The following is a 56,655-nucleotide window of genomic DNA, read 5'->3' on the forward strand; positions in this document are numbered from 1 at the left end:
AGCGTGTCGGCGACGAGGGTCGCGATGTCGATCTCGGAGCCGATGCGGGTCTTGTCGTCGGTGGCGTAGAAGCCGAGTGGCGGTGAGGCGTCGGCGCTGCCGCCGAGCCTGAGCGTGCCGCGCTCGCGGACCGCGGCCGGCAGCTTCGCGGCGATCGCGTCGACCTTCTTGGCGCGGATGCGGTGCTGGTCGGGCCCGATGTTGATGCCGCCCACCTTCTCGGAGCCGCCCTTGCCGGTGCCGGTCGCGGCATCGCTGTCACCTCCGCAGGCGGTGAGCAGGGGGGCGGCCACGAGCGCGGCGACGGAGAGGGCGAGGGTGCGGCGGGACAGCATGCGTGAACTCCTGTTGAAGAAAGGCGAGTTGACAAGGGAAGTTGTAAGAGGGTGCGGAAACAGGGACCCGAGGGTCACAGGACCTTGGAGAGGAACGCCTTCGTGCGGTCGTGGCGCGGAGCGTCCAGTACGTCGCCGGGGGCGCCCTGTTCGACGATGCGGCCCTCGTCCATGAAGACGACGGTGTCGGCGACCTCGCGGGCGAAGCCGATCTCGTGGGTGACGACGATCATCGTGGTGCCCTGGAGCGCCAAGTCCTTGATGACGTCGAGGACTTCACCGACCAGCTCCGGGTCGAGCGCCGAGGTCGGCTCGTCGAAGAGCAGCAGCTTCGGTTCGAGGGCCAGCGCGCGGGCGATGGCGACGCGCTGCTGCTGCCCGCCGGAGAGCTGCTTCGGGTAGGCGTCGGCCTTGTCGGCGAGCCCGACGCGCTCCAGCAGCCTGCGCGCGTGGTCGAGGGCCTCCTTACGGGGGCGCTTGAGGGCGGAGACGGGGGCCTCGGCGATGTTCTCCAGGACGGTGAGGTGTGGGAACAGGTTGAAGTTCTGGAAGACGAAGCCGATCTGCGTGCGCTGCTTGAGCACCTCGCGCTCGCGCAGCTCGTACAGCTTGGCGCCGGAACGGCGGTAGCCGACAAGTGCGCCATCGACGCTGATCCAGCCGCTGTCGACCTTCTCCAGGTGGTTGATGGTGCGCAGGAGCGTGGACTTGCCCGAGCCCGACGGGCCCAGGACGACGGTGACCTCGCCGGTGCGCACCTCCAGGTCGATGCCACGCAGCACCTCCAGCGTGCCGAAGCTCTTGTGGACGGCCTTGATGTCGACCATGGTCCGGTCGGCGCCCGCGTCGCTCATCGGGTGGTTCCCTTCGAGAAGTGTCGTTCTACGTAGTGCTGGAGGACGGAGAGCGCGCTGGTCAGGAGCACGTACCAGACGGTGGCGACCATCAGGAGCGGGACGACTCGGCCGTTGCGGCCGTAGATGACCTGGACCTGGTAGAAGAGCTCGCCGATCGCCATGACGGAGACGATCGAGGTGCCCTTGAAGAGGGAGATCACCTCGTTGGCCGCGTTGGGCAGGATCGAGCGCATGGCCTGCGGCAGGACGATGCGGCGGATCTGCCGCAGCCGGGGGATGCCGAGCGCGGCCGCGGCCTCCAACTGGCCGCTGTCGACGGCCAGTACACCGCCGCGCACGATCTCGGCGGCGTACGCGGCCTGGTGCAGCGCGAGCCCGAGGACGGCCGCGCTCATCGCGCCGACCAGGCCCATCGTGTCGAAGGAGAGGAAGCCGGGCCCGAAGGGGATGCCGAACTGCAACTCCTTGTACAGATAGGCCAGGTTGAACCAGAACAGGAGCTGGACGATCAGCGGGATCGAGCGGAACGCCCAGATGTAGCCGAAGGCGACGGCCTGGAGGAACCGGCTGGCCGACAGGCGCATGAAGGCAAGGACGATGCCGAGCGCGAAGCCGAGGGCCGTTCCGTAGAACGTCAGCTGAAGGGTGGTCCACACCGCCTTGAGGATCACGTCGGCGGTGAAGTAGTCGGCGAACACCCCCCATTCCCAGCCGGTGTTGGTGATGAATCCGTGCGCGAACTGGGCGAGCAGGACGGCGGTCGCGACGATGGCGGCCCAGCGCCAGGGGTGGCGGACGGGCACCACCTTCAGCGCGCCGTAGTCGTCGGCGCCGCCGGCCGTCGTGGCCGATGTCGTTCTGTCGATGGGTGGATCACTGGTCAGGGACATGGGGGTTCCTCAAAGGGACGGAAAGGTACGGGCGGGAGCCGGGCTCAGGCTGCGGCGTGACAGGCGAGGTCGCGCAGGAACGCCAGGACGGCGCGGGCGGTGGCGTCGTTCTGGCGGAACGAGGGGCTGTTCGTACGCGGCCGGGTGAACGCCCCGGCGCCGCGCGCGTTCGTGTGCGGGCCGAGCGCGAAGCGGCGCGGGTGTGCCGTGCCGTCACGGTGCAGGACGCGCCCGTCCTCGGGATCGACCGCGAGGAGTCCCGCCGGGGTCGCCTGTGCCCCGTCCTCGTACAGCTCGCGCAGGAGCCGGTCGCGGGTGCGGGCGAGGGTGGGGTGCGGCAGGCGGGCCTCGACGAGGGCGCGGGCCTCGACGACGGAGCCGGGCACGGTGGCGCTCGTGGCGCGGAAGACGCCGTCCTCGGCGGTGACCCGCATGTCGGCGCCGGTGAACTTCACGATGCCGGCCCGCGAGAGCGCGAGCAGTTGCCGCAGCCGCGGCCCCGGAGGCCCGGAGGCGAGATAGCTGAAGAAGCCGTGCCACCAGGACCCGATGTCCCCGAGCCGCACGACCTGCCCGTACACGGAGAGCAGACCGAGGAACACGGCGAGGTCGGGGCTGTGCGCGGGGTCGTGGCGGCGTTCGAGGTCCGCGGTGATGTAGCCGCGCAGCCCGTCCTGGAGTTCCTCGTACGAGGTGTGGCGTACGCCGTCCAGCGGGTGGTCGAGGGCCGTGAGATCGAGGCGGTCCGCGGGGTCGGGCACTGCGGAGGCCACGAGTGCGTGGAGTTCGGCGCTCAGCGGTTCTGCGGCGGCGTACTTCTCCTCGAAGTCGGTCCAGGCGACGCGGGTGCGCTCGGGGTGGGCGGCGAACAGGCGGTGGTAGTGGGCGAAGCCCAGCTCCTTGTCGATGAGGGGCCACACGTCGCGCCGGAAGTCGTAGCCGTCGGGGCGGGCGAGGAGTTCGTCGATCTCGGCGGGGCCGAGGAAGCGGGGCAGCGGCGGGCGCACGCCGGTCCAGTCGTAGCCGATCTTGGAGTGGTAGGGGATGCCGCGCCGGGAGCCGACGTGCAGGACGGGCTCGCGCCCTGACGGGATGTACGTGTCCCCGTCGTACCGTCCGCCGCGGCCCTCGGTCAGGAGCACCATCAGGTCGACGAACGCCAGGCCGAAGCCGCGGACGAGGACGTCCTCGCCGGGCGCGAGCGCGGACAGGTCGCTGTCCGCGGTGAAGTCCGGCGGCAGATGGACGAGCCCGTGCTCGCGAGCGTATGCGCTCAACTCCCGTTGCTCTTCGTCGAGTTCGGCGTCCAGGTGGCCCTGGGCGAGGATGACCGTGTCGGCGAGGAGGGGGCGGTCCCGCCCGTCGAGCCACACCTGCTGGCGGCCTTCGCGGGGGCCGCTGACGCGCAGGGCGCGGCGCGGGTGGTGGTGGACGGTGACGCCCGGCGGGAGGGCGGCCACCGACTGCTCGTACACCCAGTGCAGATAGGCGCCCTGGAGCTGCCGGTCGGCGAACGCGCGGCCGTCGAGGTCCGCCCACTCGTGCAGGGCGGGCCCGGGGAGGACCGGCCCTTCGAGTTCGACCGTGTCGTCGGTGAACATCGTGACGTCCTGGGACTGCGAGTTCATCCAGAGCAGCGGGGACTGCGCCTGCCGCCAGACCCGTCCGCCGCCCGGCGGGAACGGGTCGACGAGGTGGATGTCGAGTTCGAGGCCCGGGTGCTCGGGTGAGTTCGCGGCGATCCGCTCCAGGATGCCGGTCCCCCGCGGACCGGCTCCCACGATCACCAGCGAGGGCCTCATCGGGTGCGCTCCGAACCGCGCGCGTAGTGCCGCTCGACGTAGAACTGGCCGGCGCTCAGCAGCGAGGTGACCACGACGTACCAGATGGTGGCGACCAGGAGCATCGGGATGACCTGGTAGGTGCGGTGGTAGACGAGCTGCACCGAGTAGAGCAGGTCCTGGACGGCGATGACGCTGACGATGGAGGTGCCCTTGAGGGTGCCGATCAGCATGTTCCCGGCCGGCGGCACGATGGAGCGCATGGCCTGCGGCAGGATGATCCGCCGCCAGCGCCGCAGCCGGCTCAGCCCGAGCGCCTGCGCGGCCTCGATCTGCCCGCGGTCGACGGAGAGGATGCCGCCGCGCACCACCTCGGCGGCGTACGCGGCCTCGTGCAGCGTGAGGCCGATGATGGCGACGGTGATCGGCCCGAACAGGTTGACGGTCTTGATGCCGAGGATGTGCGGGTACAGCGCGCCGATGTTGAACCAGAACAGCAGCTGCACCAGGATCGGCATCGACCTGAACAGCCACACGTATCCCCAACTGACCGCGCGCAGCACAGGGTTGGCGGACAGACGCATGACGGCGAGCAGGGTGCCGAGGGCGAAGCCGAGCGCCATGACGAGGGCGGTCAGCCAGAGGGTGAGGCCGAGTCCGCGCAGGACGGATGCCGTGGTGAAGTATTCGGCGACGACGTCCCACTGGAAGGCGTCGTTGCGGATCACCGAGTTGGCGGCGAGTGCGAGGAGTACGAGGACGACGGCGGCGGCGAGCCACTGGCCGGTGCGGGGCCGGCGGACGATGCGGGGCTGTGCCTCACCGGTGCCGGCAGGCGGTCCGGCCGCGACCGGCGTGGTCTTTGCGAGCGTGTTCGAGGACATGCGAAGGCTCCGTGGGCACTGGAATCCAGCACGGTCATGCCTTCACACGGAACTTGCGGGCCGAGCCCCTCAGCAGCGGTCCCCGCACCGAGAGTAAGGGGCTCGCTCCGCTCTCTGTCAAGGCTGTCCAGAGTGTGAGCTGTACGTCTCAAGTGAGTTGACGCGGAAACGGATGCCTGTTCCACTTGCCCCATGCATCCGCAGCAGTGGCTGGTCACGCGCTCCCACATCGACTTCGGTCGAGTGTGGTCGGCGTCCTGTTGATGCCCTTCTGACGCCCGCTGCGCGTCTGTTTCTCCCTCTTCTCCACGCTTCCTGACGCTTGCCGCGTTTGCAGCGTGTTGAGCGTTACTGCCTTTTCTTCGTTTTCCGCGTCTCACGGTGCGCCCAAGTACGCGCACTCGTCCGCGCCTTCACACACCCACGCGCCCTCGCGTACCCCTCCCCTCTTTCTTTTCTCGTCCACCTGCGTGCCTGTTGTCTTCGAAGGGCAGAACTCCACGCCATGCGTACGATCTTGACGACCCATCAGAGAATTCCCGTCGCGTTCGCGCTGATCACCGCGGCCACCCTGGCGCTGGCCGGATGCGGCTCCGGCGACCCCGGTGCCTCGGCGGGCGGCGCCGCGCCCGCCGGCCGGAGCGACAAGATCCCCACGACCGATGTGGTGAAGAACGTCAGGAAGGACGAGGCGGCGGCGAAGCTGCTGCCCGCCGACATCCGGGCGGGCGGCAAACTGACCGTCGGCGCCTCCATCGGCGGCACCCCGCCCGGCGCCTTCTATCTGGAGGACGGCAGAACCGCCGTCGGCCAGGACATCGACTTCGCCGACGCCGTCGCCAAGGTCCTCGGGCTGAAGCTGAAGCGGGAGGCCGCCGGTTTCGAGGCGATCCTGCCCGCGCTCGGCAGCGGCAAGTACGACCTGGGCACAGGCAACTTCGGCGTCACGGACGAGCGGCGCCGGACGATCGACTTCGTCACGTACATCAATGACGGCCAGGGCTTCGCCGTGCGCAAGGACAGCGATCTGAAGAAGGTCACGGACCTCGGGCAGCTGTGCGGCCTGAACGTGGCGACCGGCGCGGGCACCACGTTCGAGGCGACCCTGGAGGAGAACAAGCACCTGTGCACGGACGCCGGGAAGAAGGCGTACAGCGTCAAGACGTACGCCGACCAGAGCGCGATCTGGTCGTCCCTCCAGCAGGGCAGGTCCGACGTGGTGATGAGCACCATCAACGGGCTGCGGTATGCCGTCGCCCACCAGGAGGGGCTGAAGTTCCTCAACGAGTACCACCGGCTCGACGTCGGCTTCGCCTTCAAGAAGGGCACGAAGCTGGCGCCGGCGTTCCGGGCGGCGGTGAACAAGCTGATCGCCGACGGGACGTACGACAAGATCCTGAAGAAGTGGGGAACCAGCGAGTCCGCGATCGAGAAGTCGCAGATCTCACCGCCCGAGATCAAGGACTGACCGGCTCCTACCCCGGGCCCGGGGGCTCAGCAGTCGCAACAGGAGCAGCACTCACAGCACTCGCAGATGGAGCACGCCTCGCAGCAGCTGCAGTCGGTCGAGCAGCAGTCGCTGCACCAGCCTTCGCGCTTCTTACGGGACCAGGGCCCCTCGAACTCGTCGGCACAGCACACCTTGCAGGTGCTGCAGAGCCCGATGGCCGCGGCACACCCCGCGAGGAATCCGCGCTTGCCGGGCTTCGGCGGCTGGAAGGACGGCCCGCCGCCGAAGCCGCCGGGTCCCCCCGGACCACCGGGACCGCCCTGCCCGCCGCCGTACGGATTCTGCGAGCCGTACGGGCCCGAGGACCCGGGCGGGACGTACGGGCCCGATCCGGTGGGCACCCAGGGGCCGGGCGCACCCGGGCCCTGTTGCGGCGTGGACGCCGTCGGTGCGTGCGCGCCGTGCGCGGGTCCGGCGACGTGCGAGACGCCGGATCCGTGGGACGCGTCGGCGCCGTGCGCGCAGCCCGACGTGCCGAAGGCGCGGTCGACCGAGCGGCGCAGTTCGTGGACGAGCAGCAGATGCGCGAGCGTGCCGTCGGAGAATTCGGCCTCGCGCAGGGCGAGGCGGATGCCGTGCAGCGCGTCGTCGGCGAGGCGGCGCGCCTCGGCGAGGTCCGTGCCGGTGGCCGTGAGCGGGTTCCAGGCACCCGACGCGGCGTCAGTTTCCTTGTCCTCCACGGCGTCCAGGAGGTGAGCGAGCCGCCCGAAGAGCCGGCCGGCCTCCGCGAGCGGCGTCGCGTTGCCGGGGCGTCCGGCGAGGACCGCGGTGTGCGCGAAGGCGGCGGCGGTCGCCGTCTCGGTCGGCTCGGTGACCGTGAGCACCGGGGTGCCGCGGCCGGCGAGCGCCTCGATCCCCAGCTGGCGCTCCACGGCGTCGACCAGGACGGCCGTATCGAACCCCACGTCAGAACCCGTACGGGAGCCGGCCTTTCCCCACTTCGTGGCCACCCGGCGGGCCGCCGCGGCTACCGGCCTGCGGGCCAGGAGGCCGTCGCCGTCGGCGACGTGGTCGCGGACCTTGGCCGAGGCGAGGACGAGCGAGACGGCAGCGGCGAGCCGGGCACCCTCGCCCTGCGCGACGGACGCGGTGCGCATCCCGCGCAGTGGACAGGGCCCCGCCGTGCGCCGTCCCCCGGCGGCGGATTCGGCCTGAGCCTCCGTCAGAACCGAGATCAGCAAACCGTCATAGTTCGTAACAACCCTCGCGAACTGCCCGTGGTCACCGCGAAGTGCCAGGCAGAGTCCGCACAGATGAGCCATCCATTGCGCCTTGAGCCCCTCGCCGAGACGATGGCTGCAAGGCCGGACTATTCCGAACAAGACGACTCCCCCGAGGGTCCCGAAGACGTAAGCTGCGGCATCGTATCGAGGGTGCCGTTCACCCGTACGCACCGGTCGTCACCCGTACGCCGCGAAGAATCATATTTCACTCACTGTCAGCAGCCGTACGGGATACGACCCTTGGGATTCATGGGACAGCGCCGTGTTGACTCTGCACCAGTAGCGTCACGAAAACCCCGCGCGGCGACTATCCACTTGGCGCACCATCCGCATCATGGACGACCATAGGGATGCGAAACGCAGAGGAACCGCTGTGAGAGGAGGCGTCCATGGGATCGGTGCGCAAGGCGAGTGCCTGGCTTGGCCTCGTCGACGACAACGATGACGAGCGTTACTACGACGGCTACGACGACGACAGGGTCGAGGGGTCCGAGCCGCAGACCGGCGCCGCCTGGGTCACGGACCCGCGCGTGAAGGTGGCGGCCGACGCCGCCGAGGAGCAGGGCCGCCGGATCGGCACGGTCACCCCGGACGGATTCCGGGACGCCCGTGGCATCGGCGAGATGTTCCGGGAAGGTGTCCCGGTCATCATCAACCTCACGGCCATGGAGCCCGGGGACGCCAAGCGCGTCGTCGACTTCGCGGCCGGGCTCACGTTCGGGCTGCGGGGTTCCATCGAGCGGGTGGCGAACCGGGTGTTCCTGCTGAGCCCTGCCGACACGCAGGTGGTCAACGGCGAGGCGGAGAGCCGTCCTGCGGACGGTTTCTTCAACCAGAGCTGAGCGTCACGGGTGGGCAGGGCCCGGCCCCTCGGCCGGGTCACCGCCCGCGACAGCCGTCACGCGACGGTGGAGGACTCCACGCCGACCCGCTCGGGTCCGCGCTGGGGCCCGATCTTCGCCGTGCCCTCCGCGTCCTGCGGGGCAGCGGCTTCGCACTCCATCCGCTTGGGCAGCCGCAGCGCAGCCACGGCGCCGAGCAGCAGGAACCCGGCGCTGACGAACAGAGTCACGTGCAGTCCGTGGACGAAGGCGACCCGGGCGGCGCTGCGCAGCGCCTCACCGGCACTGCCGCCGAGCCGCGTCGCGACCTGGTACGCCTCGCCGAGCGAGTTGCCCGCGTCGGCGCTCGCGGATCCGGGCACGCCGCTGACGCGGGCGATCCCGGGTGCGTACGCGGCGTTCATCACCGAGCCGAGCAGGGCGATGCCCATGCCCGCGCCGAGCTGGTAGGAGGTCTCCCCGATCGCCGCGGCGCCGCCGGCGTCCTGCGCCGAGGCCTCGCTGAGCATCGACTCGTACGCCCCGAAGAGGGTGGTCTGCAGGCCGAAGCCGAGAAGGACGAAGCCGAAGGTGAGCAGCGACGGCCGGTCGTGCTGTCCCATCAGCGTGAGCATGAGCACCGCGGCCGCGGTGAGGACGAAGCCGGCCGAGACCATGCGGCGCGGGCCGAAGCGGCGCAGCTGGGACGAGCCGAGGACGCCCGCGGCCATCGCCGCGAAGGTGAGGGGCAGCAGCCGCACCCCCGTCTCCAGGGGGCTCAGGCCGAGTACCAGCTGGAGGTACTGGACGGCGATCAGCTCCAGGCCGACCAGGGCGAGCATGGCGAGGACGATGCAGCCGACCGCGGTGGAGAAGGCGGGCCTGGCGAACATCTTCATGTCGATGAGCGGATGCTCGCGGCACTTCTGCCGCCGCACGAACACGATCAGCACGGCAACGCCGACCAGGAGGGGGGCGACGGCGGACGGGTCGAACAGGTCGCGGTCGACGCCGAGCCGCTTCACGCCGTAGACGACACCGAGCATTCCGACGGCCGCCATGAAGGCGCCGACCACGTCCCAGGGCCCGTCGGAACAGCCCTTGGACTCGGGAAGTATGAGACGGCCGAGGGGCAGCATGACGGCCATCAGCGGAATGTTGATCAGGAAGACCGAGCCCCACCAGAAGTGCTCGACCATGAAGCCGCCGAGGACCGGTCCGGTCGCGGCGCCTATGGCGGCGACCGCGGACCAGACTCCGATCGCCACGGCCCGCTCGCGCCGGTCGGGGAAGACCGCGCGCAGGATCGACAGGGTCGCGGGCATGATCATCGCGCCGCCGACGCCGAGCAGCGCGCGGGCCAGGATCAGGATGTGCGGTGTCGAGGCCAACACGGCGAGGGCGGAGGCCACGCCGAAGAGGGCGTAGCCGAGGAGCAGGACGCGTCTGCGGCCGACGCGGTCGCCGAGCGTGCCGAAGAGGATCAGGAGCGCCGCGCAGATCAGCGGATAGGCGTCGACGATCCAGAGCAGCTGGACGGCCGAGGGGCGCAGGTCCTGGGTGACGGCGGGGACTGCGACGTGCAGCACGGTCGCGTCGAGGGCGACGAGCAGCAGGCTGGTGCACAGGACGACGAGGACGACCCAGCGATTGGCGCCTGGCCCGGCGGTCCGCAGGCGAGAGGGCGCGGTGGCCGTGATCGTCCCGGACATATGCGTACCTCCCAGTGGTCCCTCGCGCTCGGCGGATCCGCGGGGTGGGGACTTCCCCGCGGTTGCGGCCGGAAGGAGCGGACTCCCGTGCCCACGCAACGATTGGCGAGTGAGCCGTCAGAGTACGCGAGTTCATTGCGGTGCCACGTGGCGGACCTCTCATGAGCCTCGCCGTGGAGTGTGGTGTACGCCACGCTCCGCTCTTGGACCACGCACCGGCGTGCGGTCCGGTTGCGCCCGGCGCCGATAATCGACGCCGTGACCGAAGTCGACCTGCAAGAACCGCGGCGCGCCCCGGCCCGCACGGCCGGAGCGCTGCGGCGCGCGGCGCCCGCGCTCCTTGCCTATGCCGGGGTGCGCGCCCTGGGCCTGCTCCTGCTCGCCGTGTGGAGCGCGGCGAAGGGGAAGAGCCCGCACACGCTGCTGACCGCCCGCTGGGACTCGCTCTGGTACACCCGCGTCGCGGATTTCGGCTACGGCTGGGAGGTGCGGCTGCCGGACGGCACGGTGCACTCGAACCTCGCGTTCTTCCCGCTGCTGCCGTGGCTGGAGCGGCTGGTGTCGGCGGTGAGCCCGCTGTCGTACGCGGACGCGGGCCTGGTGGTGAGCTGGCTCGCGTCGCTGTGCGCGGCCTGGGGGATCTTCCTGGTGGCCCAGCTGCTGTACGGGCGGCGGGCCGGCGTCTGCGCGGTCGTGCTGTGGGCGGTGCTCCCCGTCGGAATCGTGCAGTCGATGGCGTACAGCGAGTCCCTGTTCACGGCGCTCGCGGCCTGGTCGCTGTACGCGGTCCTGACCGGACGGTGGGTGAGCGCGGGGCTGCTCGCCTCGCTCGCGGGTCTGACCCGGCCGGTGGGTGCGGCGGTGGTCGCCGCGCTCTGGGCGACGGCCGTGGTCCAGGTCGTGCGGGAAAAGAGGATCTCCTGGCGCATGGCCGTCGGCGTGCTGCTCGCCCCGCTGGGCGCGGCCTCGTACGTCCTGTGGGTGGGGCACCGCACCGGGGGCGGCCTCCTCGGCTATCTCGACGTCCAGGGCCAGTGGGGCAACGGCTTCGACGGCGGTCTCGCCTTCGCGCGCTTCGTCGGCGCCAAGTTCACGTCGTTCCCCTCGGCGCTCGCGGGACTCGGCCTGATCGTCGGGGTCGCGCTCGTGATCTGGCTCTACGTGCTGTGCGTGCGGCGGGGCCAGCCGCTCGCGCTGCTCGTCTACTGCGGGATCGTCGTCGCGCTCGCCCTGTGCGCGTCGGGGTACTTCGGCTCGAAGCCGCGGCTGCTGCTGCCCGCCTTCCCGCTCCTGCTGCCGGTCGCGGTGGCGCTCGCCCGGCTGCGCACGGGCAGATCGGCGGCGGTGCTCGGCGGGGTCGCGGTGGCGTCGGCGGTCTACGGGGCCTTCTGGCTGACCGGGTCGGGGCCTCCTTGATCGACTCGGCGGGCCCCGGGAGGCCGGCCCGATCGCCCCGAGTGATCGGACGGGAAAATCCAAGGAAGCCGTCGGTGAACGAATTAGGGCGCGGCGAAAAACGAATACAAGAAATGATCAATGAAATTGAAGGCGATGCCCCGGTCGGATAGTGATATCCACAGGAATAAACGCCCGGTTGAGAGCAATCCCACATCACATCGTCATCACAAACCGAGTGATTCGGCCGGGTTCGGCACTCACTCGCTGTAGCGTCGATTGGGTGCGTACCGAACGAAACCTCACCCGTCTGGAGCGGCTCTTCGCCCGCCTCGACCGTGAGCCGGAACGACCGGTCAACCTGGATGTGCCCAGGATGAGCCGGCACAGGGTCGTGCTCTTCGGAGCCACCCTGTCCTTCTATCTCGCCATCGTGGTGGCCGTGCTGATCACGTCCTGGCTGGTCACGTTCGACTGGCAGGTCATGTTCTTCCGGCCGTACCAGCAGTGGCCCGAGATCCACGCGTTCCTGGACTACTGGGTCGTGCTCGGGCAGCGCGGACCGACCGCGGTCATGGTCATGGCCTGGCTCGGCTGGCGCTCCTGGCGTCAGCACACGCTGCGGCCGCTCCTCATGTTCGGTGCAGCGCTGCTGCTCCTGAACATCACCGTGGGCGCCGCCAAGCTCGGCATGGGCCGCCTCGGCCCGCACTACGCGACCACGATCGGCTCGAACGAGATGTGGCAGGGCGGCGATATATTTCCTTCCGGCCACACCGCCAACGCCGTGGTGACCTGGGGAATCCTCGCCTATCTGGCCTCGACGCCGCGCGCCAGGCGCTGGCTGTCGGCCGCCTCCGCCGTGATCTCGCTCAGCGTCGGCCTGACCACCGTGTACCTCGGTACGCACTGGATCAGCGACGTCTTCCTCGGCTGGGCCGCGGGTCTGCTCATCCTGCTCGCACTGCCCTGGGTCGAACCGCTGATCGCACAGGTCGAGGCGTGGATCTTCACCCTGCGCGAGCTGTGGCGCAACCGCCGCTCCGGTGCGCTCCCTGCGCCCGCCCCGGCCGCCGCCACGCCCACGCTGGTTCCGCAGCGCGCCGCCCCGCCGGCGTCGGAGGAGCCGCCGGTACGCGAGCCGGTCGGCACCGCGCGGGCGGTACGGCCCCCGGGTCTGCTCGCCCCGGGTCCGCACACCGCGCGCTCCGAGCGCACCCCGGTCACCCCGGCCGGCAGCCGCAGGCCGCCGCACGCGGACCGCGTACCGCGCGGCACCACGTCGGCCGCCCGCCCGGTCGCCGGCGGCTGACCGCCGTACGCGCGCGAGCGCCGCAGGCCGCGGGGCCGGTACGCACAGCCTGATCCCCGCACGCCGAAGGCCCCCGGTTCCGTCACGGAACCGGGGGCCTTCGCGCTGCTTGCCTGCCCTGTCAGCCCTTCCAGCAGCGGGTCACGGTGCCGTCGGCCACCTCGAAGTTCAGCCGTCCCGCGCGGTACTCCATGGTGATGATCGCGCCCGGGGGCAGCGACCTGACCGTGGACCAGCCGCGCTCACGGGCCCGCCGCTCGGCGCCCGGCGCATCGAGGCCGACGTACGTGCCGAGGGTGTCCTGGGGTTCTGCGGGAGGGGTCGGAATGGGTGCCATGACCACCACGTTAGGCGGCCGCGCCGCCTGACACCAGGGCGGACCACATCCCGTCACCGGTCCCCCTCCGGTCACGCTTTTGTCACAGGTCCACGACACGCGTTTCACTCGAACTCCGTCACACGTACGAGCGATTCGATGCTCCTTCTGCGCACGTTCTGCGCGCGCCACGGCATAATTCCGCGACTTCACAGAAAGGGTCCGGATAACGTGCCCGGAAATGGCGCCACGACCGTGTCCGGGACCCGCCCAATTCGGATTCCCGGACGCTCTTCACCAGTTGACGCCCCATCGGAATTGCATGAACGCGACACAGAGCTCCCGTACGCCCCCTGTCGGAGTCGGTGGGGGCGCGAGCATCATGGCGTGTGCTCGAGGCAGGCCCGGGGCGCGAGAAGCGAGGGGGCAAGCGATGGGTACGACGGACGTGCAGCCCGTGCAGCCGGCACCAGGAGTGGCGCGGACGAAGACGCCGGGCCGGATCGTCGTGGACTGGCTGACCACCACGGATCACAAGAAGATCGGCCACCTCTACCTGATCACGTCGTTCGCGTTCTTCCTCGCCGGCGGCGTCATGGCGCTCCTGATGCGTGCGGAGCTCGCGCGGCCCGGGCTTCAGATGCTGTCCAACGAGCAGTACAACCAGCTCTTCACGATGCACGGCACGATCATGCTGCTGCTCTTCGCGACCCCGACCTTCGCGGGCTTCGCCAACGAGATCATGCCGCTGCAGATCGGCGCCCCCGATGTGGCGTTCCCCCGGCTCAACATGTTCTCGTACTGGCTGTTCCTGTTCGGCGGGCTGATCGTGATCGGCTCGCTGATGGTGCCCGGCGGGGCCGCGGACTTCGGCTGGTTCGCGTACGCCCCGCTGAACAGCCTGACACGCTCGCCAGGCGTCGGAGCCGATATGTGGATCATGGGTCTGGCGCTCGCGGGCTTCGGCACGATCCTCGGCGCGGTGAACTTCCTGACGACCATCATCGGGATGCGGGCGCCCGGCATGACGATGTTCCGGATGCCGATCTTCACGTGGAACACGCTGTTCACGTCGATCCTCGTGCTGATGGCCTTCCCGGTGCTCGCCGCGGCGCTGCTCGTCCTGGAGGCGGACCGGCGCTTCGGGGCCGTGGTCTTCGAGGCCCAGTTCGGGGGTGCGCTGCTGTGGCAGCACCTCTTCTGGTTCTTCGGCCATCCTGAGGTCTACATCATCGCGCTGCCGTTCTTCGGCATCGTCTCCGAGATCCTCCCGGTCTTCAGCCGCAAGCCGATCTGGGGCTACTCGATGCTGGTCGGCGCGACGATGGCCATCACCGGGCTGTCGATCGTCGTGTGGGCGCACCACATGTTCGTGACAGGCGGGGTGCTCCTGCCGTTCTTCTCGTTCATGACGTTCCTGATCGCGGTGCCCACGGGCGTGAAGTTCTTCAACTGGATCGGGACGATGATCAACGGGTCCCTGTCGTTCGAGACCCCGATGCTGTGGTCCGTCGGCTTCCTGGTGACGTTCCTGTTCGGCGGTCTGACCGGCGTCATCCTCGCCGTGCCGCCGCTGGACTTCCATGTGACGGACTCGTACTTCGTGGTCGCGCACTTCCACTACGTCGTGTTCGGCACGGTCGTCTTCGCGACGTTCGGCGGCTTCTACTTCTGGTGGCCGAAGTTCACCGGGAAGATGCTCGACGAGCGGCTCGGGAAGATCCAGTTCTGGACGCTGTTCGTCGGCTTCCACACCACGTTCCTGGTGCAGCACTGGCTCGGCGCCGAGGGCATGCCGAGGCGGTACGCGGACTATCTGGCGGCCGACGGGTTCACGGCGCTCAACACCCTGTCGACCATCGGCTCGTTCCTGCTCGGCTTCTCCACGCTGCCGTTCCTCTACAACGTCTGGAAGACGGCCAGATACGGCGAGAAGGTCGACGTGGACGACCCATGGGGCTACGGGCGTTCGCTGGAGTGGGCGACACCGTGCCCGGCGCCGCGGCACAACTTCCTCACGCTGCCCCGGATCCGCTCCGAGTCGCCGGCCTTCGATCTGCACCATCCGGCGTTCGCGTCGTCCCGTCGGCTGAGCCGGCCCGTTCTCCAGCCCGGAACGGACGACCCCGAGCGGTCCTGATCGCGTCCGTGCGCCCGTCCGGTGAGCCCGTCGGGTTCGAGTCCGCCGGCCCTTGCGGACGGCCAGGGTCCGCAAGGGCGCCGTGCGCGGGCTACTCGGCGGTCGCGGTGGTCACGAGGACCGCCAGGTCGTTGTCGCTCGTGTAGTACGGCTCGACCGCGATCCGGCCACGCTCGGTGTCGAGGCGTGCGGTCGGGTAGGTGAAGATCGGCTTCTTGTCCGCGACGTCGTCCAGGAGCCGGGCGACCCGCACCGCGAGTCCGTCCTCGCCCTCCGGGCGCACCCACAGGTCCCAGCGTCCCGCGTCCAGCTCCTCGTACCCGACGCGGAAGGTGAACTCGTCGCCGTGCGGGGCCAGTTCACTGCGCAGGGCGGCCCCGCCGTCCTTACGTGAACGTATCTCCGCGTACGCCTTGGGGGTGATCGCGGTGCCGTAGACGCGGCCGCTGACGGTCATCTGGCCGTCCGCGATGAGCAGTTCGCCCGCCTCGGCGTGCGGGGCGCGCAGCCAGCTGCGCACCGTGAGGTTGCCGTGCTTGGTCGCGTAAGGGATGCGGACGGCGACGAAGCCGCGGGAGCCGCTGGGCACGCGGTCGACGAGGGACCGCAGGTCGTTGAGGCCCGGGGCCAGGCGCTGCGGCTCCTCGCCGGCCACCTGCGCGAAGACGTCCCAGCGCCCCTCGGCCAGCCGGACGCTGCTGGGCAGCGCCGCACGGAGTCTGCCGTCGCCCGCCGGGGTCAGCGGCAGCCGCACGTCCTCGCCGCTGTCCCGCTCGGTGAGGACCAGATGGGCCGGGTCGGGCCCGCCGTGGTCCGTGACGTCGAAGGTGAGACCGCCCGCCGAGTCGGCGATGCAGTCGGCGCGGGGCGCCGTGGCCCCGTCGCCTTCGGAGTGCCCGGACGAGGCGGCCGAGGCAGCCGAGGCAGCCGAGGCCGAGAAGTCTGCCGAAGCTGTCGGCGTCATGCCGTGCGCCCCTTTCTCTGTGACGTTCCCTGGGCCGTGAACGCGGAACGCCCCGCGTCCCGTAGTGCGTACGTGCCCCCGAGCAGCGCGCCGCGGGTGCGGTGCAGAAGGCCCCGGCCGCGGCGGGCCGTCAGCGAGCCGAACAGCGATTCGTAGCGCTCGGCGATGTGCGCCGGGTCGAACCGCTCGGAGTCCTTGAGGGCGGCGCTCGCCATCCTGGCGCGCAGCGCGTCGTTGTTGATCAGTTCGAGGAGGCCGCCGGAGATCGCCTCGACGTTTCCGACCTCGACCAGGCGCCCGTCGACACCGTTGTCGATGATTTCGCCAGGGCCGTGCGGACAGTCGGTGGCGACCACCGGGAGGCCGCAGCGCATCGCCTCGACGATGGTCATGCCGAACGACTCCAGGCTGGAGGTGACGGCGGCGATGGAACCTTTCGCCCACTCCGGTTCGATGGGGTGGGCGGGGCCCATGAGGAACACGTGGTTGTAGAGACCGAGTTCGTCGATCAGGGCGCGGAGCTTGTCCTTCTGCTTGCCGCTGCCGTAGATCCGCAGGCGCCAGTCGGGCCGCTCGGCGCGGACCTGGTCGAAGGCCCGCACCAGCAGGTCGTACCGCTTCACCGGCGCGAGCCGGCCGGCCGCGACGACCCACTTGCCGGAGCCGTCCGCGGGCTCGACGCCGGGCGCGGGTACGGGGTTCGGCACGGCCTCGATCCGCACACCGGGCAGCCGCATCTTCGCGCGGTAGGCACGGGCGTCGGCCTCCGTGGTCGTGGTGAGCGCGTCGAGCCGCGGGTAGACCGCGCGCAACTGCCGCCGCAGCGCGGCCGGGTGGCTGTCGAGCGTGAGGTGTTCCTGGCCGACGCGCAGGGGGCCGCGCCGGGTCTGGCGGGCCAGGTGCACATTGAGTCCCGGGCGGGTGCCGACGACGACGTCGGCGTCGACCGCGCGCAGATGCTCGGCGATCCGCCGGTCGGTGAGCGCGTTGTACTGGCCGTAGCGGCCCTCGGCGCGCGGGAACGTCGCGGCGGGGGTGCCGTACTCGGGGCTGTCGCCCTCGTAGCCCTCTGTGCCCTTGCGGATGTCGACGAGGTGCCTCACCCGGACCCTCGGGTCGGGCCTGAAGACCGGCTCGTCGCGGTGGCGCAGGACGGAGACCACCTCGACGTCGTGCTGTTCGGCAAGCGTGTTCGCGAGGTTGTACGTCGTCCGAATCGTCCCTCCGATTCCGTACGCGTTGTGAATCAGGAAAGAGATCTGCATGCGTCCCCGTATTCCACTGTTCCTCGCGGACAGTCCGTCTCGTCCGCCTACCGCAGGGTTAGACAGGGGTGCGTAGGCAGAGGTTGGGCGTCATCATCATCTTGTTCCAGAACAGATGCGTGATTGAGAGACGATTCGTGGAACCTTTTGACGTTTTACGACATCAAGGCAGGTGGGAGAGGTGGAGGGCCATGAAGCGGTTCGTGGTCATGTCACCCGCTTGAGTGATCCACCCGAACTGCGGCGCGGCGCCGCCCTGTTCGCCGGTGAGGCCGTCCAAGCCGCCGAAGCCGCCGAGCTCAGCCGAGGCTCTTGGCCGACGCCTTGGGGATGAGCAGCACGGTCCCGGCGTTGAGGTGGTCGGGGTGGGCCCCGACCATCTTCCTGTTGGCCTTGTAGAGCGCCTGCCAGCCACCCTTGACGCGGTGGCGCGCGGCGATCGAGATGAGAGTCTCGCCCCACTTGACCACATGGACCCGGCCGTCGAGCTTGAGGACCTTGGAGCAGACGGGCCAGGCACGCCAGCCCTGGGTGCGCAGCACCTCCTCGGCGACCGCGATCTGTTCGGCACGGGTCGCGAGGTCCGCGCGCGGGGCGTAGAGGAGCCCGCCGTGCTCCTTCCAGGTCGACTGCCGGAACTGCAGCCCCCCGTAGTAGGAGTTGCCGCTGTTGATGTGCCAGCGTCCGCTGCTCTCGCACTCGGCGAGGCAGCCCCAGGGCCAGTGATCCTTGACGCAGTCCCTCAGATCGAGGGTCGGATGCCCGGGGCCCGAGACCGGTGGCGGCGGGGCGGCGGACGCGGCCGCGGCCGCGGGGGTGAGCGTGGCGGCGAACAGGGCCGGCAGGGCCGCGAGAAGGAAGCGGCGTGCGGGGCGCGTACGGGTCACGGACGTGGGACGCATCGCGTCACGCTATGCAGGCGATCCGGCACCTCCGCCGTGCCGCGCCCGGCACGACCCGGCCCCCACCCGGTCAGCCCCACCCTGTCGGCCACTTCTGACCGGCAGCGACTATTTTCAGCCACCTGTTTCATTACGCGATTTCAGTATTTGTCGACCTGTGGGCATGCCGACCTGCGACTCACCCCTTCCCGCCAATTCCCCTGCACACAACGGGAGTTGATGCGGGGCGACCGATTCCGGCGGTCGGCTCTCGCCGTGCGCCGGATGGGTCGATTCCGTCCCCTTCCAGGCGTGACCCTTGGCACAGATCATCCGTTGTCTCCTTTATGAGCCGGGGACCGCCCGGCCGCATTCGACGCAGCAACACACCGAATCCGAGGAGCCACCCGTGCCGCGCATGCTCGACGTCAGCGACGAGGTACGCGCCGAGATCGGCGACGAAGAAGCCGACCGGCTGCTCGCCGGAGAGAACGCCCCGGGTACGTACGACTGCACGTCCTGCCGTACTCCGGGCGATTCGGAACAGGAGCGCACCAGCAGCGTCCTGTTCATCGGCGACGAGACCGCCGTCCTCGCCTTCGCCCACTCCACCTGCCTGCCCTCTCAGGTCGTCCAGGTGTCCGAGGAGCAGCTGCAGGGAGCGGTACGTTCCATCACCGGCGACGGCGGCGCACCCGCCGCCGCCTCCCCCGCCCCCTCGCTGTCGGCGCAGTCCTTCCCCGGGCAGGCCGTCCCGGAGCAGGCCGTGCTCGGCGTGACCAGTGGGCTCGTCCTGATCTCCGGTGAGCTGCACCCCGCGCTCGTCGTCGAGCCGACCGGGCCGATCGCCCGTCCCGGCTCGACGCGCGGCATCGACGAGTTCCTGACCCTCCTCGTGGAGCAGGGCTTCACGCCGACCGCCCAGGTCGGCCAGGTGCCGCCGGTGCTGCACGGCTGGTCCGTGCTGCTCGCCATGGGCCAGCTGCACGCCGTCCTCCAGCCCGGCGCCGGCACCGGCGGCGCGGGTCAGGTCGCCTGGTGGCAGGCGCACCAGCCGCTGCACGTCACCGACAGCTGGCGCGCGGCGGCGAACAAGACGAACTCCGTCCTCGTCTTCGCGGCCCCGTCGGGCACGATCGGCCGCCAGCCCCGCGAGGACCTGCTCCGCGGCGCCCTCGACAAGGCCGCGGCGAACGGGCTGCTCGTCGGCGCGACGATGCCGCTGGCAGGTACGTGACGATCCGTCACCAGCCGAGGTGACCGTGGGCCGGGCGCGCGCCCGGCCCACGGTCGTACCCGGGCCCCCGAGTCCGGCCCGTGCACCTCCCCGTGCATCTCCCCGTGCGCCGCCCGCACCCCCGGCGGCCTGCGAAAGCGCGGCCCGGGCCGCATCCGTGAGGGTGTGCGGGTCGTTGGCACCTACGTGCACGCATACGACCTCCCTCGCCGCCCGCAGTACCCGACCCCGATCCCCGCCATGCGCGGGACCCACGAATCCGCGGGTGGCCGCTCGGCCACACCGATCTACGACGCCCTGTACTCGGAGTACCGCCGGTCCTTCCGGGCCCTGCCGGGCGACCGGAGCGGCGAGGAGAACCTCTCGTTCTCCGCGTTCGGCTCGGTCTCGTACGCCCTGCACCACAGCAGCAGCGGGCGGCACAGCGCGTCGTACCACGAACCCCAGCACGCACACAGCTCGCCGCCGGCCGTCTCCTGGCAGACGAACGGGCGGCAGCACGGCTCCGGGAGCAACCTCCCCGCCGCACTGCCGCCCGGTCCACGCCGCGAGCGCTAGGCGCTGCGCGCTAGCTCACTTCTTGCGGCCGCGCTTCTCGCGCACCCGGACAGAGATGTGGATCGGCGTCCCCTCGAAGCCGAACTCCTCGCGGAGGCGTCGCTCCACGTACCGGCGGTAGCCGGCCTCGATGAAGCCGGAGGCGAAGAGCACGAACCGCGGCGGCTTCGTGCCGGCCTGCGTGCCGAAGAGGATGCGGGGCTGCTTGCCGCCACGGACCGGGTGCGGGTGGGAGGCCACCAGCTCACCCAGGAACGCGTTGAGCCGGCCCGTCGGAACGCGGGTCTCCCAGCTGTCCAGGGCCGTCTCGATCGCGGGGACGAGCTTCTCCATGTGGCGCCCGGTCGTCGCCGACACGTTCACCCGGGGCGCCCACGCGACCTGCGCGAGCTCCGTCTCGATCTCGCGCTCCAGGTAGTAGCGCCGCTCCTCGTCGAGCGTGTCCCACTTGTTGTACGCGACGACGATCGCGCGCCCCGCCTCGACGGCCATCGTCACGATGCGCTGGTCCTGGATCGAGATCGGCTCGGACGAATCGATCAGGATGACCGCGACCTCCGCCTTCTCGACGGCGGCGGCCGTGCGCAGGGAGGCGTAGTAGTCCGCGCCCTGCTGGAGGTGGACCCGCTTGCGGATGCCCGCCGTGTCGACGAACTTCCAGGTCTTGCCGCCGAGCTCGATGAGCTCGTCGACCGGGTCGCGGGTGGTGCCCGCCAGCTCGTTCACGACGACGCGGTCCTCGTTCGCCACCTTGTTCAGGAGGGAGGACTTGCCGACGTTCGGGCGGCCGATGAGGGCGACGCGGCGGGGGCCGCCGATCGCGGTGCCGAAGGTCTGCGCCGGGGCGTCGGGGAGCGCCTCGATGACGGCGTCCAGCATGTCGCCGGTGCCGCGGCCGTGCAGGGCCGAGACCGGGTACGGCTCGCCGAGGCCGAGGGACCACAGGGCGGTGGCGTCCGCCTCGCCGCTCGGGCCGTCCACCTTGTTGGCGCACAGCACGACCGGCTTGCCGGCCTTGCGCAGCAGCCGTACGACCGCGAGGTCGGTGTCCGTCGGGCCGACCGTCGCGTCGACGACGAAGACGACGGCGTCTGCGGTCTCGATCGCGTACTCGGCCTGCGCGGCCACGGACGCGTCGATGCCGAGGACGTCCTGCTCCCAGCCGCCCGTGTCGACGAGCCGGAAGCGGCGGCCCGCCCACTCGGCGTCGTACGAGACGCGGTCGCGCGTGACGCCCGGCTTGTCCTCGACGACGGCTTCGCGGCGGCCGATGATGCGGTTCACCAGGGTCGACTTGCCGACATTGGGGCGGCCGACGACGGCGAGGGCGGGCAGCGGGCCGTGGCCCGCCTCCTCGATCGCGCCCTCGACGTCCTCGATGTCGAAGCCCTCTACCGCGGCGAGCTCCATGAACTCCGCGTATTCCGCGTCGCCAAGGGCCCCGTGCTCGTGTTCGGCCGAGCCCTCCGGCTGGATCTGGTCGTTCATGAAGTCCGTACCTCGTCGTTCATCGTGGTGATCGGTGGACCGTCTGATCGCTTACGGCGGTCCACTACTGAAAGTCTCGCTCAGTGCCCGGTGAGGCGCCTGGCGTTTTCCAGGTGGGCGGTGAGCCGCTCCTGGATGCGCACGGTCGCCTCGTCCAGCGCCTTGCGCGTACGCCGCCCGCTGCCGTCGCCCGCCGGGAACGGGTCCCCGAAGACGACGTCGACGCGGCTGCGCAGCGGCGGCAGCGCCTTTATCAGCCGGCCGCGCTTCGTGGTGCTCCCCAGGACAGCCACCGGCACGATGGGCGCCCCGCTGCGCACGGCGAAGTAGGCGAGGCCGGCCCGCAGGGAGGCGAAGTCGCCGCCGCCTCGGGTGCCCTCGGGGAAGATCCCGAGGACTCCACCCTCGTCGAGCACGCTCAGCGCGCGCGTGATCGCCGTACGGTCCGCCGTCGACCGGTCCACCTCGACCTGGCCGATGGCGCCCAGGAACGTGCCGAGCGGTCCGATGAACGCTTCCTTCTTGATCAGGAAGTGGGTCGGCCTGGGCGCGACGCCCATGACCATCGGCCCGTCGACGTTGTGCGCGTGGTTGACGGCCAGGATCACCGGGCCGGTCGCGGGGACCTTCCAGGCGCCGAGGACGCGGGGCTTCCACAGCCCGTACATGAGACCGACCCCGATGCGGCGGCCGACCTCCGCGCCTCTTTCCGAGGGGGAAGGCGCGGTCACTTCGCCGCCTGCTTCTCCCCGATGAGGGTCACGACGCACTCGATGACCTGCTGGAGCGTGAGCTCGGAGGTGTCCACCTCGACGGCGTCGTCGGCCTTGGCCAGCGGGGACGTCTTGCGGCTGGAGTCCGCGGCGTCCCGCTTGATCAGGGCCTCCTGGGTCGCCTTCACGTCGGAGCCCTTGAGCTCACCGCTGCGGCGGGCCGCGCGGGCCTCCGGCGAAGCGGTGAGGAAGATCTTCAGGTCGGCGTCGGGCAGGACGGTCGTACCGATGTCACGCCCCTCGACGACGATGCCCTGCTCCGCCGAGGCGGCGATGGAACGCTGCAGCTCGGTGATGCGGGCACGCACCTCGGGTACGGCGCTGACGGCGCTGACCTTCGAGGTGACCTCGGTGGTGCGGATGGGACCGGCGACGTCGGCGCCGTCGACCGTGATCGTCGGGGCGGACGGGTCGGTGCCGGAGACGATCTCGGCCTTGCCGGCCACGGCGGCGATGGCCGTCGGGTCGGTCAGGTCTATGCCGTTGCTCACCATCCACCAGGTGATCGCCCGGTACTGGGCGCCGGTGTCCAGGTAGCTGAGGCCGAGCTGGGCGGCGACGGCCTTCGAGGTGCTCGACTTGCCCGTGCCGGAGGGCCCGTCGATGGCGACGATCACTGCTGCCGGGGCTGCGGTTGCGGCGGTTGCGGCGGTTTCCACGGGGCTGCGGACACCTTTCTCAGTGCACGGGACAGGGAGGCGGGGCGCAAAGGCGCCCCGCACAAGGTTACTGGCTCAAGCACCCTGCCCTTACAGCCCCTGAGGACAGGCCCTACTGGCGCATCGCCCAGCCGCGGTCGCGCAGCGCCGCCGTCAGCTTCGGGGCCGCGGCCGGCTGGACCATCAGCTGGACGAAGCCCGCCTGCTGGCCGGTCGCGTGCTCGATGCGGACGTCCTCGACGTTGACCCCCGCGGCGCCCGCGTCGGCGAAGATCCGGGCCAGCTCGCCGGGCTGGTCGGAGATGAGGACCGCCACGGTGTCGTACGCCGCCGGGGCCGCGCCGTGCTTTCCGGGGACGCGGACCTGGCCCGCGTTCCCGCGGCGCAGGACGTCCTCGATGCCGGTGAGGCCCTCGCTCCGCTTCGCCTCGTCCGAGGACTGGAGGGAGCGCAGGGCGCTGACCGTCTCGTCGAGGTCGGCGGAGACCGCGGAGAGCAGGTCGGCGACCGGGCCCGGGTTCGCGGAAAGGATGTCGATCCACATGCGGGGGTCGGAGCCCGCGATGCGCGTCACGTCCCGGATGCCCTGGCCGCACAGGCGTACGGCCGACTCCTCGGCGTGCTCGAGGCGTGCCGCGACCATGCTGGAGAGCAGGTGCGGCATGTGGGAGACGAGGGCGACGGCGCGGTCGTGGGCGTCCGCGTCCATGACGACGGGGACGGCGCGGCACAGGGCGACCAGTTCCAGCGCGAGGTTCAGGACCTCGGTGTCGGTGTCCCGGGTGGGCGTCAGCACCCAGGGGCGGCCCTCGAAGAGATCCGCGGTGGCCGCCAGGGGCCCGCTGCGCTCGCGGCCCGACATGGGGTGCGTACCGATGTAGGGGCTGAGGTCGAGGCCGAGTGCCTCGAGATCACGGCGCGGGCCGCCCTTGACGCTCGCGACGTCGAGGTATCCGCGGGCCACCCCGCGCCGCATCGCGTCGGCGAGGGTCGTCGCGACGTGCGCGGGCGGCACGGCCACCACGCACAGGTCCACGGGTCCCTCGGGCGCCTCGTCGGTGCCCGCTCCGAGCGCGGCGGCGGTGCGGGCCTGCGTCGGGTCGTGGTCGGCGAGGTGCACGTGCACGCCGCGCGAGGCGAGCGCCTGGGCGGCGGAGGTCCCGATGAGGCCGGTGCCGATGACGAGGGCGGTTCTCACTGGGCGATGTCCTTGCGCAGGGCTGCGGCGGCGCCGAGGTACACGTGCGCGATCCCGGGCTTCGGCAGCTCGGACTCGATGTGGGCGAGGACGCGTACGACGCGCGGCAGCGCTCCCTCGATGTCGAGTTCCTGCGCGCAGATCAGCGGCACGTCGACGATGCCCAGCTTGCGCGCGGCGGCCGCCGGGAAGTCGGAGTGCAGATCGGGCGTGGCCGTGAACCAGATCGAGATCAGGTCGTCGGAGGTCAGACCGTTCCGCTCGAGGATGGCGGTGAGCAGCTCGCTGACCTGCTCGTCCATGTGTCCGGCTTCGTCCCGATCGAGTTGGACGGCGCCCCGGACCGCTCGTACCGCCACGATGTCGCTCCTTGCTCGCGTACGTACAGGCTGATGAGGTGCCAAGCCTAGTCAGGCCCGCGGACACCGGCGCGCGGCGCCCGCCTGCCGAGACGGACGCCGCGCGGTGGTGCGATGCACGTCAGAGATTCTGCTCCCTGGCCAGCTCGTCGAGCGAGCGGGTCGGTACCTCGCCCTGCGGGGTCAGCTTGTCGACGGCGGTGGGCAGGGCCTTCGCGATGTCGTGGGCCGCCTGGTCCGGGCTGACGCCCGACTCCGCCGCCACCTTCTGGAGCGTGGCGTCCGGCAGGGCCTCCTTGACCTGGTCCGGGGTCACCTGCTCGTTCGCGCCGGTGCCGACCCAGGACTGCGCCTGCCCGCCGAGGCCCGACTTGGCGAGCGTCTCCAGGAGGCCACCCAGCGGGTTGCTGCCCGCGGAGCCGCCCTGCCCCTGGGTGAACGCGGCCAGGAGCGAGGTGAGGACCCCGCCCGCCGAGCCGCCGGCCTTGTCACCGAGGAGGCCGCTGAGCAGGCTTCCCAGATCGTTGTTACCCGCCATGGTCACGCCTTTCGGGATGTTCTCGGAGTCTTGCGTGGGCTCGCTCCTGGAGCCCACGGACCCTGCCAATGTGACCCGAACCACACCCTGTCGCCACTCGGGCAGCACCGGCCGGCCCGACCCCTGGAAGATCACCGGTCCGCCCTCCGGAAGATCGACGGCGCCGGATCCACGGCGCCGGAAATTCGGTCCGCCCCGGCCGGGCACGGCCCGTACGCTCCGTCCATGACAGAGGCCCTGGACCTGGTGCGCGACCACACGATCTACTCCTGCGTGATGGGTTCGCGGGCGTTCGGCCTGGCCACGGACGGCAGCGACACCGACCGCCGGGGCGTCTTCGTGGCGCCGACGCCGATGTTCTGGCGGTTCGAGAAGCCGCCGACGCATGCCGACGGCCCGGCGGACGAGCAGTTCTCCTGGGAGCTCGAGCGCTTCTGCGAGCTCGCCCTGCGGGCCAATCCGAACATCCTGGAGTGCCTGCACTCACCACTCGTCGAGCACGTCACCGACACCGGCCGCGAACTGCTGGACCTGCGCCGGGTGTTCCTGTCCCAGCAGGTCCACGCCACGTTCACCGGCTACGCGCTGGGTCAGCGCAAGAAGCTCTACGCCGACGTCCGCCAGTACGGCGCCCCGCGCTGGAAGCACGCGATGCATCTGCTGCGCCTGCTCGCCTCCTGCCGCGACCTGCTCCGCACCGGCCGGCTGACGCTCGACGTCGGCGAGGACCGCGAGGGGCTCCTCTCGGTCAAGCGGGGCGAGGTTTCCTGGGACGACGTGGTGGCCCGGATGGCGCGCCTGGGCGCCGAGGCGGAGGAGGCAGCCACCCGCACCCCGCTGCCGGCCGAGCCGGACCGGGCGCGGGTGGCGGACTTCCTGTTCGAGGTCCGGCGAGCGTCAGCCCGTCAGCCGGAGCCGTACGACGAGGTCGTGCAGGGCGTCGTGGACGGTCGGGGCGTCCGGCAGCGCTGAGCCCTCCTGCGCGGCGTCGAGGACGGCGTGCAGCGCCTCGATGTCGTCGGCCACGCGCGCGTGGCCGACATCGGCCGCCCCGTGCTCGGCCTCCGCCTTCGCCGCGATCAGCTCCGGCAGATATGAGGGTGCATCCAACTCGCCCAGGAGCGTGGGCAGATGGGCCTGCACCTCGCCGGTACGCATGAGGAAGACGCCGGTGAGCAGCGCCCGGAAGGTGTAAAGCAGCGGCTTCAGCTCCCGGGTCCTGTCGAACAGGCGCCACTGGGTGTTGGCGAAGCCCCGGTAGTGGTGGGCGTGGTGGCTGGTGAGCACGCCGGGCGCGAGGGAGGCGAGTTCGGCGTGCGCGTCGGTGGTGTGCACGACCAGCGGGGAGAGCAGCTGCTCCAGTACGTAGCCGTTGCGCCGGAGCAGCAGACGCACGAATTTACGCAGGTCATGTGTCACGAGATCCATCTCGAGACCGTCCGAGTCCCACATGCGGGACCGGGTCTCGTCCGGTTCGCGCAGGCCGAGGAGCGCCTCCGCGGGCAGCAGATGGACACCGCGCAGGTCGACATCCGAGTCCTGGGAGGGGAACCCGTAGAGATGGGCCCCGGACACCGTCGCGAACAGCAGCGGGTCCGCCTGCTCGGCGACGATCCGGCCGAGTTCCGCGTCGGGCACCCCGGCGGCGCTCAGGACCTCTCTGTCGTACGTCGTCATCGATCAACCGTCCCAGAGCGCCCCGAGCGACAGCAGGTCGCTGCGGTACTCGATACGTTCCGACCAGTCCGTCGGCCACACCTCGTCGCCCAGGTACGCCCCGGCGAACGCCCCCGTCAGGCAGGCGATCGAGTCCGAGTCGCCCGAGGTGCAGGCGGCGCGGCGAAGAGCGGTGACGGGTTCGTCGACGAAGAGCAGGAAGCAGAGCAGGCCCGTGGCGAGCGCCTCCTCGGCGATCCAGCCCGCCCCGGTGACCAGGCACGGGTCGGTCTCGGGCGACGGCGAGGCCAGCGCCTCCTGGAGCCGTTCGAGCACGGCCAGGCAGTCGTCCCAGCCGCGCGCGATGAAGTGCTCCGGGCTCGGGTCGGCGGCCCGCGCCCACAGGTCGCCGAGCCAGGGCTCGTGGTACTTCTGCCGGTTCTCGTACGCGTACGAGCGCAGCATCCCGACGAGTCCGGTCGGCTCCGTGCCCTGCGCCAGGAGGTGGACGGCATGCGCGGTGAGGTCGGACGCGGCGAGGGCCGAGGGGTGGCCGTGAGTGAGTGCGGACTGCAACTGGGCGGCGCCCGCGCGCTGTTCGCCGCTGAGTCCGGGGGCGAGGCCTACGGGCGCGACGCGCATGTTGGCGCCGCAGCCCTTGGACCCGATGCGGCTGGCCTCCCGCCAGGGCTTGCCGCGCGCGAGGAGGTCGCAGGCCTGGAGGCAGGTGTTGCCGGGGGCGCGGTTGTTCTCCGGTGACTGGTACCAGTCGATGAACTCCTCGCGCACGGGCCTCGTCATGCGCAGGGGCGCGAGCATGCCGCGGTCCATCGCGGTGCGCAGACCGCGCCCCAGGGCGAGCGTCATCTGTGTGTCGTCGGTGACGATCGCGGGCTCGGGCAGGGTCATCTGCCGCCAGGGCCCGAACTTGGCGAGGATCGAGGGGACGTCGTTGAACTCGGTCGGGAAGCCGAGCGCGTCCCCCAGGGCGAGCCCGACGAGAGAGCCGGTCGCCGCACGCTTCTTCATGAGGGTCGTCCTTCCGCGGGGGGCCTGAGCAGGGGCGGGTGCAGGGCGGTGGCGGGTCCTGCCTTGTAGAGCGCGGCGGGTTTGCCGCGGCCGCCGGTGAGCCGGGCGGCGCCATGCACCGGTTCGACGAATCCGGGAGTCGCGAGGACCTTGCGGCGGAAGTTCGCGGGGTCGAGCCCGGCGCCCCACACCGCTTCGTAGACCCCGCGCAGCTCGCCGAGGGTGAACTCGGGCCGGCAGAAGGCGGTGGCCAGGCAGGTGTTCTCGATGCGGGTGCCGACGCTGTCATGCGCGTCGGCGAGGATCCGGTCGTGGTCGAAGGCGAGCGGGCCGTACGCGCCCGTGCCGTACGGCAGCCAGTCCGCGCGGGCGGCGTCACCGCCCCCGCGCACGTCCGGCGGGTCGGGCACGAGGGCCGCGAACGCGACGGAGACGACCCGCATACGGGGGTCGCGGTCCGGGTCGCTGTAGGTGCGCAGCTGTTCCAGGTGCAGCCCGGTGACGTCGGACAGGCCGGTCTCCTCGGCCAGTTCGCGCGCCGCCGCCGTCTCGGCCGACTCGTCGGGGAGGACGAAGCCGCCGGGCAGCGCCAGACGTCCCGCGTACGGGTCCTGTCCCCGCTCGACGAGCAGCACCCTCAGCACGCCGTCCCGGATCGTGAAGACGGCCAGATCGACGGTGACGGCGAAGGGCTCGAAGGCGTACTTGTCATAGCCCCGCACGCACACCACCCCCTCTCTTTATAGTCTTACCGACTATAAAGAGAGGGGGTGGCGCACACAAGAGCCGGGCCGGGGCCAGGGCTCCTAGAGGTCGACTTCCTGCATCAGCATGCCGACCTCGGTGTTGGACATGCGTCGCAGCCAGCCCGACTTCTGGTCGCCCAGCGCGATCGGCCCGAAGGAGACCCGCACCAGCTTGTCGACCGGGAATCCGGCCTCCGCGAGCATGCGCCGCACGATGTGCTTACGGCCCTCGTGCAGGGTGACCTCGACGAGGTAGTTCTTGCCGGTCTGCTCGACGACGCGGAAGTGGTCCGCCTTCGCGTACCCGTCCTCCAGCTGGATGCCGTCCTTGAGCTGCTTGCCCAGGTCACGCGGGATCGGGCCCACGATGTGCGCGAGGTAGGTCTTCTTCACGCCGTACTTGGGGTGGGTGAGGCGGTGGGCCAGCTCTCCGTGGTTGGTGAGCAGGATGATGCCCTCGGTCTCCGTGTCGAGCCGCCCGACGTGGAACAGCCGCGTCTCGCGGTTGTTCGTGTAGTCGCCCAGGCACTGCCGGCCGTCGGGGTCCTCCATGGTGGAGACGACACCGGCCGGCTTGTTCAGCGCGAAGAACTGGTACGACTGAGTGGCCACGGTCAGGCCGTCGACCTTGATCTCGTCCTTGTCGGTGTCGACGCGCAGACCCTGCTCCAGCACGATCTGGCCGTTGACCTCGACCCTGGCCTGCTCGACGAGCTCCTCGCAGGCGCGCCGGGAACCGTAACCGGCCCGCGCGAGCACCTTCTGGAGGCGCTCGCCCTCCTGCTCGGCGCCCGGGAAGGTCTTGGGGGTCTTGACCGTCGGCTTGCCCGCGTACCGGTCGCGGTTGCGCTCCTCCTGGCGGACGTCGTACTCCCGCGAGGTCGACGGGGCGCTGCCCCGACCGCTGCCGCGGGCTCCGGTGCCCTGGGAGGTGCGGGGGCCGCCCTTGGCGCCGCCGCGCGCTGCCGCGCCCCGGCCCCTCTTCGGCCCGCCGTCGGCGGGGCTCACGTCGTAGCGCCGCTCCTCGGGGCGCGGCTTGCTCGGCCGGCCCTGCTGCTTGTCGTCACGGTCGTTGCCGGCGCCCCGGTAGTTCCCGCGGCCGCCTCCGGCGCTTCCGCCGCGAGCACCGCCGCCACCGCTGCCGCCCCGGCCGCCACCACTCCGGCCGCCGCCACCGCTGCTGCCGCGGCCGCCGCTGTTGCCACCACGGCTCCCGCCGTTGTTTCCGCTGCTGTTCCTGCCGCTGCTGCTTCGCATCAAAATTTCCGTCTAGTCGTCTGCGTCCTCGTAACCCGGCGCATCGGGTGCGTCCGGGTCGAACGACGGGACCCCTTCCTGCGTCTCGGCCTCGATCGCGTCCGCCTCGGGAAGGAAGGGCGCCAGCTCCGGGAGCTCGTCCAGGCCTCGCAGGCCCATCCGCTCCAGAAAGTAGTTCGTCGTCCTGTACAGGATCGCACTTGTTTCGGGTTCCGCGCCCGCCTCCTCGACGAGACCCCTCTGGAGCAGGGTCCGCATCACGCCGTCACAGTTCACTCCGCGCACGGCGGAGACCCGCGAACGGCTCACCGGCTGCCGGTACGCGACGACCGCGAGGGTCTCCAGAGCTGCCTGGGTGAGCCGGGCCTGCTGCCCGTCGAGCACGAATCGTTCGACCGCCGCCGCGTACTGAGGCCGGGTGTAGAACCGCCAGCCGCCCGCCACGAGCCTCAGCTCGAAGCCGCGGCCCTGGACGGTGTACTCGTCCGCCAGCTCCCGCAGGGCGTCCGCCACGGCCCTGCGGGGCCGGTCCAGGATCTTCGCGAGGTGCTCCTCGGTCGCCGGCTCGTCGACGACCATCAGTACGGCTTCCAGGGCCGGCCTGAGATCCAGCTCGGCGACCCGGTCGGCCCCGGCGACGGCTTCCTGCCCGCTCATGCCCGTCATCCCCGCATCTCCTCTGCCCCGCGCCGCCCGGCCTCTGCCGCGCCCCGCCCGTCCTTCGTCTCGCCACCGGCCTTGTCAGCCGTCTCGGGAGGCCTGTCGAACTCGTCCGTGACGGTCGGCTCCCCCTCGCTCTCCCCGCCGGTCCACCGCACGAGAAGCTCCCCGAGGGCCTCCTCCTGCTCCAGGCTGACGGCCTTCTCCCGGTACAGCTCGAGAAGCGCCAGGAAGCGGGCCACGACGGTCAGCGTGTCGTCGGTGTCCTCCACCAGCACCCGGAAACTCGCCTCGCCCAGCTCCCGCAGCCGCGCCACGACGAGCCCGGCCTGCTCGCGCACGCTGACCAGCGGGGCGTGGATGTGGTCGACGTACACCTGCGGCTTCGGCCTGGGCTGCATCGCCTTCACGGCGAGCCGGGCGAACCCCTCCGCCCCGATGCTGATGACGACTTCCGGCAGCAGCTCCGCGTGGTGCGGCTCCAGACCGACGGTCCGCGGGTAGCGCCGCGCCTCCGCGTCGAGCCGCTCACTGAAGATGTCGGCGATCTTCTTGTACGCGCGGTACTGGAGCAGGCGGGCGAACAGGAGGTCACGTGCTTCGAGGAGCGCGAGGTCGGCCTCGTCCTCGACCTCGGCGGTCGGCAGCAGCCGGGCCGCCTTGAGATCGAGGAGCGTGGCGGCGACGACGAGGAACTCGGTGGTCTGGTCGAGATCCCACTCGGGCCCCATGGCACGGATGTGCACCATGAACTCGTCGGTCACCTTGGACAGCGCGACCTCGGTGACGTCCATCTTGTGCTTGGAGATCAGCTGGAGGAGCAGATCGAAGGGCCCCTCGAAGTTGGCCAGCCGCACCTTGAACCGCCCGTCATCGGGCGCGTCCGCGGGTTCGGCGACGGGCTCGCCCACGGCGGGGAGCACCGGCTCCGGGCTGGGCTCGGGCTCGGTGACGGCCTCGGGCTCGGGATCGGTGACGGGCTCGGGCTCGGTGACGGGCTCGACCGGGAGCATCGGCTCGGGGGCCGATGACACAGGGCCCGCAGACTGCTCAAGCTCCAGATCCGGGCCGGGTCCCGCCACCGGAACAAGATCCGGCTCAGGAACGAATTCCGGCTCAGGTACGACCCCGCGTTCCGGTTCCGGTTCCGGGTCTGCTTCTGGTTCAGGCGCCGGCAGGCCCGTCGTCCCCGGTCCCCGGCCCAGCGCGCGTCGCCGCGCGCCCCGGCCGGGCGTGGAGGAGTCGTCGTTGTTCGCGGGCATCAGGCGGACGTTACCGCTACCGCCCGCGCAGTCGGCGTACGAGAATGCTCGCGTCTCCGCGCGATTCGAGGTCGGCGAGCACCACGGCGACCGCTTCGCGGACGATGCGGCCGCGGTCCACGGCGAGCCCGTGCTCCCCGCGGAGCACGAGGCGCGCATGCTCGAGGTCCATCAGCTCCTCGGCGGAGACGTACACCGTGATCTTCTCGTCGTGGCGCTCACGCCCGCTCGGCCGCCGGTTGGCGGCCGCCCGGGAGCGCTTGCGCGACGACCCCGCGGAGGCAGAACCTTCCTGCGCCTGCGGGGGGCGGCGCCCCGCGGGCTTGTCGCCCTCGGTGGCGCGGCTGCGGGACTCGCCCGACTCGTCGTCCGCCGCCGCGTGTTCGGCGCTCTCACCGCCCTCGCCGCGCTGCTTGTCCTCCGCGGCGACGGCGTCGCTCTCACCCGCCGGAGCGGGTACCCGTGCCTCGCCGTTGACCGGGCGCCTCGGGGCGGAGGCCTGGAGCCCCATTCCCCCGGTCGTACGGAACAGTTCGTCGGCCCCCGGCAGACTCACTCGGCGTGACACCGGGCGAGCACCTCCCTGGCGAGCTGGCGATAGGCGGCCGCGCCGACCGAGTTGGAGGCGTACGTCGTGATGGGCTCACCGGCGACCGTGGTCTCCGGGAAGCGCACGGTCCGGCCGATCACGGTGTGGTAGACGTGATCGTCGAACGCCTCGACCACACGCGCGAGCACCTCACGGCTGTGCACCGTGCGGGAGTCGTACATCGTGGCGAGGATGCCGTCGAGCTCCAGGTCGGGGTTGAGCCGCTCCTGGACCTTCTCGATGGTCTCCGTGAGCAGCGCGACACCGCGCAGCGCGAAGAACTCGCATTCGAGCGGCACGATCACCTTGTGAGCCGCCGTCAGGGCGTTCACCGTGAGCAGGCCGAGCGAGGGCTGACAGTCGATCACGATGTAGTCGTAGTCGGCCATCAGCGGCTTCAACGCCCGCTGGAGCGTGGACTCGCGCGCGACCTCGCTCACCAACTGCACTTCGGCGGCGGACAGGTCGATGTTGCTCGGCAGCAGGTCCATGTTCGGGACCGCGGTCTTCAGGAGGACCTCGTCCGCGGCCATGCCCCGCTCCATGAGCAGGTTGTAGACCGTCAGATCGAGTTCCATCGGGTTCACGCCGAGACCGACCGAGAGCGCGCCCTGCGGGTCGAAGTCGACGAGCAGGACCCGGCGTCCGTACTCCGCGAGCGCGGCACCCAGGTTGATGGTCGACGTGGTCTTGCCGACGCCGCCCTTCTGGTTGCACATCGCGATGATCTTCGCGGGGCCGTGGTCGGTCAGCGGGCCTGGGATCGGGAAGTACGGGAGCGGACGTCCGGTCGGACCGACGCGCTCGCGACGCTGACGGGCAGCGTCGGGGGCGAGCGTGGCCGCGTACTCGGGGTCCGGCTCGTACTCGGCGTCGGGGTCGTAGAAGTGCCCCTCGGGCAGTTCGTCGTAGTCGGCGAAGTGGGTGCGTTCGCCACTTCGGTCGCCGGCCATGGCGTTCACGTGATGGCCATCCATGCTCTGGGGTGCTGTCTGCGTCTGCAGGGGGCTGCTCTGACGGGCGGCAAAGGTACGGACCGCGACGGAGCCGACAGCCTCGAGCCCCGCGGGACCTTGCTCCCTCGCAACCGTTCCTGGTTGACCACCCCCGGGAGTAAATGTCGACTCATTCACAAGTCGTCTTACCTCCTTGGTGACCAGGAAACTTCTAGATAGGTCAGCGTGGCACCATGCCGACGGTTGGCGACTCTATGGCGTGTCACCGGTCCGCAGCAACACAATCCGCCGGACCCGGCCCGATGTGTCGGCAACGGAACACCCTTGTGTCAAGGGTGCGCGGCGCCGGTTCGAAGCGTTTCGCGGGTGCGCGAATCGGTTAAAGGGTTACGTTCGAGGCGAGTTGACCAAGTCCGTATTGATGCGCAAGTGATACGCATACGGCCGGACCCCTCACAAGGTCCGGCCGCAGGCGTGAGATTGACGACTTCCGTTGACGAAAGTGGTCGAAGAGGCGTCAGCGTCAGCCGAGCAGGGACTCCAGCTCGGTGTACTCGAGGCCGTGGGACTCGGCGACCTCGCGGTAAACGACCTTGCCGTCATGGGTGTTGAGGCCCAGGGCGAGCGCCGCGTCGCGGCGCAGGGCCTCGACCCAGCCGCGGTTCGCGAGCTCGACGATGTACGGCAGCGTGGCGTTCGTCAGCGCGTACGTCGACGTGTTGGGCACGGCGCCGGGCATGTTGGCGACGCAGTAGAAGACCGAGTTGTGGACCGGGAAGGTCGGCTCGGCGTGCGTCGTCGGGTGCGAGTCCTCGAAGCAGCCGCCCTGGTCGATCGCGATGTCGACAAGGACACTTCCCGGCTTCATGCGGGAGACGAGCTCGTTGGTGACCAGCTTCGGGGCCTTGGCGCCCGGGATGAGGACGGCACCGATGACCAGGTCGGCCTCGAGGCACGCCTTCTCGAGCTCGAAGGCGTTGGAGACGACGGTCTGGATCTTCGTACCGAAGATCTTGTCGGCTTCCTTGAGCTTGTTGATGTCGCGGTCGAGCAGGGTCACGTGGAAGCCCATGCCGATGGCGATCTGCGCGGCGTTCCAGCCGGAGACGCCGCCGCCGATGACGACGGCCCTGGCGGCGAGCACGCCCGGGACACCACCCGGCAGGACACCGCGGCCGCCCTGGGCGGCCATCAGGTGGTAGGCGCCGACCTGCGGGGCCAGGCGGCCCGCGACCTCGGACATCGGGGCGAGCAGCGGGAGCGCGCGGTTCGCGGTCTCGACCGTCTCGTACGCGATGGCGGTGGTGCCGGACTCGAGGAGCGCGTCCGTGCACTCCTTGGAGGCGGCGAGGTGCAGGTAGGTGAAGAGCGTCTGGTCCTTGCGGAGGCGGTGGTACTCCTCCGCGATCGGCTCCTTGACCTTCAGGAGCAGGTCAGCGATGGCCCAGACCTCGTCGGCGGTGCCGAGGATCTGCGCACCGGCCGAGACGTACTCGTCGTCCGTGATCGAGGAGCCGACGCCGGCGTTCTGCTCGACGAAGACCTGGTGGCCGTTGCGCACGAGCTCGTGCACACCGGCGGGGGTGATGGCCACCCGGAACTCGTTGTTCTTGACCTCGCGGGGGATGCCGACCTTCATCGTCGATCACGGTCCTTGGCTCAGGGATTTCTCGGGCAATGCACTACATACCAGTGCGTTAGGGGGCGCACCGGGAGACACCACGGAAGTACGCGGCGGAGCCAGTCTAATGAAGGATTTCTAGCTGTCTAGCCTTTCAAAGCATCAATCTTCTTTGGATGCACTGCGGATTTCGTAGGCGTCAGCGTCCTCTTCCGGAGTCTTTCCTTCGATCGGTAGCTCCTCTCCCAGCATGCGCTCGGCCGCACCGCGGTGCAGTTTGGCCGCCGCGGGGTCGCCGAGCCGGTCGAGGGTGTCGGCCAGGCGGAGCTGCAGCGCGGCCTGCAGCCGCACGTCCTTGGCCTGGCGCGCCCACTCGACCGCTTCCTGGCAGGTCTGCAGCGATTCCTCGGGCCGGCCCGCGTACTCCTGGACACGCGCCATCTCGCTCAACGCCCGCGCCTGAGCTGCGACATCGCCCTCCTTGCGGTACCCGGCGGCGGCCGAGCGCCAGCTGCGCAGCGCCTCGCCGTAGCGGCCCGCGTAGGTGTTCACCGTGCCGATGCGGCCGTGCAGTCGCGCGGCGTCCGCGCGCTCGCCGCGGGTGAGCCGCTGGGCCAGGGCGCGCCCGTACCAGTCGGCGGCCCGGTGCCAGTCCCCCAGCTGCTGGTACGCGCCACCTACGGATTCCATCGCGCGGCCGGTCGCGTACGGGTCCCTGGCTTCGCGTCCGGCGTCCAGAGCGGCCCGGTAGCGGGTGAGCGCCGCCTGGGTCCGGCCGGTCCGCGCGTCGAGGTCGGCGAGGTTCAGGAGGGCCGCGGCCTTCTCACGGGGCAGCTTCCTGCGCTCGGCGACGTCGAGGACGAGACGGTGGATGCCGTAGAGGTCGGAGGCGGCGGCCTCGGTGCCGACGTGCGCGGCCAGGGCCCGCGTCAGGGCCGCCATCAGGCGCCTGGCCAGGGTGTCGAGCTCCCCGTCGGCGACGGCGAGACGGGCCGCGGCCAGCAGTGCGGGCCGCCGGACCCGCAACCACTCGGCGGCGGCCGCGGGGCTCGGGAAGCGCAGGGCGCGGGGCAGCCCCGCGAGCTTCTTGCGCGCGGGCGAGCCGTCCGGTTCGGTGACCGCGCGGCAGGACTGGAGCAGGCGCACGGTGCGCTCCAGCATCCGGGCGCGGGCCAGCTGCACCTCGCCGGGCCGGTCGTGGGTCTCGGTCAGGCCGCGCAGGAGCGGCATCAGGCAGCCGGGCACCTCGTACTGGGGCAGCTCGGACTCGGCCCGCCGGACCAGGCCGAGCACGGTGAAGTCGTCGAGGGTGGTCTGCGCGGCGGAGACGGAGCAGCCGGCCAGCGCGGACGCGGTGTGCGGGTCGACGTGCCCCTCGGGGGCGAGGGACAGGTAGCGCAGTATCCGGGCGGCGGGCACCGGCAGGGACGCGTAGGCGTGCTGGAAGACACGGGCGAGCGCGGGGCCGTCGTCGGTCTGCGCGTGCAGCTGCTTGGCCAGGTCCGCCACGGCCTCCTTGGGCCGTACGGCGAGCCAGCCGCCGGCCAGCATCAGCGCCGCGGGCTGGGACCCGCACTCCTCGACCAGGGACTCCGCGGAGCGCGGGTCGACGGTGATGCGGACCGATCCGGTGTGCCGGCCGAGCAGTTCGAGCGCGGATTTCGTGTCGAGGCCGCCGAGGGTGCAGGGCCGCACGTCGGAGATACCGGTCAGCGGTCCCTCGGACACGGCGACGACCAGGCAGTCGGGGGTCTCGGGGAGCAGCGGGTCGACCTGTTCGGCGTCCGCCGCGTCGTCGAGGAAGAGCACGGCCCTACGGACGGAGAGTCCTTCGCGCAGCCGCTCGGCGAGGTCGTCCTCGCCTTCGCCGGGGGGCGCCGGCAGGTCGAGGGTGTCGAGGAGTTCGCGTGCGGTGCGTTCGGTGGGGACGCGAGTGCCGTCCGGGGCGGTGAGGCGGGTCCGCAGGATGCCGTCCGGGTAGTCGGCGGCGAGCCGGCTCAGGAGTTCCTCGGCGAGCGCGGTGCGACCGGATCCCGGGCGGCCCGCGATGAGAAGCACGCGCGCGCGTGGCGCTTTTCGCCCGGCGATCGTGTCGAGTCCGGCGCGCTCGATGTCGGCGCGCAGTTCTTTCAACTCACGGCTGCGGCCCAGGAACTGACTACCCTTCAGCCCGCCCTTCGGTTCGACCGCCTGATCCGTCACGGGCCACGCTCCGTCCACCTGTGCCGAACCCGCCGGGAGTTCGGGCGGGACGCTTTCAGAGCCTAGTTCAGGCGGAACGGCGTTCCGTGGCGGGCGGCACGGGGAAGTCCCTCAATCGGATCAGCCGATGGTGTGACCGAAGGGGCCAATGGGAGTCGGCCCCTCCGGTGCACGGCCCGCGTCTACACCTCGAACGGTCGCGCAGGCCACGGCGCCTCGGCGGGCCGCAGCGACTCCACCCCACCCGCACCCAACGCGGCGGTCAGCGCGAGCGCCCCCACCACCAGGCAGTTGTTGTGCAGCTCTCCGGCCAGCGCGCCGCGTACCAGCTCCTCCAGGGGGACACGGGCCAGCTCCATGTCGGCCTCCTCGTCCTCCACCTCGAAGCGCTCGCCCTCCGCCTCGGACAGGTCGCGGGCGAGGAAGACGCGGACGGCCTCGGAGCAGCCGCCGGGGGTCGTGTAGACGTCGGTGAGAACGCGCCAGTCCTCGGCCTTGACGTGCGCCTCCTCGTAGAGCTCGCGCTGCGCGGCGTGCAGCGGGTTCTCGCCGGGGATGTCGAGCAGGCCGGCCGGGATCTCCCAGAGCTTGTGCCGCACGGGGTGGCGGTACTGCTTGAGGATCAGGACGCGGCCCTGGTCGTCGAGGGCGAGGATGGCGACCGAGCCGGGGTGGACCTGGTAGTCGCGGCGGACGACCGAGCCGTCGGGCATGACCACGTCGTCGGTGCGCACAGAGGTCTTGTTCCCGACGAAGGGGGTCTCGGTCGCACGGACCTCCCACTCCTCGGCGGTGTCCTTGATCGTCGTCATGTCGACACATCCTCACTACGCGCATAAAAAAGCCGGGGCAACAGAAACCGGGGCACGCGCCCCAAAAGGCACGTACCCCGGCAACCGTACAACCCTTGTCCTACACGGCTTACTTGGCCTTCTTGCCGTTCGCCGCGGAGCCGGTCTTGCGCTCGACGGCCGCCTTCACCAGGCCCGCGAAGAGCGGGTGCGGGCGGGTCGGGCGGGAGCGGAGCTCGGGGTGCGCCTGGGTCGCGACCAGGTAAGGGTGCACCTCGCGCGGGTACTCCACGTACTCGACGAGCTTGCCGTCCGGCGACGTGCCGGAGAACTGCAGCCCGGCCTTCTTCTCCAGCTCGGCGCGGTAGGAGTTGTTCACCTCGTAGCGGTGACGGTGGCGCTCCTCGACGTACTCCTTGCCGTCGTACACCTCGCGGGCGATGGAGCCCTCGGCGAGCTTCGCCGGGTACATGCCCAGGCGCATGGTGCCGCCCATGTCGCCCTCACCGGCGACGATGTCGAGCTGCTCGGCCATCGTGGAGATGACCGGGTGGGCGGTGGCGGCGTCGAACTCGGTGGAGTTCGCGTCGGGGATGTCGGCCAGGTTCCGCGCGGCCTCGATCACGATGCACTGCAGGCCGAGGCAGAGGCCGAGCAGCGGGATCTTGTTCTCGCGGGCGTACTGGATCGCGCCGACCTTGCCGGACACTCCTCGGTCGCCGAAGCCGCCCGGGATGCAGATCGCGTCCACGTCGGCGAGCTGCTTCTTGGCGCCGGCCGCGGTCTTGCAGTCGTCGGACGTGACCCACTTGATCTTGACGCGGGCCTTGTTGGCGAAGCCGCCGGCGCGCAGCGCCTCGGTCACCGACAGGTAGGCGTCGGGCAGGTCGATGTACTTGCCCACGAGCGCCATGACGATCTCGTGGTCGGGGTTGTGGACGCGGTCGAGCAGGTCGTCCCAGGTCGTCCAGTCCACATCGCGGAACGGCAGGTCCAGCTTGCGGACGACGTAGGCGTCCAGGCCCTCGGTGTGCAGCACCTTCGGGATGTCGTAGATCGACGGAGCGTCGATGGCCGCGACGACGGCCGCCTCGTCGACGTCGCACATCAGGGAGATCTTGCGCTTGATCGCGGTGGGCACCTCGCGGTCGGCGCGCAGGACGATCGCGTCCGGCTGGATACCGATGTTGCGCAGGGCGGCGACCGAGTGCTGGGTCGGCTTGGTCTTCAGCTCACCGGAGGGGCCGATGTAGGGCAGCAGCGAGATGTGCACGACGAAGACGTTGTCGCGGCCGACCTCGTGGCGGACCTGACGGACGGTCTCCAGGAAGGGCAGGGACTCGATGTCGCCGACCGTGCCGCCGACCTCGGTGATGACGACGTCGACGTCGTCCGTGGCCATGCGACGGATGCGGTGCTTGATCTCGTTCGTGATGTGCGGGATGACCTGGACGGTGTCGCCGAGGTACTCGCCGCGCCGCTCCTTGGCGATGACCTGGGAGTAGACCTGGCCGGTGGTGACGTTGGCCGTGCCGTCGAGATCCACGTCGAGGAAGCGCTCGTAGTGGCCGATGTCCAGGTCGGTCTCGGCGCCGTCGTTGGTGACGAACACCTCACCGTGCTGGAAGGGGTTCATCGTGCCGGGGTCGACGTTCAGGTACGGGTCGAGCTTCTGCATCGTGACCCGCAGACCACGCGCCTTGAGGAGCGCACCCAGGCTGGAGGCCGTCAGCCCCTTGCCGAGGGAGGAGGCGACACCCCCGGTGACGAAGATGTGCTTGGTCGTCGTGGATTTGGGCGTCATGGCCAAGAGGGGGCTCCCGTGGTCGCGGTCTGGAATGCGTACCGGCTTGCCTGGTCCGGAGATTTCCGGGGGTGCCGTCGCTGCGGTTCGGGGGCTTCGACTTCTTGCAGAAGCGCACCGGTCCACGGGCTACCAGGGTAACAGCGAGTGGGCGAGGCTGCTTCCGGCCACGCTCCGCACATGCCTCACCACGGCATCACCCCAGCCTCACGCAGCACTCACGTATTGCTCACCTATCGCTCACCCTTTCGGCCCACTTCTGTTGCCGCGACCGGCGCGCGGATCACTGCGCTGCGTCGTATCCTGCTCGGACACTCGCTGCCGAGCCAGGCCGGCAAACGGCACTACCCCCGCCCGTTACTCCCGGAACAAGAGCTCGTCAGTTCGTTCTTACGACGACGTACCAACACGAACCCTTGACCGCAGAGACCGCAGAGCGATCGCCCTTCCGGGGGCGTACGTGGCCGTTCGACTGGAGATGCACGTGGCCGGGCGCATCGAGGACTACGCACTCATCGGAGACATGCAGACCGCAGCCCTGGTCTGCCGGGACGGAACAGTCGACTGGCTGTGCCTCCCACGCTTCGACTCGCATGCCATTTTCGCCGGCCTGCTGGGCACGGAGGAACACGGCTTCTGGCGGTTGGGACCCGCTCATTCCGCGGAAGCCGGGCCGCCGGCCGCGGCGCGCCGGACGTACCGCGGCGATTCACTGATCCTCGAATCCGAGTGGGACACCCCCCGCGGCACGGTCCGCGTGACCGATTTCATGCCGCCGCGTGACGGTGCGCCGCAGCTGATCCGCATCGTGGAGGGCATCAGCGGCCGCGTCCCGATGCGCTCCGCGCTGCGGATGCGCTTCTCCTACGGGCGGATCGTGCCGTGGGTGCACAAGGTCGACGGCCGTACGGTCGCGGTCGCGGGCCCCGACTCCGTGTGGCTCGACTCGTCCGCGGAGACGTACGGCAAGGACCTGACGACGTACTCGGACTTCACGGTGGCGCCGGGTGACCGCATCGCGTTCACCCTCTCGTGGCAGCCCTCACATCAGAAGCCGCCGGCCCTCCCCGACCCGGAGGGGTCGCTTGAGGCGACGGAGGAGTTCTGGGGCGAGTGGGTCGAGCACTGTACGTACCACGGGCCCTACCGCGAGGCCGTGGTCCGTTCTCTGATCACGCTCAAGGCCCTGACGTACGCGCCGACCGGCGGCATCGTCGCCGCGCCGACGACGTCGCTGCCGGAGGAGATCGGCGGTGTCCGTAACTGGGACTACCGCTACACGTGGCTGCGCGACGCCGCGATCACCCTCTCCTCCATGCTCCGCACCGGCTACCGCGAAGAGGCCCGCGCCTGGCGCGACTGGCTGCTCCGCGCGGTCGCGGGCGACCCGGAGAACCTGCAGATCATGTACGGGATCGCGGGCGAGCGTGAGCTGGGCGAGGCGGAGCTCGACTGGCTGCCCGGCTACGAGAACTCGGCGCCGGTACGAGTCGGCAACGGCGCGGCGCACCAGCTCCAGCTGGACGTCTACGGCGAGGTCACCGAGGCACTGCACCTGGCGCACATGACGGGCCTGACCCGCAACGACTACGCGTCCCTGCTCCAGCTCAAGCTGATCCGCTACCTGGAGAAGCACTGGGACGAGCCGGACGAGGGCATCTGGGAGGTGCGCGGGCCGCGCCGCCACTTCGTTCACTCGAAGGTGATGGCGTGGGTCGCCGTGGACCGCACGATCAAGCTCATCGAGTCGGGTGACGCGGACGGGCCGCTGGAGAAGTGGCGCGAACTGCGCGACGACATCCACCGGGACGTGTGCGAGCGGGGCTACGACAAGGAGCGCAACACGTTCACGCAGTCGTACGGCTCGAAGGAGCTGGACGCCTCGCTGCTCCTGATCCCGCAGATGGGCTTCCTGCCGCCCGACGACAAGCGCGTCATCGGCACGATCGAGGCGATCCAGCGGGAGCTCTCGACGCCGGACGGGTTCATCCTGCGTTACCCGACGACGGGCGACGACGCCGGTGTCGACGGCCTGGAGGGCGACGAGGGCGCGTTCCTCGCCTGTTCGTTCTGGATGGCCGACGACCTCGCGATGATCGGCCGCGTGGACGAGGCCCGCACGCTCTTCGAGAAGCTCCTGTCGCTGCGCAACGACCTGGGGCTGCTCGCCGAGGAGTGGGACTCCCGTCTGCAGCGCCAGGTCGGCAACTTCCCGCAGGCGTTCAGCCACGTGCCCCTGATCGACACGGCACTGCGGCTGACGGCCTCGGGGGCGTACGGCGGCTAGGGCCCCTCGTTCGGATCAGGCCGGCTCCCCGATCACCTTTCCGGCGGCGCGTTCCCCTGCGGACGCGCCGCCGGCGGCGTCAACGGCGTCCTGCCTGGTGGCCGGAGGTTTTCCCGGACCGTGCGCGCAGGTAGCGTCCGCACCATGGACACTCAGGCCCCCCACAGCAGCACGCCCGGCACCCAGGGCGGCATCACCGTGCAGCGGGCCCTGGAACTGCCAGGTCTGCGCAGCGGGCTCCCGGAAGTGGTGGCGGGCGCGGACCGCCTCCAGCGCACCGTGCGCTGGGTGCACGCCGGCGAGGTGCCCAACATCGCCTCGCTCCTCAAGGGCGGCGAGCTGCTCCTGACCACGGGGTTCGGTATCGGTACGCGCCCCGCCGAGCAGCGGGCCTTCGTCCGCAAGCTCGCCGACCGCGGCATCTCCGCGCTCGTCATCGAGCTGGGCCAGCGCTTCGCGCGGCTGCCCGCCGCGCTGGTGGAGACCGCGCGCGCGGCCGGTCTCCCGCTGGTGCAGCTGCACCGCGAGGTGCCGTTCGTGACGGTCACCGAGGAGGTCCACACCGAGATCGTCAACGGGCACTACGCGCTCCTCCAGCGCGCCGAGGAGGTGCACCGGCGCTGCACGGAGGCCCTCCTCGGCGGCGGCGGAGTACCCCAAGTCCTGCGCATCCTCGCGGAGTTCAGCGGCAACCCGGTGTTCCTGGAGACGTCCGACGGGCAGCTCCTGTACGCGGCCGGGGGCGAGCCCGAGGTCGCCGACCCGCTCCAGGTGTGGGAGGGGATGCGTGGCCGCCCCGCCGACCGGGACGAGCCGCCTGCGGGGGCTGTGCTCGTCGACGTGCCGGGCGGCGGGCCCGGCACCGGATCCGTGCGGGCACGCCTCGTCCTGCTGCCGGTCGCGGCCCCGCTGGCGCCCGTGCACCGGATCGCGGCGGAGCGGGCGGCGAGCAGTCTCGCCGTCGTCCTGATGCAGGCCCGCCAGGAGGAGGAGCTGGCGGCGCGCGGCCGCGGTGACTTCCTCACGGATCTCGCGGAGGGCCGGATCACGCCCGACGACGCCCCGGCGCAGGCGCGCGTCCTCGGGTTCAAGCCGGGTGGCCAGGGGCCGCTGCTGCCGGTCGTGATGCGGCTGCCCGAGGCGTCGGTGGGTTCGGTGGGCCTCTCCCCCGGCGGCGGCTGGGCGGTCCTCGCGCGGGCGGTCGCCGAGGAGCTGGCCGCGGTGGGCGTTCCGGTCCTGCTGGGCGTACGGCCCGTCGAGGGGCGCGTCCCCCTGCTGCTGGGGCTGCGGTCCGACTCGGAGCGCACGGCGGTCGCGGACCGGGTGGCCGCGGCACTGCGGGCCGGGGTCGAGCGGGCGGGCATGCAGCGCGCCGGGACGCAGCCGCCGGTCGTCGTGGTCGGCGGCGCGGGCGGCTGGGGCGCGGCCGCGGCCGGCCTGCGGCACGCGGCCGAGACGGCCACGGCGGCGCAGGGCCTGTCGGACCGGCCCTGGTACGACGCGCGGCGCCTCGACATCGACCTGCTGCTGTGGCGGCTGCGGGACCATCCGGACCTGGCGGCGTTCGTGGAGCGCGCGATCGGCCCCCTCCAGGCCCACGACCGCCGTGCCAAGCCCCCGTTGCTGCCCACGCTCCAGACGTATCTGGCGCACGCGGGCCGCAAGGCTGAGACGGCCCGCGAGCTCCATCTCAACCGCCAGACCCTGTACAACCGCCTTGCCCGCATAGGGGAGTTGCTCGGCACGGACCTGGACGACCCGCAGACGGTACTCGCGTTGAGCCTGGCGCTGCGGGCGCGCAGGCACGTGGGGTGAGGCGTCCCGCCGGGGAGCGTGAGGCCGAAGCGGCTCAGCCCGCCGGCCGCGCCCCCGTCAACTCGTCGTAGACACTGAGCACTTGGGCCACCGTCTCGTCCTCCGTCGGCCACGACGCCGCCTGTGCGGTGCCGCGCTCCCTGAGTTCGTCACGGCGTGCGGAGTCGGACAGAAGGCGTGTCACAGCGTCGGCGAGGGCGCCGACGTCGCCGTAGGGGACCAGTTCCGCAGCGTCGCCCACGAGTTCGGGAATGCCTCCGACGTCCGTCGCGACGAGCGGCACGCGCGCGTGGAGCGCCTCCTGCGCGAGGATCGAGCGGGACTCCCAACTGCTGGTCAGGAGAGCCACGTCGGCGGACGCGAGCAGTTCGGAGACGTCGTCACGGCGCCCCACGAGCCGTACGGGCAGCTGCTCGCTCTCGATGCGGCGCTGGAGCGCGCCCCGCTCCGGCCCCTCGCCCGCGATGACGAGCAGCGGCACGGGATCGAGGTGGCGCCAGGTGCGCGCGGCGTCCAGCAGCGTCCCGTAGCCGCGGTGCTTCACGAGGCTGCCGACAGCCATCAGCAACGGCCGTTCCACAGCGCCGAGTTCGGCCCGTGACTTGTGCCGCAGGCGCTCCGGGTCCTCGGGTCCCTCAGGCCCCGGCACCGGCGCGGCTTCCGACGAATCGGGGCGACGGGGCGACGGGAAGGCGACCGCGGCCAGCCTGGCGTCGCGGGCGCCGCGGAGGCGGGCCCGCTCGACGAGGTCCGAGGAGGTGCCGAGGACGACGGACGCGGACCTGGCCACGCGCCGTTCGAGCAGGCGCAGCAGGTGGGCGCGGGCGCCCTCGGCGTGGGAGCGGGTGTGCCAGGTGACGACGAGGGGCGTGGTCCTGCCGCTGAGCGCGAGGGAGGCCCGCAGCGCGGCGTGCAGCCCGTGCGCGTGGACGAGGTCGGCGTCGGCGCAGGCGAGCCGGAGCGCCGCGACGGACCCGGGGTCGCTGCTGCGGGGCACCGCGACGTGCTGGGCGCCGACGTCCGCGAAGCCGTAGGCGTGCGCGGCCTCGACGGGGGCGCACACCGTGACGCGGACTCCCCTGGCGACGAGCCCGGCGGCCAGTGACCTGACGTGCGTGCTGCTTCCGGCGCTCTTGCCGCCCAGCACTTGCACGGTGCGAAGCGGCGACTGGCCGTGCGCTGGCTGGCTGCTCACGTGACTCACGTGGCCGGGGCTCCTGGGTCGGTCGGTGCGGAATGCGCGGGGCTGTCGCGCCGTAACGGTCTGGGCCAAGGATGCCAGCCCGTACGGGCGTTCCGGCACCGGCCCGGAGTCCCGACCGTGTCGGAATGGGCAACACGTCGTACGGGATCACTCACACGCGTGAATTCAGGCGTGTCGGACTGACTCCGCCCCACGGGCCAGTGCTGTCACTTTGTCCCCGTATGCCGCCGCGAGGACCAGTCCGGCCGCGTGCGCGAGGAGTCCGGCGCGCGCGTTCCCCGCGACGACGGCGACGCCGAGCGCCGCGCCGAGGGCGTGTGCCCCCGTGTCGCCGATCATGGTGCGCCCGTCGAGGTCCTCGGGCAGGACGGCGGCGACGGCGCCCATGGGGGCCGCGGCGAGGGCCCCCTTGAGCAGTCCGGGCGCCCCGAGCGCGAGCACGGCCGCGGCCGCCCGCCCGGGCCGCACGTCCACCAGGTTCACGAAGTGGGCCGCGCCCGCGATCACGACACCGGCGAGCGCCTTGTCCACGATCCGTTCCTCGAGCAGCGCACCGGCGGCGAGCCCGGCCGCGGAGATACCGATCAACTTCACGGCCCCGCTGGTCAGTTCACCGTCGCGCAGCGCCGCCAGATGATCCCGGAAGCCGCTGCGCGGGTCACCGGCGCCCGCCACGTCGTCGTACGCGCCGCACGCCCCGGCGGCGAGCACGGCCAGGACGGCGGCCCCTCGCCGGCGCCCCGAGGTGGCCGCTGCCGCGCCGGCGACGGCCCCGGCCACGACGGCCGGCCCGGCGCACAGGTCGACCGCCCGGCCCGCGAAGTTCGTCCGCTCCCACAGGGCCGGCCCGCCCGGCCTGGCCCGCCGCAACGCCGCATACCCGGCGCGGGCCACGACGGCACCGGTCGCGAGAGCCGCGAACCGGCCCGCCACACGCTGATCCATGTGCTTGTCCGTACCCTTGCCCACCCGCTTGACCATGGCCCGGTCAGGCGTCCGCTCGGGCGGTGGCGAGCAGTTCCTCCGCGTGCGCGCGCGCCGTCTCGGAGTCCTCCTGGCCCGCCAGCATCCGGGACAGCTCACGGATCCGGTCCTCGCCCTCCAGGACGGTGACGCCGGACCGGGTCACGGTCCCGTCGTTCGTCTTCTCGACCAGGAGCTGACGGTCGGCGAACGCCGCCACCTGCGGAAGGTGCGTGACGACCACGACCTGCGCCGACCTGGCGAGCTTGGCGAGCCGCCTGCCGATCTCCACGGCCGCCTTGCCGCCGACGCCCGCGTCGACCTCGTCGAACAGATACGTCGGCACGGGGTCGGTCCCGGCGAACACGACCTCCACGGCGAGCATCACGCGCGACAGCTCACCGCCCGAGGCCCCCTTGGCGATCGGCCGCGGCGGGGCGCCGGGGTGCGGGGCGAGCAGCAGCTCGACCTCGTCCACGCCCGAGGGCCCGTAGGCGACCGTGCGCCCGTCGAGTTCGACGCCGTCCGGGTCGTCGGTGCGGCGGATGTCGAAGGACACGCGCGCGTGGGGCATGGCGAGCGAGGCCAGCTCCTCGGTGACGGCGGCCGCGAAGCGTGCCGCAGCCTCGGTGCGGGAGTCCGTCAACGCCTGCGCCAGAGCGCCCAGTTCACCTCGCAGGCCGTCCCGCTCGGCGGTCAGCTCACCGATCCGGTCGTCGTCGCCGTCGAGTTCGAGCAGTCGCGCGGAGCCCTGCTCGGCCCAGGCCAGGACCGCGTCGATCGTCTCGCCGTACTTGCGCGTGAGCTGTGTCAGCGCGGCCCGCCGTTCCTCGACCGCGGCGAGCCGCAGCGGGTCGGCGTCCAGGTCGTCGGCGTATCCGGCGAGTTCCCCCGCCACGTCGGACAGGAGGATGCCGATCTCGCCGATCCGGTCGGCGAGCGCGGACAGGGCCGGGTCGTGGGAACGCACGGCTTCGAGTGCCCGGTTGGCGCCGCCCACGAGGGTGGTGGCGTCGACGCCCTCGGGGTCCTCGGGGTTTCCCGCGAGCGCGGCGTGCGCGGAGGAGGCGGCCGAGGCGAGCGCCTCCGCGTGACCGAGCCGCTCGGCCTCCGCCGACAGCTCGACGTCCTCACCGGCGCGCGGCTCGACGGCCGCGATCTCGTCGAGTCCGAAGCGCAGCAGATCGGCTTCCTGGGCGCGTTCGCGCGCACGCGTCACGATGGTGTCGAGCTCGGCGCTGACGGCCCGCAGCCGGCGGTACGCGGCCTGGTACTTGGCGAGCGGCACGGCGACCGCGTCGCCCGCGTACCGGTCGAGAGCACCCCGCTGCCGGGACAGCTTGAGCAGCCCCTGCTGATCGGTCTGGCCGTGCACGGCGACGAGTTCGTCGGCGAGCTCCGTCAGCATGCCCACCGGCACCGAACGCCCGCCGAGGTGCGCCCGGGAGCGCCCCTCCGCCGAGACGGTACGGCTGATGAGCAGCGCCCCGTCGTCGAGTTCGGCACCCGCCTCCTGGGCGCGCACGATGGCGGCCGTGCCCTCGGGCACGGTGATCCGGCCCTCGACGACCGCCGCCTTGGCGCCGATCCGTACGAGGGCGGGGTCCGCGCGCCCGCCGAGCAGCAGGCCGAGGCTCGTGACCACCATCGTCTTGCCCGCACCGGTCTCGCCGGTCACGGCGGTGAATCCCGGCGACAGCTCGACCACCGCGTCGTCGATGACTCCGAGCGACCGTATCCGCATCTCCTCCAACACGGACACGACCTTACGAGGTCGGGGGCCATATGTGCGACGGGCCCTGCCCCGCTTCCCTCCCCACGGACCGAATTCGCAGGTCGTGGGCGGCTGCGCCCGGCCCTTTTGTCATCCGTTGTCACCCGCCAGGGTGGGGATGTCCCCCTGCCGGAGCGGAGGCCGGCCGTATGGTGCCCGCGCCCCGCGCGCCCGCACCCTGGATCGCATGACTACCGGACTGGCCCGGGCAGCCCTGACCGCACACCGGCCCGCCTTCGTCGGCACGGCCGTCGCCGCGCTGTTCGCGGCGACGGTGGTGAGCGCGTCGACGACCGTGCTGCTCGCCACGAGCACCGACGGACTGCCGCCCGGCGCGCGCCACCGCATCACGCAGAACGGCGTCGGTGACATCGCGGCCGTTCTCCTCATCGGTTCGATCTACATGTCGATTTTCGTGGTCGTCTCGACGATGGGTACGGCCGTCACGCAGCAGCACCGCGAGCTCGCCCTCGTGCGCGCCATCGGCGCCCGCCCGCGTCAGGTGCGCCGCGCGGTGGCGAGGCAGGCCCTCGCCGCGTCCGTCCCCGCGGCGTTCGCGGGCTTCGCTGCCGGCGGGCTGCTCGCCAGGGCCTGGTTCTCCGGCATGGTCACGCACGGCCTGATCCCGCCGGGGGTGCCGTTCCGCTTCAGCTGGGTCGCGCTGCCGGTCTGTCTCGGGGTGGTCGTGGTGACGTCGACCGTCGCCGCGCTGCTCTCGTCACTGCGGTTCTCTCTTCTGCGGCCCGCCCACGCCCTGTCCGAGGCGGCGGCGGGCAGGCGGCGCCTCGGCCTGCTCAGGGCGCCGCTCGGCCTGGTCGCGGTGGCCGGGGCGGGCTTCCTCTCGGTGCTGCTGTCCCGGCAGGACGCCGAGGAGGCGGGCCAGGCAGCGTTCCTCGTCCTGATCCTGTTCTGCGTGGGAGTGGGCCTGCTCGGACCACGCATCGTGGGCCCCGCGGCCTGGCTGGTCTCGGCGCTCGTGGGCCGCTTCGGCGCGAGTGCGCGGCTCGCGATGCTCAACGTCCGCTCGCAGCCCCGCCGCTTCTCGGCCGCCGTCGTCCCGCTCGTCCTCGTCGTCGGCTTCGGCCTCACCAAGGTCACGCTGCACACGACGGCGCAGCACCGCACGGGCTCGGCGGGCAGCACCGGCGAAGTGTGGCTCGACTACATGGGTACGGCTCTGTACGCGGGGTTCGCCGCCATCGCCGCGGCCAACACGCTCGCCATGATCTCGTTCGAGCGGCGCCGGGATGTGGCCCTGCTGCGGGTCGTCGGCACCCAGCGAGGCCAGGTGCGCTCCATGGCCGCGTGGGAGGCCGTCGTCGTCGCCGGTACGGCGCTGCTGCTCGGCACCCTGATCGCGCTCGTCACACTGGCGCCGATCCTCGACACGGCGTTCGGCTCCCCCGTGCCGTACGTCCCGTGGACGCTGGCCGCCGGGACGGTCGCGGGCACGCTCCTGCTGACGCTGCTCGCGACCGGTGTCCCGGTGTGGTCGGTGATGCGCCGCAGCGCGATCACGGTCGTACGGACATGACGACGTACGCGCTGTCCTAGTGAGGCTTCCCGCGCCAGCCGGAGACGGGCAGCGCGAACTTGGCGACGAGCCGGTCCGTGAACGAGGCGTGATGCAGCCGCGCGAGCCGCACCGGCACCGCCCCGCGCCGCACCTCGACGCGCGCGCCGGCCGGCAGTTCCACGGTCCGCCGCCCGTCGCACCACAGCACGCCCTGCGGCGTGTGCTGCTGCACCTCGACGGCGAGCACCGAGTCCGGCGACGTCACCAGCGGCTTGGCGAACAGGGCGTGCGCGCTGATCGGCACCATGAGGAGCGCCTCGACCTCGGGCCACACCACGGGTCCGCCGGCCGAGAACGCGTAGGCCGTGGAGCCGGTGGGCGTCGCGCACACGATGCCGTCGCAGCCGAAGCCGGTGACGGGACGCCCGTCGATCTCCAGGACGACCTCGAGCATCCGCTCGGCCGACATCTTCTGTACGGCGGCCTCGTTGAGCGCCCAGTCGCGGTGCACGACATCGCCGTTGCTGTGCACGACGACGTCGATGGTCATGCGCTCCTCGACCTCGTACGCCTTGGTGACGACGCGGTCGACCACCTTGTCGAGGTCGTCGCGCTCGGCCTCGGCGAGGAAGCCGACGCGGCCGAGGTTGACGCCGAGCATCGGGACGCCGGAGGCGCGGGCGAACTCGGCGCCGCGCAGCAGCGTCCCGTCACCGCCGAGGACGACGAGCAGCTCACAGGCGTCGAGGCACTCGGGGGTCGCCTCCTTCACCAGCTCCACCGACGGCGGGAGCGGCAGGTCCGCCGCCTCCGACTCCAGGACCCGTACGCCGATGCCGCAGCGCAGCAAGCCCTCGACGACGAGTTCGGCACTCCGGATGGCGGCAGGCCGCCCGGTGTGCGCGAGCAGGAAAACAGTTCGAGCTCGAGTCTGTGTCAACGCGGTCCCTCCGCCACTGCACGGTCAACATCCGCCGGGTCGAGTTCGGGCGCACCGGCGCGGAGCCACAGAAAATACTCGACGTTTCCGGACGGCCCGGGCAGCGGGCTCGCCGTCACGCCCCTTACGCCGAGGCCGAGTTCGAACGCCTGCCGGGCCACCGTGCGCACCGTCTCGGCCCGCAGTTCCGGGCTGCGTACGACACCGCCGCTGCCGAGCCGATCCTTGCCGATCTCGAACTGCGGCTTCACCATGAGCACCAGGTCCGCGTCGGGCGCCGCACACCGCGCGAGGGCGGGCAGCACCAGGCCGAGCGGGATGAAGGACAGGTCACCGACGACCAGATCCACGGGTTTTCCGTCGATCGCCTCCAGCGTCAACTCGCGTACGTTCGTACGGTCCTTGACGGTGACGCGGTCATCGCTCTGCAGTGACCAGGCTAGCTGCCCGTATCCGACGTCGACGGCGACGACATGGGCGACGCCGGCCCTCAGAAGTACGTCGGTGAAGCCGCCCGTGGACGCCCCCGCGTCGAGCGCGCGGCGTCCCTCGACGACGAGCCCCTGCGGCACGAAGGCCGCGAGGGCGCCGGCGAGCTTGTGGCCGCCGCGCGAGACGTAGTCGGGGTCGCTGTCGTCCTGCGTGACCACGATCGCGGCGGCCGTCTCCACCTGCGTTGCGGGCTTAGTCGCGGTGGTCCTGCCGACCGTGACGCGCCCCGCGGCGATCAGCTGGCTCGCGTGCTCGCGCGAGCGGGCGAGCTTCCGGCGGACGAGCTCGGCGTCGAGGCGGCGTCGTGCCACTCCTGCCACGTTCGGTTCAGCTCCTGTGTCGGTTCAAGGGTGCGGGCTCGGGGCGTGCGTCCAGCGCGGTCAGCGCGTCACGCAGGCCCCGGTGTACATCCTCGTACACCTCGATGTGCCCGTCGGCAGTGAGGTGGTCGACGTCGGCCAGCCGGTCGAGCCCGGCGTCCACGTCCGCGTTGCCGGTGGGGGTGCGCGGGACGCCCAGGGGAGCCGGGGCCGCCGGCTCGTACGACGGTTCGTCCCGGGCCTCCGGGGCCCCGGCCGCCTGGTCCGGCACCTGGTCGGGGTCCGGATGAGAGTCGTTCATGCCACGACGCTACCCCGTAGCACTGGGGTACGGTCGACCGCGATGGCGACGACGCAGGAGTGCCGTGCCGCACTCGACAAACTCTCGGACAATCTGGCGGGCGCGGAGGGCGGGGTACGCAGCGCTGCAGCGCTCGACCGCTCTCTGAGCTGCCATGTCACGGACCTCGGGATCACGTTCACGGGCCGGCTCGAAAACGGCCGGATCGAGGTCCTCGACACGGTCGACGGGCCGCCGCCCGACCGGGCGCAGATCCGGCTCGCGATGACCGGCGACGACCTGGTCGCGATGGTCGACGGAGAGCTGAACTTCGCGCGGGCCTGGGCCTCCGGCCGGATCAGGCTGGAGGCCGGCTTCCGCGACCTGCTGCGGCTCAGGACGCTGCTTTAGCCACCGCCTTCGCGGGCGCCTCCACATCGCGGGCCGGGGCCTTCCTGGCCTTGCGCGCGGCCGGCACCACCAGCGGAGTTCCGGTCTCCGGATCGTCGATGACCTGGCACTTCATCCCGAAGAGCCGCTCGACGAGGTCCGCGGTGACGATGTCGCCCGGCGCTCCCTCGGCGATGACCTCGCCACCGCGCAGGGCGATCAGGTGGCTCGCGTAGCGGGCCGCGTGATTGAGGTCGTGCAGGACCGCGACCAGCGTCCGCCCCTGCTCCTCGTGCAGCTCCGCGCACAGGTCCAGTACGTCGATCTGGTGCTGGATGTCGAGATACGTGGTCGGCTCGTCGAGGAGGAGCAGCGGGGTCTGCTGGGCGAGCGCCATCGCGATCCACACGCGCTGGCGCTGGCCGCCGGACAGTTCGTCGACAAAGCGATCGGCGAGTTCGGCGACTCCGGTGGAGGCCATCGACTCCCGCACGATCCGCTCGTCGTCGCTGGACCACTGGCGCAGCAGGCCCTGGTGGGGGTAGCGGCCACGGGAGACGAGGTCGCCGACGGTGATGCCGTCCGGCGCGATCGACGACTGGGGCAGGAGCCCGAGCGTGCGCGCCACCTTCTTCGCCGGCATCGACTGGATGGCGTGCCCGTCGAGGAGCACCCGGCCCGCCGAGGGCTTCAGCATCCGGGACAGCGCGCGCAGCAGCGTGGACTTGCCGCAGGCGTTCGGGCCGACGATCACGGTGAAGGAGTTGTCGGGGATCTCGACCGAGAGCTCCGACGCGATCACACGCTGGTCGTAGCCCAGGGTGACGTTCTCGGCGGACAGTCGGTTCACGGGGTTGCTCCTCCGGTTGTTGCTCTGGCTGGGGTTGCTGTCGCTCATATCCGGTTGCTCATGTCCGGTCATTCATATCCGGCCGGCCTTCCGCTCGGAGACCAGGAGCCACAGCAGGTAGACACCGCCGACGACTCCGGTGACCACTCCGACGGGCAGCTGATCGGCGCCGAAGGCGCGCTGTGAGATCCAGTCGGCGCCGACGAGCAGGGCCGCGCCCATACACATGGACGCCGCGATGTTCGGGCCGGGCGAGCGCGTCAGCCGCCGGGCCAGCTGGGGGGCGGTCAGCGCGACGAATCCGACGGGCCCCGCGGCAGCGGTGGCCGCGGCGGTGAGCAGCACGGCGGCCACGAGCAGGACGAGCCGCGTCCGCTCGACCCGCACCCCGAGCGCGTTCGCCACGTCGTCGCCCATCTCCAGCATGCGCAGCGGCCGCGCGTACGTGAGGACGACAGGGACGAGGACGGCGCACAGGACGAGCAGGGGCCAGACCTGCTTCCAGTCGCGGCCGTCGAGGGAGCCCGTCATCCAGACCGTCGCGCGGGCGGCGTCGACGATGTCGGCCTTGGTCAGCAGATAGCCGTTGACCGCGGTCATGATGGCGGACATTCCGATGCCGACCAGGACGAGCCGGTATCCGTGCACGCCGCGCTTCCAGGCGAGGAGATAGATGCCGAACCCGGTCACCAGGCCGCCGACGAGCGCCCCGAGGGCGACCTGGACAGCGCTCCCCGAGAACAGCACGATCATGACGAGCGCACCGGCCGTGGAGCCCTGACCGAGGCCCAGAATGTCCGGACTGCCCAGCGGATTACGGGAGATGGCCTGGAAGAGCGCGCCGCCGAGCGCGAGCGCCGCGCCCACGAGGAGGCCCACGAGGACCCTGGGCAGCCGCAGGTCGTTGACGATGAACTCCTGACCCGGGTCACCGTTGCCGAGCAGCGTACGGACCACGTCGGGGGCGGAGATGGGGAAGTCGCCGGTGCCGATCAGCGCGACGCTCGCGGCGAGCGCGGCGCACAGCAGCACGAGGACGACCACGAACGCGCGGATGTCGAGGCGCAGGGAGATCCCGCCCCGGGTACGGATCGCCTTCACAGCTGGGTGACCTTCCGCCGGCGCACGAGATAGATGAAGACCGGGCCGCCGATGATCGCGGTGACGATGCCGACCTGGACCTCGGCGGGCCGCGCGACGAGCCGGCCGAGGACGTCCGCGCCGAGCAGCAGCACGGGAGACAGGACGGCCGAGAACGGCAGGATCCAGCGCAGGTCGGGGCCGGTGAAGGAGCGCACGACGTGCGGCACCATCAGGCCGACGAAGACGATGGGCCCGCACGCGGCGGTCGCGGCGCCGCACAGCAGCGTGGCGGCCGCCATGGACAGCGCGCGGGTCCTGTTCAGATTCGCGCCGAGGGCGCGGGCCGTGTCGTCGCCCATCGCCATGGCGTTGAGCGGCCGCGCGAGCGCGAGGGCCAGCACCGAGCCGACGGCGGTGAACGGCAGCACCTGCCGGATGGTCGGCATGTCGGCGGAGACGAGCGAACCCACCGTCCAGAAGCGCATCTTGCCGAGCGCCGCGTTGTCCATGATCATCACGGCCTGGAGATAGCCGTAGAGCGCGGCGCTGATGGCGGTCCCGGCGAGCGCGAGCCGCACCGGCGTCGCGCTGCGGGTCCCCCCGAGGACGTAGACGAGAACGCCCACGGCCGCGGCTCCGAGGAAGGCGAACCACACATAGCCCGTCAGCGAGGTGACGCCGAAGAAGCTGATGGCGGTGACGACGGCCGCCGAGGCGCCCATGTTGATGCCGAGGAGTCCGGGGTCGGCCAGCGGGTTACGGGTCAGCGCCTGGAGGACCGCGCCGGAGAGCCCGAGCGCGACACCGGCGAGAAGCCCGAGCAGCGTACGCGCGAGCCGCTCGCCCACCACGACGTCGCTGAACGTCCCGGTGTCCTCGAACAGGCCGTGCCACACCTGGTCCACGGACAGGGGTTTCGCCCCGATCGCGATACTCACGACCAGGAGCACGAGCAGTACGACGACGGCTCCGAGGAGCCCGACCGTACGTATCGCCCGGCGGTTCGGGGGCGCGGCAGCGGTGTCCGCGCGCTGTTCGGGGGGACTGTCGACCAACACGAGGTTAGGTTAGCCTACCCTCCCCAGTCTCTTCGAGGTCGCTACCCGCATCGCTGCCGACGGGAGCTGCGCGGGGGCAGCGCGGAAGCAGGAAAGCGGGGAAACGGGGAGGCGGGAAAGCGCGGGAGGAACCACACTCACCGGTACCCCTCCCCGTCCCCGCCCCCCCGCTGCGCCTCAAACCCCCAGCCGCTCCAGCGCCTTCGCACCACTGAGCTCGCAGGCCCCGTCCCCGGCCGCCGTCCACGCCGCCGCGCACAGGGCCCTCAGCCCGTCGATCACCTCGCCGTCCCCCTCCAGCTCAAGATGCTCGTCGCCCGCGGTCGCGACCCAGCCCCCGCACGCGAACCCGTCTCCCTCCGCCACGACGTCCGGCTGCCCGGTGAGCAGACCTCGCAGGTCGACGTCGACATACGTGGGCCGGTGCTGGGGCGGCGCGGCGAGCAGCTGCGCCCCGTCGGTGACGCCGGTCAGGACGAGCAGCGAATCCACTTCCCCGTTGAACGCGCCCTCGATGTCCGTGTCGAGCCGGTCCCCGATCACCAACGGCCGCTCCGCGCCGGTCCGCAGGATCGTCTCGCGGTGCATGGGAGGCAGCGGCTTGCCGGCTACCTGCGGCTGCGCACCCGTCGCGATTCGGACGACCTCGACCGCCGCGCCGTTGCCCGGAGCGATGCCGCGCCCGCTCGGAATGGTCAGGTCCGTATTGGACGCGAACCACGGCACACCGCGCGCGATCGCGTAGCAGGCCTCCGCGAACCGCCCCCAGGCCATGTCCGGCCCGCCGTACCCCTGCACCACCGCCGCCGGCTCGTCGTCGGCCGAGTCCACCGGCTCGAGCCCGCGCTCCCTCAGCGCGACCCGCAGCCCCTCCCCGCCGATCACCAACACCCGTGACCCGTCCGGCACTTGCTCACTGATCAGCCGCGCCACGGCCTGCGCCGACGTGATGACGTCCGCCGCGTCCGTCGGAATCCCCAGCTCCCTCAGATGCTCGGCCACGGCGTCCGGCGTACGCAGCGCGTTGTTGGTGACATACGCGAGGCCCATGCCCGCCCGCCGCGCCACGGCGAGCGACTCGGGGGCGTGTGCGATGGCGTCACCGCCCGCGTACACCACCCCGTCGAGATCGAGCAGCGCCGTGTCGTACGCCTCGTTCAACGCCCGCTCACTGCCTTCGGGCCGCGTCCTGACGGTCTGGCTCATTACACATCGCTCCTCGTTCGATCCCACTCCCCGATCATCGCTCATGCCACTGACACACATACGATGCAGCAATGAACTCTGCAGGTCCCCCAGGTCCGACGGGCAGCGACGGCCTCGACCTGATCCCGTTCAGGGGTGTGCGCTACGTCCCCGAGCGCGTGGGCAGCCTCGCCGCCGTGACGTCACCGCCCTACGACGTGGTCGTCCGCCCCGACGGTCTGCACCACCTGGAGTCCGCGGACCCGCACAACATCGTCCGCCTGATCCTCCCGCAGGCCGTCTCCCCGGACACCCGCAACGCCCTCGCGGCCGACACCCTGCGCCGCTGGCTGTCCGAGGGCATCCTGGCCCCCGACGAGATCCCCGGGCTGTACGTCTACGAGCAGCGCGACGGAGACCATCTCCAGCGCGGCGTCATCGGCGCCCTGCGCCTGTCCGAACCGTCCGAAGGGGTCGTCCTGCCCCACGAGGACGTCATGCCGCACGTGGTCGCCGACCGCGCGGGCCTGATGCGCGCCACGGCCGCCAACCTCGAACCCCTGCTCCTCACCTACCGCAGCGCGGGCAACGCGACGGGCGCGACCGCGGCCATCGAACGCACGGCCAAGCGCCCCCCGCTCCTCGCCACGACCACGGAGGACGGCTTCAGCCACCGCCTGTGGTCGGTCACCGACCCGGCCGAGCTGGCGGAGATCCGCACGGACCTCGCCCACCACCAGGCCCTGATCGCGGACGGCCACCACCGCTGGGCGACGTATCTGCGCCTGCGTTCCGAACAGCCGTCCCCGACCCCGTGGGACTACGGCCT

Annotated in this window: 52 protein-coding genes (2 of these 52 running past the window's edge); 13 read left to right on the top strand and 39 right to left on the bottom strand. The window is 71.3% G+C overall.

What is annotated here, in order from left to right:
• From ACIPWY_RS33730 to ACIPWY_RS33750, 5 genes are all read right to left on the bottom strand, one after another.
• Positions 1-335 carry the 5' end (the start) of an ABC transporter substrate-binding protein gene (locus tag ACIPWY_RS33730; RefSeq protein WP_362909708.1) on the bottom strand. Its footprint begins 637 nt before the window's first position, so only the first 335 of its 972 coding nucleotides appear in the window; its start codon is at positions 333-335; the stop codon falls past the left edge of the window.
• Between the two features lie 74 nt (positions 336-409).
• A complete protein-coding gene (locus tag ACIPWY_RS33735; RefSeq protein ID WP_389544204.1) occupies positions 410-1,162 on the bottom strand; it encodes an amino acid ABC transporter ATP-binding protein in 753 nt (250 codons plus the stop codon).
• 23 nt (positions 1,163-1,185) lie between these two features.
• Positions 1,186-2,082, bottom strand: coding sequence for an amino acid ABC transporter permease (locus tag ACIPWY_RS33740; protein ID WP_362909706.1), 897 nt, complete (start codon positions 2,080-2,082; stop codon positions 1,186-1,188).
• Positions 2,083-2,126: 44 nt separating this feature from the next.
• Positions 2,127-3,884, bottom strand: coding sequence for an FAD/NAD(P)-binding protein (locus ACIPWY_RS33745; protein WP_393704750.1), 1,758 nt, complete (start codon positions 3,882-3,884; stop codon positions 2,127-2,129).
• Positions 3,881-4,747, bottom strand: coding sequence for an amino acid ABC transporter permease (locus ACIPWY_RS33750; RefSeq protein WP_362909702.1), 867 nt, complete (start codon positions 4,745-4,747; stop codon positions 3,881-3,883). Before ACIPWY_RS33750 ends, ACIPWY_RS33745 begins: the two co-directional genes overlap by 4 nt.
• 505 nt (positions 4,748-5,252) lie before the next feature.
• Between ACIPWY_RS33750 and ACIPWY_RS33755 the strand changes: the two genes are divergently transcribed.
• Positions 5,253-6,215, top strand: coding sequence for an ABC transporter substrate-binding protein (locus tag ACIPWY_RS33755; RefSeq protein ID WP_383896276.1), 963 nt, complete (start codon positions 5,253-5,255; stop codon positions 6,213-6,215).
• 26 nt (positions 6,216-6,241) lie between these two features.
• Here ACIPWY_RS33755 and ACIPWY_RS33760 read toward each other — a convergent pair whose 3' ends face one another.
• Positions 6,242-7,579 (bottom strand): DUF5685 family protein, encoded by a 1,338-nt coding sequence (locus ACIPWY_RS33760; RefSeq protein ID WP_401536323.1) that lies wholly within the window; start codon positions 7,577-7,579, stop codon positions 6,242-6,244.
• A 290-nt stretch (positions 7,580-7,869) separates the two neighbouring features.
• On the opposite strand from ACIPWY_RS33760, the gene ACIPWY_RS33765 reads away from it, so the two are divergent.
• Positions 7,870-8,322: a cell division protein SepF gene (locus ACIPWY_RS33765; RefSeq protein WP_362909696.1), complete on the top strand. Its 453-nt coding sequence runs from the start codon at positions 7,870-7,872 to the stop codon at positions 8,320-8,322.
• A gap of 56 nt (positions 8,323-8,378) precedes the next feature.
• Here ACIPWY_RS33765 and ACIPWY_RS33770 read toward each other — a convergent pair whose 3' ends face one another.
• Positions 8,379-10,013 carry an MFS transporter gene (locus ACIPWY_RS33770; protein WP_401536325.1) on the bottom strand — a complete coding sequence of 545 codons (1,635 nt, stop codon included), beginning with the start codon at positions 10,011-10,013 and terminating at the stop codon, positions 8,379-8,381.
• A 258-nt stretch (positions 10,014-10,271) separates the two neighbouring features.
• Here ACIPWY_RS33770 and ACIPWY_RS33775 point away from each other — a divergent pair, with 258 nt between their 5' ends.
• Positions 10,272-11,429: a hypothetical protein gene (locus tag ACIPWY_RS33775; RefSeq protein ID WP_393704744.1), complete on the top strand. Its 1,158-nt coding sequence runs from the start codon at positions 10,272-10,274 to the stop codon at positions 11,427-11,429.
• A gap of 262 nt (positions 11,430-11,691) precedes the next feature.
• A complete protein-coding gene (locus ACIPWY_RS33780) occupies positions 11,692-12,720 on the top strand; it encodes a phosphatase PAP2 family protein (RefSeq protein WP_362909691.1) in 1,029 nt (342 codons plus the stop codon).
• Between the two features lie 121 nt (positions 12,721-12,841).
• On the opposite strand, the gene ACIPWY_RS33785 is transcribed toward ACIPWY_RS33780, so the two are convergent.
• A complete protein-coding gene (locus ACIPWY_RS33785; RefSeq protein WP_393704741.1) occupies positions 12,842-13,057 on the bottom strand; it encodes an I78 family peptidase inhibitor in 216 nt (71 codons plus the stop codon).
• A gap of 412 nt (positions 13,058-13,469) precedes the next feature.
• On the opposite strand from ACIPWY_RS33785, the gene ctaD reads away from it, so the two are divergent.
• On the top strand, positions 13,470-15,176 hold the full coding sequence (gene ctaD / locus ACIPWY_RS33790) for a cytochrome c oxidase subunit I (RefSeq protein WP_362909687.1): 1,707 nt from the start codon (positions 13,470-13,472) through the stop codon (positions 15,174-15,176).
• A gap of 91 nt (positions 15,177-15,267) precedes the next feature.
• Here the strand turns inward: ctaD and ACIPWY_RS33795 are convergent, their stop codons facing one another.
• From ACIPWY_RS33795 to ACIPWY_RS33805, 3 genes are all read right to left on the bottom strand, one after another.
• Complete coding sequence (locus tag ACIPWY_RS33795) at positions 15,268-16,140, bottom strand: hypothetical protein (protein WP_393704739.1); 873 nt, start codon at positions 16,138-16,140, stop codon at positions 15,268-15,270.
• Positions 16,137-17,405: a glycosyltransferase family 4 protein gene (locus tag ACIPWY_RS33800; RefSeq protein ID WP_362909683.1), complete on the bottom strand. Its 1,269-nt coding sequence runs from the start codon at positions 17,403-17,405 to the stop codon at positions 16,137-16,139. Before ACIPWY_RS33800 ends, ACIPWY_RS33795 begins: the two co-directional genes overlap by 4 nt.
• 299 nt (positions 17,406-17,704) lie before the next feature.
• A complete protein-coding gene (locus ACIPWY_RS33805; RefSeq protein WP_393704736.1) occupies positions 17,705-18,307 on the bottom strand; it encodes a transglycosylase family protein in 603 nt (200 codons plus the stop codon).
• A gap of 388 nt (positions 18,308-18,695) precedes the next feature.
• Between ACIPWY_RS33805 and ACIPWY_RS33810 the strand changes: the two genes are divergently transcribed.
• Positions 18,696-19,523 (top strand): hypothetical protein, encoded by an 828-nt coding sequence (locus ACIPWY_RS33810; protein WP_393704734.1) that lies wholly within the window; start codon positions 18,696-18,698, stop codon positions 19,521-19,523.
• A gap of 240 nt (positions 19,524-19,763) precedes the next feature.
• Entirely contained in the window at positions 19,764-20,081 is a 318-nt protein-coding gene (locus ACIPWY_RS33815) for a hypothetical protein (RefSeq protein ID WP_393704732.1), read from the top strand.
• 15 nt (positions 20,082-20,096) lie between these two features.
• Here ACIPWY_RS33815 and der read toward each other — a convergent pair whose 3' ends face one another.
• The 6 genes from der to ACIPWY_RS33845 all read right to left on the bottom strand — a co-directional run bounded on the left by der (position 20,097) and on the right by ACIPWY_RS33845 (position 25,153).
• Positions 20,097-21,569, bottom strand: a complete 1,473-nt coding sequence (gene der, locus ACIPWY_RS33820; RefSeq protein WP_362909676.1) for a ribosome biogenesis GTPase Der — start codon at positions 21,567-21,569, stop codon at positions 20,097-20,099.
• A gap of 80 nt (positions 21,570-21,649) precedes the next feature.
• Complete coding sequence (locus ACIPWY_RS33825; RefSeq protein WP_362909754.1) at positions 21,650-22,237, bottom strand: lysophospholipid acyltransferase family protein; 588 nt, start codon at positions 22,235-22,237, stop codon at positions 21,650-21,652.
• Between the two features lie 59 nt (positions 22,238-22,296).
• Positions 22,297-23,001, bottom strand: a complete 705-nt coding sequence (gene cmk, locus ACIPWY_RS33830; protein WP_362909674.1) for a (d)CMP kinase — start codon at positions 22,999-23,001, stop codon at positions 22,297-22,299.
• A 112-nt stretch (positions 23,002-23,113) separates the two neighbouring features.
• The gene (locus ACIPWY_RS33835) at positions 23,114-24,199 is read right to left on the bottom strand and encodes a prephenate dehydrogenase (protein WP_393704729.1); all 1,086 of its coding nucleotides are present in this window, start codon (positions 24,197-24,199) and stop codon (positions 23,114-23,116) included.
• A complete protein-coding gene (aroH, locus tag ACIPWY_RS33840; protein ID WP_362909670.1) occupies positions 24,196-24,558 on the bottom strand; it encodes a chorismate mutase in 363 nt (120 codons plus the stop codon). Before aroH ends, ACIPWY_RS33835 begins: the two co-directional genes overlap by 4 nt.
• Before the next feature lie 121 nt (positions 24,559-24,679).
• The gene (locus tag ACIPWY_RS33845) at positions 24,680-25,153 is read right to left on the bottom strand and encodes a YidB family protein (RefSeq protein WP_393704727.1); all 474 of its coding nucleotides are present in this window, start codon (positions 25,151-25,153) and stop codon (positions 24,680-24,682) included.
• Positions 25,154-25,321: 168 nt separating this feature from the next.
• Between ACIPWY_RS33845 and ACIPWY_RS33850 the strand changes: the two genes are divergently transcribed.
• Entirely contained in the window at positions 25,322-26,068 is a 747-nt protein-coding gene (locus tag ACIPWY_RS33850; protein WP_393704725.1) for a DNA polymerase beta superfamily protein, read from the top strand.
• On the opposite strand, the gene ACIPWY_RS33855 is transcribed toward ACIPWY_RS33850, so the two are convergent.
• The 12 genes from ACIPWY_RS33855 to ACIPWY_RS33910 form a co-directional block, all read right to left on the bottom strand.
• Positions 25,994-26,773, bottom strand: coding sequence for a DNA polymerase beta superfamily protein (locus ACIPWY_RS33855; protein WP_393704723.1), 780 nt, complete (start codon positions 26,771-26,773; stop codon positions 25,994-25,996). The genes ACIPWY_RS33850 and ACIPWY_RS33855 overlap by 75 nt on opposite strands.
• 3 nt (positions 26,774-26,776) lie before the next feature.
• Positions 26,777-27,781, bottom strand: a complete 1,005-nt coding sequence (locus tag ACIPWY_RS33860; RefSeq protein ID WP_393704721.1) for an ADP-ribosylglycohydrolase family protein — start codon at positions 27,779-27,781, stop codon at positions 26,777-26,779.
• Positions 27,778-28,509 (bottom strand): NUDIX domain-containing protein, encoded by a 732-nt coding sequence (locus ACIPWY_RS33865; RefSeq protein ID WP_362909752.1) that lies wholly within the window; start codon positions 28,507-28,509, stop codon positions 27,778-27,780. Before ACIPWY_RS33865 ends, ACIPWY_RS33860 begins: the two co-directional genes overlap by 4 nt.
• A gap of 78 nt (positions 28,510-28,587) precedes the next feature.
• Positions 28,588-29,784, bottom strand: a complete 1,197-nt coding sequence (locus tag ACIPWY_RS33870; RefSeq protein ID WP_362909660.1) for a pseudouridine synthase — start codon at positions 29,782-29,784, stop codon at positions 28,588-28,590.
• Positions 29,785-29,796: 12 nt separating this feature from the next.
• Positions 29,797-30,450, bottom strand: a complete 654-nt coding sequence (gene scpB / locus ACIPWY_RS33875) for an SMC-Scp complex subunit ScpB (protein ID WP_383896224.1) — start codon at positions 30,448-30,450, stop codon at positions 29,797-29,799.
• Positions 30,447-31,706 carry a segregation/condensation protein A gene (locus ACIPWY_RS33880; RefSeq protein ID WP_362909659.1) on the bottom strand — a complete coding sequence of 420 codons (1,260 nt, stop codon included), beginning with the start codon at positions 31,704-31,706 and terminating at the stop codon, positions 30,447-30,449. The genes scpB and ACIPWY_RS33880 overlap by 4 nt, the downstream gene beginning before the upstream one ends.
• 16 nt (positions 31,707-31,722) lie before the next feature.
• The gene (locus tag ACIPWY_RS33885; RefSeq protein ID WP_362909658.1) at positions 31,723-32,274 is read right to left on the bottom strand and encodes a hypothetical protein; all 552 of its coding nucleotides are present in this window, start codon (positions 32,272-32,274) and stop codon (positions 31,723-31,725) included.
• A complete protein-coding gene (locus tag ACIPWY_RS33890; RefSeq protein ID WP_100599009.1) occupies positions 32,259-33,428 on the bottom strand; it encodes a ParA family protein in 1,170 nt (389 codons plus the stop codon). The genes ACIPWY_RS33885 and ACIPWY_RS33890 overlap by 16 nt, the downstream gene beginning before the upstream one ends.
• A 346-nt stretch (positions 33,429-33,774) precedes the next feature.
• Complete coding sequence (gene ald / locus ACIPWY_RS33895) at positions 33,775-34,890, bottom strand: alanine dehydrogenase (protein ID WP_362909657.1); 1,116 nt, start codon at positions 34,888-34,890, stop codon at positions 33,775-33,777.
• Between the two features lie 144 nt (positions 34,891-35,034).
• Positions 35,035-37,074, bottom strand: coding sequence for a tetratricopeptide repeat protein (locus tag ACIPWY_RS33900; RefSeq protein ID WP_362909656.1), 2,040 nt, complete (start codon positions 37,072-37,074; stop codon positions 35,035-35,037).
• A gap of 182 nt (positions 37,075-37,256) precedes the next feature.
• Entirely contained in the window at positions 37,257-37,886 is a 630-nt protein-coding gene (locus ACIPWY_RS33905) for an NUDIX hydrolase (protein WP_362909655.1), read from the bottom strand.
• A 109-nt stretch (positions 37,887-37,995) separates the two neighbouring features.
• The gene (locus ACIPWY_RS33910) at positions 37,996-39,669 is read right to left on the bottom strand and encodes a CTP synthase (protein ID WP_393704716.1); all 1,674 of its coding nucleotides are present in this window, start codon (positions 39,667-39,669) and stop codon (positions 37,996-37,998) included.
• 478 nt (positions 39,670-40,147) lie between these two features.
• Here ACIPWY_RS33910 and ACIPWY_RS33915 point away from each other — a divergent pair, with 478 nt between their 5' ends.
• Together ACIPWY_RS33915 and ACIPWY_RS33920 are read left to right on the top strand one after the other, a co-directional pair.
• Positions 40,148-41,956: a glycoside hydrolase family 15 protein gene (locus ACIPWY_RS33915; RefSeq protein ID WP_362909748.1), complete on the top strand. Its 1,809-nt coding sequence runs from the start codon at positions 40,148-40,150 to the stop codon at positions 41,954-41,956.
• Positions 41,957-42,100: 144 nt separating this feature from the next.
• Positions 42,101-43,771, top strand: a complete 1,671-nt coding sequence (locus ACIPWY_RS33920; protein ID WP_362909653.1) for a PucR family transcriptional regulator — start codon at positions 42,101-42,103, stop codon at positions 43,769-43,771.
• Positions 43,772-43,805: 34 nt separating this feature from the next.
• Here ACIPWY_RS33920 and ACIPWY_RS33925 read toward each other — a convergent pair whose 3' ends face one another.
• The 3 genes from ACIPWY_RS33925 to recN all read right to left on the bottom strand — a co-directional run bounded on the left by ACIPWY_RS33925 (position 43,806) and on the right by recN (position 47,682).
• A complete protein-coding gene (locus tag ACIPWY_RS33925) occupies positions 43,806-44,975 on the bottom strand; it encodes a glycosyltransferase family 4 protein (RefSeq protein ID WP_362909652.1) in 1,170 nt (389 codons plus the stop codon).
• Between the two features lie 165 nt (positions 44,976-45,140).
• Positions 45,141-45,920, bottom strand: coding sequence for a hypothetical protein (locus ACIPWY_RS33930; protein ID WP_393704713.1), 780 nt, complete (start codon positions 45,918-45,920; stop codon positions 45,141-45,143).
• 43 nt (positions 45,921-45,963) lie between these two features.
• Entirely contained in the window at positions 45,964-47,682 is a 1,719-nt protein-coding gene (gene recN / locus ACIPWY_RS33935; protein ID WP_362909746.1) for a DNA repair protein RecN, read from the bottom strand.
• A gap of 217 nt (positions 47,683-47,899) precedes the next feature.
• Here recN and ACIPWY_RS33940 point away from each other — a divergent pair, with 217 nt between their 5' ends.
• Complete coding sequence (locus tag ACIPWY_RS33940) at positions 47,900-49,246, top strand: FtsX-like permease family protein (RefSeq protein WP_362909650.1); 1,347 nt, start codon at positions 47,900-47,902, stop codon at positions 49,244-49,246.
• Between the two features lie 16 nt (positions 49,247-49,262).
• Here the strand turns inward: ACIPWY_RS33940 and ACIPWY_RS33945 are convergent, their stop codons facing one another.
• Genes ACIPWY_RS33945 through ACIPWY_RS33955 form a run of 3 tightly spaced genes read right to left on the bottom strand, consistent with a single transcriptional unit; the run spans position 49,263 to position 51,281 of the window.
• Positions 49,263-50,168, bottom strand: a complete 906-nt coding sequence (locus tag ACIPWY_RS33945; protein WP_362909649.1) for an NAD kinase — start codon at positions 50,166-50,168, stop codon at positions 49,263-49,265.
• On the bottom strand, positions 50,165-50,980 hold the full coding sequence (locus ACIPWY_RS33950) for a TlyA family RNA methyltransferase (RefSeq protein ID WP_362909647.1): 816 nt from the start codon (positions 50,978-50,980) through the stop codon (positions 50,165-50,167). The genes ACIPWY_RS33945 and ACIPWY_RS33950 overlap by 4 nt, the downstream gene beginning before the upstream one ends.
• A 7-nt stretch (positions 50,981-50,987) precedes the next feature.
• Positions 50,988-51,281 (bottom strand): hypothetical protein, encoded by a 294-nt coding sequence (locus tag ACIPWY_RS33955; protein ID WP_362909645.1) that lies wholly within the window; start codon positions 51,279-51,281, stop codon positions 50,988-50,990.
• Positions 51,282-51,323: 42 nt separating this feature from the next.
• Between ACIPWY_RS33955 and ACIPWY_RS33960 the strand changes: the two genes are divergently transcribed.
• Positions 51,324-51,671 carry an SCP2 sterol-binding domain-containing protein gene (locus ACIPWY_RS33960; RefSeq protein ID WP_383896196.1) on the top strand — a complete coding sequence of 116 codons (348 nt, stop codon included), beginning with the start codon at positions 51,324-51,326 and terminating at the stop codon, positions 51,669-51,671.
• Here ACIPWY_RS33960 and ACIPWY_RS33965 read toward each other — a convergent pair.
• The 4 genes from ACIPWY_RS33965 to ACIPWY_RS33980 form a co-directional block, all read right to left on the bottom strand.
• Positions 51,655-52,548, bottom strand: coding sequence for an ABC transporter ATP-binding protein (locus ACIPWY_RS33965; RefSeq protein ID WP_362909641.1), 894 nt, complete (start codon positions 52,546-52,548; stop codon positions 51,655-51,657). The two genes, ACIPWY_RS33960 and ACIPWY_RS33965, sit on opposite strands and share 17 nt — an antisense overlap.
• 24 nt (positions 52,549-52,572) lie before the next feature.
• The gene (locus tag ACIPWY_RS33970; RefSeq protein WP_362909639.1) at positions 52,573-53,601 is read right to left on the bottom strand and encodes an iron chelate uptake ABC transporter family permease subunit; all 1,029 of its coding nucleotides are present in this window, start codon (positions 53,599-53,601) and stop codon (positions 52,573-52,575) included.
• Positions 53,598-54,641, bottom strand: coding sequence for a FecCD family ABC transporter permease (locus tag ACIPWY_RS33975; RefSeq protein WP_393704709.1), 1,044 nt, complete (start codon positions 54,639-54,641; stop codon positions 53,598-53,600). The genes ACIPWY_RS33970 and ACIPWY_RS33975 overlap by 4 nt, the downstream gene beginning before the upstream one ends.
• Positions 54,642-54,818: 177 nt before the next feature.
• Entirely contained in the window at positions 54,819-55,847 is a 1,029-nt protein-coding gene (locus ACIPWY_RS33980; protein ID WP_362909635.1) for an HAD hydrolase-like protein, read from the bottom strand.
• Between the two features lie 71 nt (positions 55,848-55,918).
• On the opposite strand from ACIPWY_RS33980, the gene ACIPWY_RS33985 reads away from it, so the two are divergent.
• On the top strand, positions 55,919-56,655 hold the 5' portion of the coding sequence (locus ACIPWY_RS33985; RefSeq protein ID WP_393704707.1) for a DUF1015 family protein. The gene runs 553 nt beyond the window's last position; the window shows 737 of its 1,290 coding nt (coding positions 1-737); its start codon is at positions 55,919-55,921; its stop codon lies beyond the right edge, outside the window.

It is taken from the genome of Streptomyces sp. NPDC090032 (genome assembly GCF_044748025.1).
Lineage (GTDB): Bacteria > Actinomycetota > Actinomycetes > Streptomycetales > Streptomycetaceae > Streptomyces.

Bases quoted from the DNA above. Each gene is read 5' to 3' on its own strand.
- ACIPWY_RS33735 (WP_389544204.1), bottom strand. From the start codon at position 1,162: ATGGTCGACATCAAGGCCGTCCACAAGAGCTTCGGCACGCTGGAGGTG.
- ACIPWY_RS33740 (WP_362909706.1), bottom strand. From the start codon at position 2,082: ATGTCCCTGACCAGTGATCCACCCATCGACAGAACGACATCGGCCACG.
- ACIPWY_RS33745 (WP_393704750.1), bottom strand. From the start codon at position 3,884: ATGAGGCCCTCGCTGGTGATCGTGGGAGCCGGTCCGCGGGGGACCGGC.
- ACIPWY_RS33750 (WP_362909702.1), bottom strand. From the start codon at position 4,747: ATGTCCTCGAACACGCTCGCAAAGACCACGCCGGTCGCGGCCGGACCG.
- ACIPWY_RS33755 (WP_383896276.1), top strand. From the start codon at position 5,253: ATGCGTACGATCTTGACGACCCATCAGAGAATTCCCGTCGCGTTCGCG.
- ACIPWY_RS33765 (WP_362909696.1), top strand. From the start codon at position 7,870: ATGGGATCGGTGCGCAAGGCGAGTGCCTGGCTTGGCCTCGTCGACGAC.
- ACIPWY_RS33770 (WP_401536325.1), bottom strand. From the start codon at position 10,013: ATGTCCGGGACGATCACGGCCACCGCGCCCTCTCGCCTGCGGACCGCC.
- ACIPWY_RS33785 (WP_393704741.1), bottom strand. From the start codon at position 13,057: ATGGCACCCATTCCGACCCCTCCCGCAGAACCCCAGGACACCCTCGGC.
- ctaD (WP_362909687.1), top strand. From the start codon at position 13,470: ATGGGTACGACGGACGTGCAGCCCGTGCAGCCGGCACCAGGAGTGGCG.
- ACIPWY_RS33795 (WP_393704739.1), bottom strand. From the start codon at position 16,140: ATGACGCCGACAGCTTCGGCAGACTTCTCGGCCTCGGCTGCCTCGGCT.
- ACIPWY_RS33800 (WP_362909683.1), bottom strand. From the start codon at position 17,405: ATGCAGATCTCTTTCCTGATTCACAACGCGTACGGAATCGGAGGGACG.
- ACIPWY_RS33805 (WP_393704736.1), bottom strand. From the start codon at position 18,307: ATGCGTCCCACGTCCGTGACCCGTACGCGCCCCGCACGCCGCTTCCTT.
- ACIPWY_RS33815 (WP_393704732.1), top strand. From the start codon at position 19,764: ATGCGCGGGACCCACGAATCCGCGGGTGGCCGCTCGGCCACACCGATC.
- der (WP_362909676.1), bottom strand. From the start codon at position 21,569: ATGAACGACCAGATCCAGCCGGAGGGCTCGGCCGAACACGAGCACGGG.
- ACIPWY_RS33825 (WP_362909754.1), bottom strand. From the start codon at position 22,237: ATGTACGGGCTGTGGAAGCCCCGCGTCCTCGGCGCCTGGAAGGTCCCC.
- ACIPWY_RS33850 (WP_393704725.1), top strand. From the start codon at position 25,322: ATGACAGAGGCCCTGGACCTGGTGCGCGACCACACGATCTACTCCTGC.
- ACIPWY_RS33855 (WP_393704723.1), bottom strand. From the start codon at position 26,773: ATGACGACGTACGACAGAGAGGTCCTGAGCGCCGCCGGGGTGCCCGAC.
- ACIPWY_RS33860 (WP_393704721.1), bottom strand. From the start codon at position 27,781: ATGAAGAAGCGTGCGGCGACCGGCTCTCTCGTCGGGCTCGCCCTGGGG.
- ACIPWY_RS33870 (WP_362909660.1), bottom strand. From the start codon at position 29,784: ATGCGAAGCAGCAGCGGCAGGAACAGCAGCGGAAACAACGGCGGGAGC.
- scpB (WP_383896224.1), bottom strand. From the start codon at position 30,450: ATGACGGGCATGAGCGGGCAGGAAGCCGTCGCCGGGGCCGACCGGGTC.
- ACIPWY_RS33880 (WP_362909659.1), bottom strand. From the start codon at position 31,706: ATGCCCGCGAACAACGACGACTCCTCCACGCCCGGCCGGGGCGCGCGG.
- ald (WP_362909657.1), bottom strand. From the start codon at position 34,890: ATGAAGGTCGGCATCCCCCGCGAGGTCAAGAACAACGAGTTCCGGGTG.
- ACIPWY_RS33905 (WP_362909655.1), bottom strand. From the start codon at position 37,886: ATGACGACGATCAAGGACACCGCCGAGGAGTGGGAGGTCCGTGCGACC.
- ACIPWY_RS33910 (WP_393704716.1), bottom strand. From the start codon at position 39,669: ATGACGCCCAAATCCACGACGACCAAGCACATCTTCGTCACCGGGGGT.
- ACIPWY_RS33915 (WP_362909748.1), top strand. From the start codon at position 40,148: ATGCACGTGGCCGGGCGCATCGAGGACTACGCACTCATCGGAGACATG.
- ACIPWY_RS33920 (WP_362909653.1), top strand. From the start codon at position 42,101: ATGGACACTCAGGCCCCCCACAGCAGCACGCCCGGCACCCAGGGCGGC.
- ACIPWY_RS33930 (WP_393704713.1), bottom strand. From the start codon at position 45,920: ATGGATCAGCGTGTGGCGGGCCGGTTCGCGGCTCTCGCGACCGGTGCC.
- recN (WP_362909746.1), bottom strand. From the start codon at position 47,682: ATGCGGATACGGTCGCTCGGAGTCATCGACGACGCGGTGGTCGAGCTG.
- ACIPWY_RS33940 (WP_362909650.1), top strand. From the start codon at position 47,900: ATGACTACCGGACTGGCCCGGGCAGCCCTGACCGCACACCGGCCCGCC.
- ACIPWY_RS33955 (WP_362909645.1), bottom strand. From the start codon at position 51,281: ATGAACGACTCTCATCCGGACCCCGACCAGGTGCCGGACCAGGCGGCC.
- ACIPWY_RS33960 (WP_383896196.1), top strand. From the start codon at position 51,324: ATGGCGACGACGCAGGAGTGCCGTGCCGCACTCGACAAACTCTCGGAC.
- ACIPWY_RS33965 (WP_362909641.1), bottom strand. From the start codon at position 52,548: ATGAGCGACAGCAACCCCAGCCAGAGCAACAACCGGAGGAGCAACCCC.
- ACIPWY_RS33980 (WP_362909635.1), bottom strand. From the start codon at position 55,847: ATGAGCCAGACCGTCAGGACGCGGCCCGAAGGCAGTGAGCGGGCGTTG.